General features: G+C 69.9%; 56 protein-coding genes and 1 pseudogene (1 of these 57 cut by a window edge). 37 read left to right on the top strand and 20 right to left on the bottom strand.

Annotated features, from left to right (window positions below; genetic code table 11):
* The 5 genes from MD221_RS15195 to MD221_RS15215 form a co-directional block, all read left to right on the top strand.
* A partial coding sequence (locus MD221_RS15195; RefSeq protein WP_277928920.1) for an RHS repeat domain-containing protein occupies window positions 1–835 on the top strand: 835 nt, incomplete at its 5' end.
* Window positions 836–846: 11 nt separating this feature from the next.
* A complete protein-coding gene (locus MD221_RS15200; protein ID WP_242112757.1) occupies window positions 847–1362 on the top strand; it encodes a hypothetical protein in 516 nt (171 codons plus the stop codon).
* Window positions 1363–1559: 197 nt separating this feature from the next.
* Entirely contained in the window at window positions 1560–2168 is a 609-nt protein-coding gene (folE, locus tag MD221_RS15205) for a GTP cyclohydrolase I FolE (RefSeq protein WP_242112758.1), read from the top strand.
* 105 nt (window positions 2169–2273) lie between these two features.
* Entirely contained in the window at window positions 2274–3545 is a 1272-nt protein-coding gene (locus MD221_RS15210; protein ID WP_242112760.1) for a TCR/Tet family MFS transporter, read from the top strand.
* A gap of 96 nt (window positions 3546–3641) precedes the next feature.
* Window positions 3642–3872 carry a hypothetical protein gene (locus MD221_RS15215; RefSeq protein WP_242112761.1) on the top strand — a complete coding sequence of 77 codons (231 nt, stop codon included), beginning with the start codon at window positions 3642–3644 and terminating at the stop codon, window positions 3870–3872.
* Between the two features lie 90 nt (window positions 3873–3962).
* Here MD221_RS15215 and MD221_RS15220 read toward each other — a convergent pair whose 3' ends face one another.
* From MD221_RS15220 to MD221_RS15245, 6 genes are all read right to left on the bottom strand, one after another.
* On the bottom strand, window positions 3963–4274 hold the full coding sequence (locus MD221_RS15220; RefSeq protein ID WP_242112762.1) for a hypothetical protein: 312 nt from the start codon (window positions 4272–4274) through the stop codon (window positions 3963–3965).
* A 167-nt stretch (window positions 4275–4441) separates the two neighbouring features.
* Window positions 4442–4876 carry a barstar family protein gene (locus MD221_RS15225; RefSeq protein WP_242112763.1) on the bottom strand — a complete coding sequence of 145 codons (435 nt, stop codon included), beginning with the start codon at window positions 4874–4876 and terminating at the stop codon, window positions 4442–4444.
* Window positions 4873–5304 (bottom strand): guanyl-specific ribonuclease, encoded by a 432-nt coding sequence (locus MD221_RS15230; RefSeq protein WP_242112764.1) that lies wholly within the window; start codon window positions 5302–5304, stop codon window positions 4873–4875. Before MD221_RS15230 ends, MD221_RS15225 begins: the two co-directional genes overlap by 4 nt.
* A 43-nt stretch (window positions 5305–5347) precedes the next feature.
* Window positions 5348–5695: an I78 family peptidase inhibitor gene (locus MD221_RS15235; protein ID WP_242112765.1), complete on the bottom strand. Its 348-nt coding sequence runs from the start codon at window positions 5693–5695 to the stop codon at window positions 5348–5350.
* Window positions 5696–5777: 82 nt separating this feature from the next.
* Window positions 5778–6653: a hypothetical protein gene (locus tag MD221_RS15240; RefSeq protein WP_242112766.1), complete on the bottom strand. Its 876-nt coding sequence runs from the start codon at window positions 6651–6653 to the stop codon at window positions 5778–5780.
* A gap of 113 nt (window positions 6654–6766) precedes the next feature.
* Window positions 6767–8236: an MFS transporter gene (locus MD221_RS15245; protein WP_242112768.1), complete on the bottom strand. Its 1470-nt coding sequence runs from the start codon at window positions 8234–8236 to the stop codon at window positions 6767–6769.
* Between the two features lie 178 nt (window positions 8237–8414).
* Here MD221_RS15245 and MD221_RS15250 point away from each other — a divergent pair, with 178 nt between their 5' ends.
* Both MD221_RS15250 and MD221_RS15260 read left to right on the top strand, forming a co-directional pair.
* A complete protein-coding gene (locus MD221_RS15250; protein ID WP_242112770.1) occupies window positions 8415–10352 on the top strand; it encodes a M61 family metallopeptidase in 1938 nt (645 codons plus the stop codon).
* A gap of 23 nt (window positions 10353–10375) precedes the next feature.
* A pseudogene (locus MD221_RS15260) lies at window positions 10376–11549 on the top strand (acyltransferase family protein).
* A 19-nt stretch (window positions 11550–11568) separates the two neighbouring features.
* On the opposite strand, the gene MD221_RS15265 reads toward MD221_RS15260, so the two are convergent.
* From MD221_RS15265 to MD221_RS15290, 6 genes are all read right to left on the bottom strand, one after another.
* Complete coding sequence (locus tag MD221_RS15265) at window positions 11569–15300, bottom strand: indolepyruvate ferredoxin oxidoreductase family protein (RefSeq protein WP_242112774.1); 3732 nt, start codon at window positions 15298–15300, stop codon at window positions 11569–11571.
* 223 nt (window positions 15301–15523) lie between these two features.
* Entirely contained in the window at window positions 15524–16177 is a 654-nt protein-coding gene (locus tag MD221_RS15270; RefSeq protein WP_242112775.1) for an ankyrin repeat domain-containing protein, read from the bottom strand.
* 235 nt (window positions 16178–16412) lie between these two features.
* Entirely contained in the window at window positions 16413–17885 is a 1473-nt protein-coding gene (locus MD221_RS15275) for a Tle-like phospholipase domain-containing protein (RefSeq protein WP_242112776.1), read from the bottom strand.
* Between the two features lie 264 nt (window positions 17886–18149).
* Window positions 18150–18296 (bottom strand): hypothetical protein, encoded by a 147-nt coding sequence (locus MD221_RS15280; RefSeq protein WP_242112777.1) that lies wholly within the window; start codon window positions 18294–18296, stop codon window positions 18150–18152.
* Window positions 18296–18955: an ankyrin repeat domain-containing protein gene (locus MD221_RS15285; RefSeq protein WP_242112778.1), complete on the bottom strand. Its 660-nt coding sequence runs from the start codon at window positions 18953–18955 to the stop codon at window positions 18296–18298. The genes MD221_RS15280 and MD221_RS15285 overlap by 1 nt, the downstream gene beginning before the upstream one ends.
* Window positions 18956–19096: 141 nt before the next feature.
* Complete coding sequence (locus MD221_RS15290) at window positions 19097–20092, bottom strand: Tle-like phospholipase domain-containing protein (protein ID WP_242112779.1); 996 nt, start codon at window positions 20090–20092, stop codon at window positions 19097–19099.
* A gap of 158 nt (window positions 20093–20250) precedes the next feature.
* Between MD221_RS15290 and MD221_RS15295 the strand changes: the two genes are divergently transcribed.
* On the top strand, window positions 20251–21789 hold the full coding sequence (locus tag MD221_RS15295) for a right-handed parallel beta-helix repeat-containing protein (RefSeq protein ID WP_242112780.1): 1539 nt from the start codon (window positions 20251–20253) through the stop codon (window positions 21787–21789).
* A gap of 21 nt (window positions 21790–21810) precedes the next feature.
* Here MD221_RS15295 and MD221_RS15300 read toward each other — a convergent pair whose 3' ends face one another.
* Window positions 21811–22842 (bottom strand): hypothetical protein, encoded by a 1032-nt coding sequence (locus MD221_RS15300; RefSeq protein ID WP_242112781.1) that lies wholly within the window; start codon window positions 22840–22842, stop codon window positions 21811–21813.
* Window positions 22843–22967: 125 nt separating this feature from the next.
* Between MD221_RS15300 and ggt the strand changes: the two genes are divergently transcribed.
* Both ggt and MD221_RS15310 read left to right on the top strand, forming a co-directional pair.
* On the top strand, window positions 22968–24674 hold the full coding sequence (gene ggt, locus MD221_RS15305; RefSeq protein WP_242112783.1) for a gamma-glutamyltransferase: 1707 nt from the start codon (window positions 22968–22970) through the stop codon (window positions 24672–24674).
* A gap of 46 nt (window positions 24675–24720) precedes the next feature.
* On the top strand, window positions 24721–25770 hold the full coding sequence (locus MD221_RS15310; protein ID WP_242112784.1) for a hypothetical protein: 1050 nt from the start codon (window positions 24721–24723) through the stop codon (window positions 25768–25770).
* Between the two features lie 110 nt (window positions 25771–25880).
* On the opposite strand, the gene MD221_RS15315 is transcribed toward MD221_RS15310, so the two are convergent.
* Window positions 25881–27368: an AAA family ATPase gene (locus tag MD221_RS15315; RefSeq protein ID WP_242112785.1), complete on the bottom strand. Its 1488-nt coding sequence runs from the start codon at window positions 27366–27368 to the stop codon at window positions 25881–25883.
* 204 nt (window positions 27369–27572) lie between these two features.
* Window positions 27573–28067 carry a hypothetical protein gene (locus MD221_RS15320; RefSeq protein ID WP_242112786.1) on the bottom strand — a complete coding sequence of 165 codons (495 nt, stop codon included), beginning with the start codon at window positions 28065–28067 and terminating at the stop codon, window positions 27573–27575.
* A 148-nt stretch (window positions 28068–28215) separates the two neighbouring features.
* Between MD221_RS15320 and MD221_RS15325 the strand changes: the two genes are divergently transcribed.
* From MD221_RS15325 to MD221_RS15400, 16 genes are all read left to right on the top strand, one after another.
* Window positions 28216–29061 (top strand): energy transducer TonB, encoded by an 846-nt coding sequence (locus MD221_RS15325; RefSeq protein WP_242112787.1) that lies wholly within the window; start codon window positions 28216–28218, stop codon window positions 29059–29061.
* Between the two features lie 176 nt (window positions 29062–29237).
* Window positions 29238–29864: a ParA family protein gene (locus MD221_RS15330; RefSeq protein ID WP_242112788.1), complete on the top strand. Its 627-nt coding sequence runs from the start codon at window positions 29238–29240 to the stop codon at window positions 29862–29864.
* Window positions 29865–29992: 128 nt separating this feature from the next.
* Complete coding sequence (locus MD221_RS15335) at window positions 29993–30469, top strand: SixA phosphatase family protein (protein ID WP_242112789.1); 477 nt, start codon at window positions 29993–29995, stop codon at window positions 30467–30469.
* Window positions 30466–31077, top strand: a complete 612-nt coding sequence (locus tag MD221_RS15340; protein ID WP_242112790.1) for a YceI family protein — start codon at window positions 30466–30468, stop codon at window positions 31075–31077. Before MD221_RS15335 ends, MD221_RS15340 begins: the two co-directional genes overlap by 4 nt.
* Before the next feature lie 81 nt (window positions 31078–31158).
* Window positions 31159–33114 carry a phospholipase D family protein gene (locus tag MD221_RS15345; RefSeq protein WP_242112792.1) on the top strand — a complete coding sequence of 652 codons (1956 nt, stop codon included), beginning with the start codon at window positions 31159–31161 and terminating at the stop codon, window positions 33112–33114.
* 141 nt (window positions 33115–33255) lie between these two features.
* Complete coding sequence (locus MD221_RS15350; RefSeq protein ID WP_242112793.1) at window positions 33256–33447, top strand: hypothetical protein; 192 nt, start codon at window positions 33256–33258, stop codon at window positions 33445–33447.
* 28 nt (window positions 33448–33475) lie between these two features.
* Window positions 33476–33676, top strand: coding sequence for a hypothetical protein (locus MD221_RS15355; protein ID WP_242112794.1), 201 nt, complete (start codon window positions 33476–33478; stop codon window positions 33674–33676).
* 67 nt (window positions 33677–33743) lie between these two features.
* A complete protein-coding gene (locus tag MD221_RS15360; protein WP_242112795.1) occupies window positions 33744–34172 on the top strand; it encodes a hotdog fold thioesterase in 429 nt (142 codons plus the stop codon).
* A 95-nt stretch (window positions 34173–34267) separates the two neighbouring features.
* Window positions 34268–35032 (top strand): lysophospholipid acyltransferase family protein, encoded by a 765-nt coding sequence (locus MD221_RS15365; RefSeq protein WP_242112796.1) that lies wholly within the window; start codon window positions 34268–34270, stop codon window positions 35030–35032.
* 98 nt (window positions 35033–35130) lie between these two features.
* Window positions 35131–36162, top strand: a complete 1032-nt coding sequence (locus MD221_RS15370) for a YheT family hydrolase (RefSeq protein WP_242112797.1) — start codon at window positions 35131–35133, stop codon at window positions 36160–36162.
* A gap of 41 nt (window positions 36163–36203) precedes the next feature.
* Complete coding sequence (locus tag MD221_RS15375; protein ID WP_242112798.1) at window positions 36204–38273, top strand: tetratricopeptide repeat protein; 2070 nt, start codon at window positions 36204–36206, stop codon at window positions 38271–38273.
* Window positions 38274–38327: 54 nt separating this feature from the next.
* Window positions 38328–38939 (top strand): YbhB/YbcL family Raf kinase inhibitor-like protein, encoded by a 612-nt coding sequence (locus MD221_RS15380; protein WP_242112799.1) that lies wholly within the window; start codon window positions 38328–38330, stop codon window positions 38937–38939.
* Window positions 38939–39709, top strand: coding sequence for an SDR family oxidoreductase (locus MD221_RS15385; protein ID WP_242112801.1), 771 nt, complete (start codon window positions 38939–38941; stop codon window positions 39707–39709). Before MD221_RS15380 ends, MD221_RS15385 begins: the two co-directional genes overlap by 1 nt.
* 32 nt (window positions 39710–39741) lie before the next feature.
* Window positions 39742–40413: a fused MFS/spermidine synthase gene (locus tag MD221_RS15390; protein WP_242112803.1), complete on the top strand. Its 672-nt coding sequence runs from the start codon at window positions 39742–39744 to the stop codon at window positions 40411–40413.
* Window positions 40403–41293: a spermidine synthase gene (locus MD221_RS15395; protein WP_242112805.1), complete on the top strand. Its 891-nt coding sequence runs from the start codon at window positions 40403–40405 to the stop codon at window positions 41291–41293. Before MD221_RS15390 ends, MD221_RS15395 begins: the two co-directional genes overlap by 11 nt.
* 94 nt (window positions 41294–41387) lie before the next feature.
* Window positions 41388–42422, top strand: coding sequence for a sensor domain-containing diguanylate cyclase (locus MD221_RS15400; RefSeq protein ID WP_242112807.1), 1035 nt, complete (start codon window positions 41388–41390; stop codon window positions 42420–42422).
* Window positions 42423–42443: 21 nt separating this feature from the next.
* Here the strand turns inward: MD221_RS15400 and MD221_RS15405 are convergent, their stop codons facing one another.
* Both MD221_RS15405 and MD221_RS15410 read right to left on the bottom strand, forming a co-directional pair.
* Window positions 42444–43274 carry an META and DUF4377 domain-containing protein gene (locus MD221_RS15405; protein ID WP_242112810.1) on the bottom strand — a complete coding sequence of 277 codons (831 nt, stop codon included), beginning with the start codon at window positions 43272–43274 and terminating at the stop codon, window positions 42444–42446.
* Window positions 43275–43448: 174 nt separating this feature from the next.
* Window positions 43449–44255, bottom strand: coding sequence for an undecaprenyl-diphosphate phosphatase (locus MD221_RS15410; protein WP_242112812.1), 807 nt, complete (start codon window positions 44253–44255; stop codon window positions 43449–43451).
* Between the two features lie 233 nt (window positions 44256–44488).
* Here MD221_RS15410 and glnA point away from each other — a divergent pair, with 233 nt between their 5' ends.
* The 8 genes from glnA to MD221_RS15450 all read left to right on the top strand — a co-directional run bounded on the left by glnA (window position 44489) and on the right by MD221_RS15450 (window position 51913).
* Window positions 44489–45898 carry a type I glutamate--ammonia ligase gene (gene glnA, locus MD221_RS15415; RefSeq protein ID WP_242112813.1) on the top strand — a complete coding sequence of 470 codons (1410 nt, stop codon included), beginning with the start codon at window positions 44489–44491 and terminating at the stop codon, window positions 45896–45898.
* A 248-nt stretch (window positions 45899–46146) separates the two neighbouring features.
* Window positions 46147–46620, top strand: a complete 474-nt coding sequence (locus MD221_RS15420) for a GNAT family N-acetyltransferase (protein ID WP_242112814.1) — start codon at window positions 46147–46149, stop codon at window positions 46618–46620.
* Between the two features lie 139 nt (window positions 46621–46759).
* Window positions 46760–47506: a TorF family putative porin gene (locus tag MD221_RS15425; protein WP_242112815.1), complete on the top strand. Its 747-nt coding sequence runs from the start codon at window positions 46760–46762 to the stop codon at window positions 47504–47506.
* Between the two features lie 37 nt (window positions 47507–47543).
* On the top strand, window positions 47544–47882 hold the full coding sequence (locus tag MD221_RS15430; RefSeq protein WP_242112816.1) for a P-II family nitrogen regulator: 339 nt from the start codon (window positions 47544–47546) through the stop codon (window positions 47880–47882).
* A gap of 34 nt (window positions 47883–47916) precedes the next feature.
* Complete coding sequence (locus MD221_RS15435) at window positions 47917–49314, top strand: ammonium transporter (RefSeq protein ID WP_277928921.1); 1398 nt, start codon at window positions 47917–47919, stop codon at window positions 49312–49314.
* A 208-nt stretch (window positions 49315–49522) separates the two neighbouring features.
* Window positions 49523–50398 carry a C2 family cysteine protease gene (locus tag MD221_RS15440; protein ID WP_242112817.1) on the top strand — a complete coding sequence of 292 codons (876 nt, stop codon included), beginning with the start codon at window positions 49523–49525 and terminating at the stop codon, window positions 50396–50398.
* 172 nt (window positions 50399–50570) lie between these two features.
* Window positions 50571–51119: a hypothetical protein gene (locus MD221_RS15445; protein WP_242112818.1), complete on the top strand. Its 549-nt coding sequence runs from the start codon at window positions 50571–50573 to the stop codon at window positions 51117–51119.
* Between the two features lie 56 nt (window positions 51120–51175).
* The gene (locus MD221_RS15450) at window positions 51176–51913 is read left to right on the top strand and encodes an N-acetylmuramoyl-L-alanine amidase (RefSeq protein ID WP_242112819.1); all 738 of its coding nucleotides are present in this window, start codon (window positions 51176–51178) and stop codon (window positions 51911–51913) included.
* 3 nt (window positions 51914–51916) lie between these two features.
* Here the strand turns inward: MD221_RS15450 and MD221_RS15455 are convergent, their stop codons facing one another.
* Window positions 51917–52285 carry a VOC family protein gene (locus tag MD221_RS15455; protein ID WP_242112821.1) on the bottom strand — a complete coding sequence of 123 codons (369 nt, stop codon included), beginning with the start codon at window positions 52283–52285 and terminating at the stop codon, window positions 51917–51919.
* A 25-nt stretch (window positions 52286–52310) separates the two neighbouring features.
* Entirely contained in the window at window positions 52311–53180 is an 870-nt protein-coding gene (locus tag MD221_RS15460) for an alpha/beta fold hydrolase (protein ID WP_242112823.1), read from the bottom strand.
* A gap of 238 nt (window positions 53181–53418) precedes the next feature.
* Here MD221_RS15460 and MD221_RS15465 point away from each other — a divergent pair, with 238 nt between their 5' ends.
* Both MD221_RS15465 and MD221_RS15470 read left to right on the top strand, forming a co-directional pair.
* Complete coding sequence (locus tag MD221_RS15465) at window positions 53419–53775, top strand: BON domain-containing protein (RefSeq protein WP_242112824.1); 357 nt, start codon at window positions 53419–53421, stop codon at window positions 53773–53775.
* Window positions 53776–53790: 15 nt separating this feature from the next.
* Window positions 53791–54024 carry a hypothetical protein gene (locus MD221_RS15470; protein WP_242112825.1) on the top strand — a complete coding sequence of 78 codons (234 nt, stop codon included), beginning with the start codon at window positions 53791–53793 and terminating at the stop codon, window positions 54022–54024.
* A gap of 108 nt (window positions 54025–54132) precedes the next feature.
* Here the strand turns inward: MD221_RS15470 and pdxR are convergent, their stop codons facing one another.
* On the bottom strand, window positions 54133–55602 hold the full coding sequence (gene pdxR, locus MD221_RS15475; protein WP_242112826.1) for a MocR-like pyridoxine biosynthesis transcription factor PdxR: 1470 nt from the start codon (window positions 55600–55602) through the stop codon (window positions 54133–54135).
* Window positions 55603–55694: 92 nt separating this feature from the next.
* On the opposite strand from pdxR, the gene MD221_RS15480 reads away from it, so the two are divergent.
* A protein-coding gene (locus MD221_RS15480) for an MBL fold metallo-hydrolase (protein ID WP_242112827.1) crosses the window boundary here: on the top strand, window positions 55695–55882 show its 5' end (the start). It continues 619 nt past the right edge of the window; the window shows 188 of its 807 coding nt (coding positions 1–188); the start codon lies at window positions 55695–55697; the stop codon falls past the right edge of the window.

Consider the following 55882-nt stretch of genomic DNA (forward strand, 5'->3'; position numbering starts at 1 on the left):
GGGCATGGTGCGCAACAACATCGTGCGCTACATCCACGCCGACCACCTGGGCCGGCCGGAGATCGTGACCGATGGCACAAAAGCGATCGTCTGGAAGGCGACCAACGGGGCGTTCGACCGGACGGTGGCGGTTGATGCGATTGGCGGGTTGAACGTCGGGTTCCCGGGGCAGTACTACGACCAGGAGAGTGGGCTCTGGTACAACATCAATCGGTATTACGACTCGAATGCGGGCAAATACTTGCAGGTGGATCCGATTGGATTAAACGGGGGGCTGAATCCTTACATGTATGCCGGAGGAAATCCGGTCAGTTTGGTCGACCCATGGGGGATGTTTGAGGTTATTAGTAGATTTCAAGAAATAGCGGGGGAATCATTTTCTGACAGACTAAAAAGAAGAAGAGAATTTATGGCGTCGGATGCCCATAAGTATGAAGAACGGCTTCGTGGAATGGGCAGGTATATGCAAGAATTAATCGACAAGAAATGTAAAAAAGACAAAGACTATATACAGCCGATTTTCGATAAATGGAAAGTAAAGCTAGACGCGACGGTAGGAAGTGCCCGTCCAGATAGAAGTGATTTGGCCATAAATGTATATGAAACGCATACAACCACCTTTAAACAAGGCGCACTTGAAAGCGATTTATTTTTTGTGGGCGGCCACGAATTGAGGCACAATTTTGTGGAAAATCAAAATTTATATTTGTCTGAAAAGGGCGCTTATTTGCGAGCCCTTATCTCAGGACAAGACACAACAAAGTTTCCGGGTGAAATCGATGCGGATGCATGGTCAAATAGATTTTTTAAAACTCGCTGCGGATGCGCAAACTGATGAAAATACTAATGAAATCCACAACCCTGCTGGTGTGTGTTGCTCTATTGCTATTGGTCGCGTTCACTGCAACTGCGAGTGATTCGTTGTATCGATATGGCGACCCAGTATTTCCTCAAAAGAATATCTCAATAGATGTGGGGAATAAATTATTTCTTATTGCCGATGTTGCAGAAAAAATCGAATTGTGCAAAGAGCACGAAGAATATTTTTGTGCGAAATCAAAAGTGTTTTATTTTTCCGTGCCAAATAATGATGAGGTGGAGGTGGTTGGAAAATCTTGGGTGTTCGATGGACATCGGTATACAGTAGATTCTGTCGACGAATATAGTATTTGGGGAAACAAGAAAAAATTATCTATGATTCGCGAAGACAATAAAAAGATTGGAATGATGTATTTATATTCGAGACATTATGGATTAATTGGAGTTGGTCTTGTGGATCCTGAAAAGCGCACATACAAAACCTTTCTCTTGGAGGGCGCTTGTGGGTTTGCGGCTTCAAAAGATTGCGCAGAGGTGCCTTAAGGCGTAACACGGTAAGAAGCAGAATTTTTGATTGCGTCAAGGGGCTGTTGATGGAAATATTGAAGCAACGAGCTTGTAGCTTGGTAGGCAGTGCTGCTTGTTTGAGACAATATTCCCGATACCTGTCCCCTATACTCCGCCGCGCCGAGGTCCATGAGTATGATGGCAGGCCCTGTCATCATCGTAAGGCGCTATTCATGGCAAATCCCCCCGACGAACGCAACGGCATCGGCCGCCAGCAGGCCGAGGAGGCGGTCCGCACGCTGCTGCGCTGGGCCGGGGACGATCCGGCGCGGGAAGGCCTGTTGGATACGCCCAAGCGGGTGGCCGACGCCTACGGCGACTGGTTCAGCGGCTACGGGGACGATCCGCGCGAATACCTGGCGCGCACCTTCGAGGAGGTGGCCGGCTACGACGAGATGATCGTGCTGCGCGACATCTCCTTCGAGAGCCACTGCGAGCACCACATGGCGCCGATCATCGGGCGGGCGCACGTGGGCTACCTGCCCGACGGCAAGGTGGTGGGGATCAGCAAGCTGGCGCGGGTGGTGGAGACCTACGCGCGGCGCTTCCAGGTGCAGGAGAAGATGACGGCGCAGATCGCGCAGTGCATCCAGGACGTGCTGCATCCGCTCGGGGTCGGGGTGGTGGTGGAGGCCTCGCACGAGTGCATGACCACGCGCGGCATCCACAAGCGCGGGGTGAGCATGGTGACCTCGAAGATGCTCGGCTCCTTCCGCGAGGACGCGCGCACGCGCGCGGAGTTCCTGCGCTTCCTGCGCGGCCGCGAGGCGATGGAGGGCTGAGCGGGGGCCGCGCCTGGGTTCGGTTTTGGCCGACTCGGTCTCGCTCGCTGAGACGGCGCCCGCGCTAGACTACGCGCCGCCTCCCGGGAACCGCCGAGCCCCGCCGTGACCGCCACACCGCCAGCGTCGGGCGCGCGCCGCGCCGCCCTCGTCTTCATCTTCGTCACCGTCCTGATCGACATCCTGGCCTTCGGGCTGATCATTCCGGTGCTGCCGCGCCTGGTGAAGCAGTTCGCCCACGGCGACATCATCAGCGCGCTGCACTGGACCGGGGTGTTCGGGCTGATGTTCTCGCTGATCCAGTTCCTGAGCGCGCCGATCCAGGGCGCGCTGTCGGACCGCTTCGGGCGCCGCCCGGTGATCCTGCTGTCCTGCCTGGGGCTGGGCATCGATTTCATCTTCATGGCGCTGGCCAATTCGATGCCGTGGCTGTTCGTGGGCCGGGTGATCTCGGCCGTGACCTCGGCCAGCTTCACCACCGCCAACGCCTACATCGCCGACGTCACGCCGCCGGACAAGCGCGCGCAGGCGTTCGGGATGATCGGCGCGGCCTTCGGCCTGGGCTTCATCGTCGGCCCGGTGATGGGCGGCTGGCTGGGGCATTTCGACCTGCGCTGGCCGTTCTGGGGCGCGGCGTTGCTGGCGCTGTGCAATTTCGTCTACGGCTGGTTCGTGCTGCCGGAGTCGCTGAAGCCCGAACACCGCTCGCCGAGCTTCGACTGGAAGCACGCCAACCCGTTCGGCTCGCTGCAGCTGCTGCGCGGCTACCCGCAGATCTGGGGGCTGGTGGCGGTGGTGTTCCTGATCAACATGGCGCACTACGTGTATCCGAGCGTGTTCGTGCTGTTCGCCGACTACCGCTTCAACTGGGGGCCGGAGAAGGTTGGCAGCGTGATGGCGTTCGTGGGCATCTGCGGGGTGGTCGTGCAGGCGGTGCTGGTGAAGCACGCGGTCGCCAGCTGGGGCGAGCGGCGCGCCTTGCTGGTGGGGCTGTCGGCGGGGGTGATCGGATTCACGATCTACGGCTGGGCGCCAACCGGCCTGCTGTTCCTGATCGGCGTGCCGATCATGGCGTTCTGGGGCTTCGCGATGCCGGCCACGCAGGCGCTGGTGACGCGGCAGGTGGCGGCGAACGTGCAGGGCCGCGTCCAGGGTGCGCTGGCCAGCCTGGCGAGCCTGGCCGGCATTTTGGCGCCGGTGTTCTACACCAACGTCTTCGCCTGGTTCATCGAACCGACGACGCCGGTGCATCTGCCGGGGGCACCGTTCTGGGCGGCGGCGCTGATGATGGTGGCCGCGATCGGGGTCGCATGGCGCTTCGCGCGCGCGCGCGGGACGGCGGCGCCGTCCGTCGATCCGGACCCGGATCCCGCCTGAGCGCCCCGGAACGGATCCATCCGGGCAAGGCGTCGCGCGCAAAGCCGGCCGATCGGGTGCAGAATCCCGGCATCGCCGCTTCGAAGAGGAATCGTGATGCGCCATGCCTTCGCTCTGTTGATCGCGCTCGCCGCCGCCGGATGCGGCACGGTGCAGTACGAGGACACCAACGCGGCGGTCGACGCCAATCCCCTGTGCACCAGCCAGCCGGACCGGCCCGGCGAACCGGTCTCGCGCAATTGCGAGCGCCGGGCCACGGGCACCTGGAAGAGCGGGAGCGAGGAGAGCAAGCCGCTGGACTTGAGCGGCACGAAGAAAGACGACTGACGCCGCCCGCGCGGCAGGCCGCAAAAGAAAAACCCATCTCCCCGGAGAGGGAGATGGGCCAAGAGCCGAAACCCTGGAGAGAGGTTTGGATCAGGTCTTCGGCGGTGCCGTCGAATCGGCCGGTGCGTTCGGATCGCTCGCCGGCGGGGTGGTGCCGTCGGCCGGCGGCGGCGTGGTGGAGTCCGCGGGCGGCATGGTGGAATCGGCAGGCGGTGTCGTGGAGTCCGCCGGCGGCGTGCCGGTGTCGGCAGGCGGCGCGGTATCGGTGGCGGGCGCGGACGAGTCGGCCGGCGGCGGAGAATCCGGCGACGGCGTCTCGCTGGGCTTGGGCGAACAGGCCGACAGGGTCAGTGCCGAGATCAGCGTGCCCGCGGCGGCCAGCGGCAACAGGATGCCTTTCATGTGCGTTGTCTCCTCGTCGTGCGTAATTGCGACGCCACGATTCTCGCGGGATGCATGTAGCAGAAGCGTTAGTTTTCACGTACGAAAACGTGTGCTGCGCCGATCCGCGTCGCAATCGCGACGTTCGTGCGTCTCGTCGTACGCGAACGTTCAGGCTTGCGGCATTCTCACTGCGTGTCCGGCAGCGATTCGGCGGACATCGGAATCACGGCCCAGAACGGCACGTTGGCCTCGGCCCAGCCGGCGGCGACGTTGTTGAGGATATCGAGCAGGATGGCGAAGGCCTCGGGATCGGCGCCGCGCCAGGCGGCGATGTGGTCGAGCAGCAGCACGTAGCCGCTGGCGGGCCACCACGACAGGTCGCCCAGGCAATCCTCGAGCGCATCCCAGTTGGCGCCGAACCAGTCGGGAAAGCGCAGCGCCTGCGCGAAGCGGTCGAGGATCTCGTCCTTGTCCGAGCAGCCGGCGCAGTCGATGGCGGCCACGGCGAAGTCCAGCGCCAGCGCGGCTTCCTCCAGCGTCTCGCGGTCGCGCACGTCGACGAAGTAGGCGCCGCTCTGCGCCGGATCCGAGAGCAGGGCGCCGAGCTCGAGCGCGCTCACGGCGTCGTCTCCGCATCGAAGCGGCGGAAGCTGCGGTAATGATCGTCGCTGTAGAAGAATTCGCGGGGCGGGTCGCCGCCGGCGACGATGCGCCGCGCGCCGCGGTCGCGCGATCCGGGCGTGCGCACGGTGTACTCGCGGTAATAGCCGCGCGGCTGCGCGGGCAGGCGGCCTTCCCGGTTCTGGAAGGTGCTGCCGTCCTGGCGATGCGGGAACGGGCCGCCGCGCTCGATCAGCCGCAGCGTGTCGCGTGCTTCCTCCGGCAGCCAGGCCGGGGCCTGCACCTCTGCGTCGGCGGGCAGGGTCCGTTGCTGCGCGGAATCGTCGGCGCCCGTGCCGGATGCCGGCAACGCCGATTCGGGCGCGCGCTGCGACCAGGCCCAGAGCGCGATCAGCGCGACCACCGCGATCAGCCAGTATCGACGCATCGTTATTCCCCGCTGGCCGTGTCGCGTGCGCGCAGGCGCCGGATCAGCCGCAGCCGATCCTGGCGATCCTGCCTTGCGCGTCGAGCTCGATGTTCAGGCGGTCGCTGCGGAAATCCATGGTCACCGCGTCGCCGGGCTTGATCACGCGCACGTTCTTGGCGCCGGTGGCGCCGCGCACGGCATCGAGGTTGGCGTCGCTGGCGGCCTGGCCGACATAGGACTGCGCGGCGGCGGCGTTGCAGTCGGCGGGCATGGGGTCGACGGGGGTTTCGGGGGTCGATCCCGCTGCGGGCGGAGTCGAGGCCGCGGCGTCCTGCGCGCCGGCGGGATCGTGCGCGCAGGCGGACAGCGACAAGACCACGGAGAGGACGAGCAACGCGCGCATGGGCATGGGGATGTCCTCGAAACAGGGAAGCGACAGCGTGCCGCGCCCCGCGTGTCAAAAGCGTTAAAGCGCGACCCCGGAACGCGCCTCAACCCACCGCCGCGCGCTTGGCCGCCGGCAGCGCGGCGCGGATCATGGCGTTGTAGCCGGTGGCGAGCGTGCCGAAGCCGCTTTCGGTGGGATGGATCTCGTCGTACCAGAAGCCGGGGTCGTCGGCGTCGGCCACGCCGCTGAAGTCGGCGTAGGAGAACAGCCCCGGGAACTCGCGCTTGGCCGGCGCCAGCACGCGGTCGCGGAAACCGCGCACCAGCAGCAGCCCGGCGAAGCGCCGGGCTTCGGCCTTGCTGCCGAGCACCGCCTTCATCGGCGGCCACAGCCAGGGACCGACGTTGCCGATCAGCGGCGCGGCCAGGCCCAGGTTCTTGATGCTGGTGCGGCCCGGCTCGCCGATGCGCTGCAGGCGCGCGTAGCCGTGGCCGACCACGCGGAAGGCGCCGCCGACCGTGCGCATCGCCGAGAGCAGGATGCGGTAGCGCTCGAGGATGTCCTCGAACGTGCCGGCCGCGAGCAGGCGCGCGAAGGCGTCCTCGGCGGACATGCGCCCTGCCTCGGCGAACAGCCTGGCCAGCGGCGCGATGCCGTCGTTGCCGCCGATGCTCAGGCACAGCAGGTCGAACTCGCGCGATTTCAGGCGCTCGGCGTAGTTGCGGCATTGCGCCGGCGTGCACATCCTGGCGGCCGTCAGGCCCGGTCCGCCCAGGCGCAGCGAGAGGCCGTCGATGCGCGCGAAGCTGTTCCAGTACAGGTTCTTGTACAGCGGCGTGCTGAACCAGGAATCGCCCCAGTAGGCGATCGCCGGACGGGTGCGCAGGTAGTCGCGCCAGACGCGGCGGTTGCGGCTGCTCGGCGTGCCGGAGGCGGCGCGGACCTGGTCCCAGTTGTCGTAGATGCGCTTGAGCTGCATGGCGGCCTCCCGCTGCGGGAACGACGGTGCGTCCGGGCCGTGACTATGTCACGCCGGCGGCGCAGGGAACGAGACCGGATGGCGGGTTCGGCCGCGTCCCAGCCGGCCGCGCCTCAGTCGCGGCGCTCCTCGTCCAGCACCAGGGACAGCGGCGCGGCCACCGTTTCCAGCGAGCGGCGCTCGGCCGCCACGCCCCAGAACGCCTGCACCAGTCCCGCGCCGACCATCAGCGCGGCGCCGATCAGGTAGCCGATGAAGACGTTGTCGCGGCTGGCGGTCTCGATGAGCTCGCCGAACAGCAGCGGGCCGCTGATGCCGCCGAGCGCGGTGCCGAAGGCGAAGAACACCGCGATCGCCAGGGCGCGGATTTCCAGCGGGAAGGTTTCGGCGACGGTGAGATAGGCGGAGCTGGCGGCGGCGGAGGCGAAGAAGAAGATCACCATCCAGGCGATGGTCTGCTGGGTGGCGTCGAGCACGTTCTGCTGGAACAGGTAGCCCGAGACGGTGAGCAGCACGCCGGCCATGATGTAGGTGAAGGAGATCATGATGCGGCGGCCGAGGCGGTCGAACAGGGGACCGAGCAGCAGGGGGCCGCAGAAGTTGCCGAGCGCGAAGGGCAGGATGTACCAGGGCACCTTGTCAGAAGGCACGCGATAGAAGTCGGTCAGCACCAAGGCGTAGCTGAAGAAGATCGCGTTGTAGAAAAACGCCTGCGAGGTCAGCAGCGCCATGCCCACCAGCGAGCGGCGGCGGTGGCGCTGCAGCAGCACCTGGATGACCTCGAGCAGGGAGGTGTGGCGGCGACTGCGCAGGCGAAGGTGCATCTCGGGCGGTACCGGTGCCAGCCGATGGCCCGCGCGTTCGAAGCGCCGCTCGATGTTCTCCACAATGTCGCGCGCCTGATCGCGGTGGCCATGGATGATCAGCCATCGCGGGCTCTCGGGAATCCACCAGCGCATCAACAGAATCACCAGGCCGAGCACGGCTCCGATGCCGAAGCACAAGCGCCAGCCCAGCTCGCCGCCCACGATGTCCGGATTGAGCATGTAGATGGCGCCCACCGCGCCAATGGCGGCGCCGACCCAGAACGTGCCGTTGATGGCCAGATCGACCCAGCCGCGGTAGCGCGGCGGGGTGAATTCCTGGACGGTGGAATTGATCGCCGAATATTCGCCGCCGATGCCCGCGCCGGTGAAGAAGCGAAACAGCAGGAAACTCCACAGGTTCCACGAGAACGCGGTGGCGGCGGTGGCAACGATGTAGACGGCAAGCGTGATGAAGAACAGCTTGCGTCGCCCGATGCGATCGGCCAGCCAGCCGAAGAACAGCGCGCCCAGCACCGCGCCGGCGATGTAGACGGCGCCTGCCAGAGTGATGTCCGAGCTGCTCAGGCGCAGCACCGGGCTTTCCTTCAGCGCGCCGGCCACGGCACCGGCGAGCGTCACTTCCAGCCCGTCGAGCAGCCAGGTGATGCCGAGCGCGAGGACCAGCAGGGTATGGAAGCGCCCCCAGGGCAGACGGTCGAGGCGGGCCGTGAGATCGGTGTCGAAGACCTGCGGCTCGACGTTGGCGGTGGCGGTCATGAAGCGCGGCGTACCCGGAGCGTGCGGAAGGGGCAGGGTAGCGTGCCGGCCCCGGCGGGGCATGCTGCCCGGCAACATCGGGCGCCGCGCGGGGCGCCGGGCATGCCCAATGGCAGGGGGGCAGGCGATGGCGCTTGGCTACGATACGGGGTTCGTCGTCTTACGCAGGAGATCCGCGATGCCGCGCCAGCCGTCCGATCGTCGCTCGCCGATGCGCGTCCCCTCGCTGCGCGCCGCCGCGTGCCTGGTGCTCGCCTTCGCCGCCGTTCCGGCCGCGCACGCGCAGCGCAACGCCATGCCGGCCGACACGCCGTATCCGGGCACCATCGCGCTGGAGGTGGACGCCACCGACCTCTCGCACCGCATCTTCCGCGCCAAGCAGCGCATCCCGGTCAAGCCCGGCCCGCTGACGCTGCTGTATCCGCAGTGGCTGCCCGGCCGCCATGCCGGTTACGGTTCGGTGGACAAGTTCGCCGGCCTGACCATCACCGGCAACGGGCAGCGCCTGGCGTGGAAGCGCGATCCGCTCGACGTGTACGCCTTCAATCTGGACGTTCCGCAGGGCGTGAGCGAGATCGAGGTCTCCGCGCAGTACCTCTCGCCCACCGACCGCGAGCAGGGACGCGTGGTGATGACGCCGACCATGCTCAACCTGCAGTGGAACATGGTGGCGCTGTATCCGGCCGGGCACGCCGCGGACAAGGTCACCTTCGTCGCGACGCTGAAGGTGCCCCAGGGCTGGCAGCCGTTCACCGCGCTCGACGTCGATTCGCGCGCCGGCGACACCGTGCGCTACAAGCCCGTGGATTTCGACACCCTGGTCGATTCGCCGGTGTATGCCGGCCGCTACGCCAAGACCATCGACCTGGACCCCGGCGCCAAGGCGCCGGTGCGGCTGAACGTGATCGCCGACGACCCGCGCTATCTCGAAGCCAAGCCCGAGCACGTGGCTCAGCACCGTAACCTGATCAAGCAGGCCTACAAGCTGTTCGACTCGCACCACTACGACCATTACGACTTCCTGTTCTCGCTGTCCGGGCAGATGTCCGGCAACGGCCTGGAGCACCACCGCTCCAGCGAGAACGGCATGGGCGTGGACTACTTCAAGGACTGGGATCCGAAGGTCGGCACCGACGACCTGCTCGCGCACGAATTCACCCATTCCTGGAACGGCAAGTTCCGCCGTCCGGCGGGCCTGCTCACGCCCAATTTCAACGTGCCCATGCAGGACGACCTGCTGTGGGTGTACGAAGGCCAGACCCAGTACTGGGGCAACGTGCTCACCGCGCGCGCCGGGCTGCGCACCCAGGAGCAGTCGCGCGACGAGCTGGCGATGGTGGCGGCGCTGTACAGCGAGAACCGTCCGGGCCTGGCCTGGCGCAACGTGCAGGACACCACCAACGATCCGATCATCGCCCAGCGCCGCACCAAGCCCTACCGCGGCTGGCAGATGAGCGAGGACTACTACCAGGCCGGCCAGCTGATCTGGCTCGACGTCGATGCGCGCCTGCGCGCCAGGAGCGGCGGCAAGAAGTCGCTGGACGATTTCGCGCGCGCCTTCTTCGGCGTCGAGGACGGCAGCTGGGTCGCCAAGCCCTACGTCTTCGACGACGTGGTCGCCGCCTTGAACGCGCTGGTCGCCGACGACTGGGCCGGCTTCCTGCGCCAGCGGCTGGACGGCAGCGGCCCGCTGACCGGCGGCCTGGAAGCCAGCGGCTGGCGGCTGGTCTATACCGAGACGCCGAGCGCGATCGCCAAGGCGAACGAGAAGAATCCGCTGACCGGCGGCAGCGACTTCCTGTATTCGATCGGTTTTCGCGTCAACAAGGACGGCAGGCTCGGCGAGGTGCGCTGGGACAGCCCCGCGTTCAACGCCGGGCTGGGCGTGGGCATGAGCCTGCTGGCGGTGGACGAGCGCGGCTACAGCAAGGAGAACCTCGAGGACGCGATCAAGGCGGCCAAGAGCGGCGGCGCGCCGATCCGGCTGCTGGTCAAGGACTTCGACCGCTATCGCACGGTGTCGGTCGACTACCGCGGCGGCCTGCGCTACCCGCACCTGGAGCGCGTCGAGGGCACGCCCGATCACCTGAGCGCGATCTTCGCGCCGAGGAAGTAGGCGCCGCCCGCACGAAACCGCGCATGCGGCCCGCCCTCGCCAGGGAAGGTGAACCGGCCTCGCGCAATGCCGGCATCGACGCCCTGCGCGGCGTCTCGATCCTGCTGGTGGTGCTCCACCACCTCGCCCTGCGCATCCCGCTGCGCGAGACCGCGCTGATTGAGGTGCTGCCCAGGCGCCTGCTCGACGCGCTCGGCTACAACGGCTACGAGGCGGTGTTCGTGTTCTTCGTGATCTCCGGCTTCCTGATCGCGCTGCATTCGCTGCAGCGCTGGGGCCGGCTGTCGGCCGTCGACGCGCGCGCCTTCTACCTGCGCCGCGCGCATCCTGCCCTGCCTGCTGCTGTTGCTGGCCGTGCTCTCGGCGATGCACCTGGCCAGCGTGCCCGACTACGTGATCGACAAGCCGACGCAGTCGCTGGGCGGCGCGCTGCTGTCCGCGCTCGGCCTGACGCTGAACTGGTACGAAGGTCGCACCGGCTGGCTGCCCGGCGGCTGGGACGTGCTCTGGTCGCTGTCGATCGAGGAAGTGTTCTATCTCGGCTTCCCGCTCGCCTGCCTGCTGCTGCGCGACGCGCGCTGGCTGGCGCTCGCGTTGGCGGCGCTGGCCTTGTCGCTGCCGGCCACGCGCGCGGCGCTGGCGGACAACGAGATCTGGCGGGAGAAGGCCTACCTGCCCGGCATGGCAGCCATCGCCACCGGCGTGCTGGCGGCGATGGCGGTGCGGCGCTGGCGCGCCAGCGCGCGCGAGGCGACCGGGCTGTGCGTGCTGGGCGCGGTCGGCCTGCTCGCGGTGCTCGGCTGGGGCGGGGTGCTGTGGCCGCTGCTGGGCAACGGCACGATGCTGCTGCTCACCGCGTCGGCCGCCTGCCTGGTGACGGGACTGCACTGGCGGCAGTCGCATGGCCTGGCGTCGGCCCCGCGCGGGACGGCCTGGCTGCGCTCGTGCGGACGGCTGAGCTACGAGATCTACCTCACCCACATGTTCGTGGTGTTCGCCATCGTCGGCGCGTTCAAGCTCACCGGCGGCGGGATGCGCGGCGGCTTCTGGTGGTACCTGGCGCTGTTGCCGCTGTGCTGGGGGTTGGGTTGGGCGCTGGCGCGCGGCTTTTCCGAACCCTGCGAGCGCGCGCTGCGCCGGCGTTGGCTGCGGCCTCGGGCGCCGCAGCCTGCCCGGGCCGATCCGGCCTCGCCCTAGCGAGGCCCGCGAACTGCGCTCAGGCCGCCTGCACGATCCGCAGCGGATTGCGCCATTGCGTGAGCAGCTCGGCCTCGCGCGCCTTGGCCTTGTGCAGGTGCGCTTCCTTGACGTGGCCGTAGCCGCGGATGTGCTCGGGAATGCTGGCGATCTCCACGGCCAGGTCGACGTTGCCGCCATCGAGCGCGTCGAGCAGGTCGCCGACGGTGCGTTCGTAGTCGGCGATCAGCTGGCGCTCGCCCTTGCGCTCGGCGGTGTAGCCGAAGATGTCGAGCGCGCCGCCGCGCAGGCCGCGCAGCTTGGCCAGCAGCTTGAAGGCCGTGAACACCCAGGCGCCGTACTCGCGCTTCTGCAGCCGGCCGTCGGCGTCCTTCTTGGCCAGCAGCGGCGGGGCGAGGTGGAAGTGCAGGGTGTAGTCGCCGTCGAACTGCTGCTCGATGCGGCGGCGGAACTCGCCGCTGGTGTACAGGCGCGCCACCTCGTACTCGTCCTTGTAGGCCATCAGCTTGAAGAAGTAGCGGGCCACGGCCTCGGACAGGTCGCTGGAGCCGGGCACCTTGGCGGTCTCGGCGGCGCGGACCCTGGCCACGAAGTCGGTGTAGCGCCTGGCGTAGGCGGCGTTCTGGTAGTCGGTGAGAAAGGCGCGGCGGCGGTCGATGGCCTCCTCCAGCGAACGCGACAGGCGCAGGTCGTCCAGCGGCAGGAAGGCGACGTTGTCGCCGCGGCCCTCGGCCGGCGGCTGCCCCTCCGCCTTGCCGGAGAAATGGCGCAGCTCGTCCTGCGCGCGCGAGGCCTTCGGCGCGGAGGTGGCGCCCCATTCGGTGCTTTCCCACTCGCCTGGCGGCAGCGACTGCAGCGCGCCCGGCGTGCGTTCGGCGGCGGTCGGCGCGTTGCGCACGATGCCGGCGGCCTCGTTGACCGCCTGCGGATCGATGGCGGCCAGGCGGCCCCAGGCGAAGGCGGTCTTGTTCATCTCCACCGCGGCGCCGTTGAGCTCGATCGCGCGCATCAGCGCCTCGAACGAGATCGGCACCAGGCCGCGCTGCCAGGTGAAGCCGAGGATGAAGAGGTTGGCGGCGATGGCATCGCCCATCAGCGCGGTGGCGAGCTGGGTGGCGTCCACCAACAGCGGCTCGTCCCCGCCCAGCGCCTGCTTGACCGCCTGCACGATGTCGGCGGCGGGGAACTGCATGTCCGGACGCGTGGTGAAGGTGCCGGGCATCGCCTCGTAGGTGTTGAGCACCACCTGGCTGCGGCCGGCGCGGATCTTCGACAGCGCCCAGTAGTCGTTGACCACGACCATGTCGCAGCCGAGCACGAGGTCGGCCTCGCCGGCGGCGATGCGCACCGCGTGCAGGTCGGCGGGCGTACGCGCGAAGCGGATGTGGGTGGTGACCGCGCCGCCCTTCTGCGCCAGGCCGGTCTGGTCGAGCACGGTGGAGCCGCGGCCTTCCAGGTGCCCGGCCATGCCGAGCAGGGCGCCGATGGTGACCACGCCCGTGCCGCCGACGCCGGTGATGAGGATGTTCCAGGGCTGCGAGAGATCGGTGGCGAAGCTGGGCGCCGGCAGGTTGGCCAGGCGCTCGGCGGCGCTGATTTTCTTGCCCTTGCGCGGCGCGCCGCCGTGCACGGTGACGAAGCTCGGGCAGAAGCCCTCGACGCAGGAGTAGTCCTTGTTGCAGTTGCTCTGGTCGATCTCGCGCTTGCGGCCGAACTCGGTGTCCTTGGGCAGCACGGAGACGCAGAAGCTCTTCACGCCGCAGTCGCCGCAGCCCTCGCACACCAGCGTGTTGACGAACACGCGCTTGGCCGGGTCGACCATCTTGCCGCGCTTGCGGCGGCGGCGCTTCTCGGTGGCGCAGGTCTGGTCGTAGATCATCACGCTCACGCCCTTCACCTCGCGCAGGCGCTTTTGCGCGGCGTCGAGTTCGCGGCGGTCGAGGAACTCCACGCCCGGCGGGAAGATACCTGCAGAAGCGGGCGCCTTGTCCGACCACTTCTCGATGTCGTCGGAGAGCACGACGATGGTCTGCACGCCCTCGGCGCGCATCTGCTGGGCGATCTGCGGCACCGACAGCGTGCCGTCGACCGGCTGGCCGCCGGTCATCGCGACCGCGTCGTTGTAGAGGATCTTGTAGGTGATGTTGACGCCGGCCGCGATCGACTGGCGGATCGCCAGCGAACCGGAATGGAAGTAGGTGCCGTCGCCGAGGTTCTGGAACACGTGCGGCGTGTCCGTGAAGGCGGCCTGGCCGCACCAGGTGACGCCTTCGCCGCCCATCTGGGTGAAGGTGTCGGTGCTGCGGTCCATCCAGGTGACCATGTAGTGGCAGCCGATGCCGCCGAGCGCGCGGCTGCCCTCGGGCACCTTGGTCGAGGTGTTGTGCGGACAGCCGGAGCAGTAGTGCGGCACGCGCGGGAACTGCGCGCGCGGCAGCGCCAGCTCGCTCTCCTTGGCGTCCATCCAGCGCAGCACATCGCGCATCTGTTCCGAGTCATGGAAGCGCTGGATGCGGCGCGCGATCACGCCGGCGATGCGCGCGGGAGTGAGCTCGTTGGTGGAGGGCAGGATCCATTCGCCGCTCTCGTCGTACTTGCCGACGATGGAGGGGCGGTTGCCGTCGAAGTTGTAGAACAGCTCCTTCATCTGGCTCTCGATGAAGCTGTGCTTCTCCTCCACGACCACGATGTCCTGCAGCCCGCGCGCGAAGTTGCGGATGCCGATCGGCTCCAGCGGCCAGGTCATGCCGACCTTGTAGACGCGGATGCCGAGGTCGGCGCAGGCGCGCGCGTCCAGGCCCAGGTATTCCAGCGCCTGCAGCACGTCGAGGTAGCTCTTGCCGGTGGTGACGATGCCCAGCCGCGCGTTCGGCGAATCGATCACGGTGCGGTCGATGCGGTTGGCGCGGGCGAAGGCCTGCGCGGCCTTCACCGCGTAGCGGTGCAGGCGCATCTCCTGGTCGAGCGGCGGATCGGGCCAGCGGATGTTGAGGCCGCCCGGCGGCATCTCGAAGTCGTCGGGGGTGACGATCTGCAGCGCGAACGGGTTCACGTCCACCGAGGCGGAGGACTCCACCGTCTCGGCGATGGTCTTGAAGCCGACCCAGCGGCCGGTGTAGCGCGACATAGCCCAGCCGATCAGGCCGAGCTCGAGGATGTCCTGCACGCCGGCCGGGTTGAGGATCGGCATCATCGCGCTGGTGAACTCGCCTTCCGAGCCGTGCGGCAGGGTCGAGGAGCGGCAGGCGTGGTCGTCGGCGGCCAGCGCCAGCACGCCGCCGTGGCGCGAGGTGCCGGCGGCGTTGCCGTGCTTGAACACGTCGCCGCAGCGGTCCACGCCCGGCCCCTTGCCGTACCACATGGCGTAGACGCCATCGACCTTGGCGCCCGGAAACAGGTTGGTCTGCTGGGTGCCCCAGACCATGGTGGCGCCGAGGTCCTCGTTGAGGCCGGGCTGGAACTTCACCTGCGCCTGTTCAAGATATTTGCGCGCACGCCACAGCTCCAGGTCGAAGCCGCCCAGCGGCGAGCCGCGATAGCCGGAGATGAAGCCGCCGGTGTTCAGGCCCGCCGCCTGGTCGCGCAGGCGCTGCATCAGCGGCAGACGCACCAGCGCCTGCACGCCGCTGAGGTAGATACGGCCTTCCGTGCGTACGAACTTGTCGTCCAGCGTGTAGTCGGGGTCGACGACGCCATGCGTCAGCAAGGTGTTGGCGGAGGCGGGCGAGGACAGTTCGGCGGTGCTGGTCATGGCGTGGCGACGGCGCCGGAGGGCGCCGCTGGCTGCGGAAAGGCGGCGATTTTACCAGCCGGGCCGCGGCCCACGTTTGGACGATCGAGCAGGCCGGGCGACGGACATGCGAAGGCGGCGGGCGACGCGCGGGGGTGAGGCGTCGGCGGATGCCGGGGCCGCGCCTGGAATCGCTTTCAGCTACGTTGCGCGCAGTCGCCGCCGCCAGCGGCGACAGGCTGGGTCAGCCGGCGTCTTCGACGGGGATGTTGTGCGCGCGCAGCCAGTCCTTGATCGCCTCGCGCTGGCGGCGCGTCTCGCCGTTGAGCACGTTTTCCGGCGTCATGAACAGGTAGCGCTGGAAGTTCGAGCCGCGCGCGTTCTTCAGGTTGGGATTGGCGCCGGCCTCGAGCAGCTTGAGGATGCGCCCGGTCTCGTTGATCTTGGCGGCGACATGGATCGCGGCGTTGCCCTGGCGGTCGACGGCGTCGAGCTGGGCGCCGGACTTCATCAGCAGGTCGGCGTTGCCCGAGCGCTCGGACATCAGCGCCGACATCATCGGCGTCGCCTGGGTCTTGGTATTGGGCGTGTCGGGGCTGATGCCGCGCTTGAGCAGGGTCTCCAGCCAGTAGGGCGTATCGGCCTGCGCGGCCAGGTGCACGGCAGTGTCGCCGTCGCTGTCGCCGCGCGTGGGGTCGGCGCCGGCGGCCAGCAGGGCCTCGAAGCCGGTGCGGCTCTGGTTGAGCATGGCCCATTGCAGCAGCGGCAATCCGTTCTCGCTTTCGGCGTTGGGGTTGGCGCCGGCCGCCACCAGTTCGCGGACCTTGACGGCGTCGCCGTCTTTGGCGGCCTCGGCCAGGCTGGCGGTGGAGGGATCGGTAAAGGGCTTGCTCGACATCGGGCTGGTTCCTGGTCTGGCGCAGGCGCTGCAGGCCAACAGCATAAGCGAGGCCATCAGCGCCACGCGAATGCCGCCGCGCAGCGTCAGCGCCGCGCGGGGGAGGGCGTCGGAGGCGCGGGCGTTCGCGGTGCGGCCCGCCGGCTGTGCATGCGTCATAGGCTTGGAAAGTCGAAGGCCCGGCCGCGGAATGCGGCCGGGCCTGCAGGATAGCGGAACGGGAGTAACGGACCCGTTACCAGTTCCAGGGCATCGCCTTGCTGACCTTGTCGCCGACCCAGCTGGCGCCTTCGGAGATCTTGTTGCCGGTCCAGCTCACGCCCTCGACGATCTTGCCGCCGGTCCACTTGGCGCCGTCGTAGAGGCCCTGCGCGCCGTCGGCGATGCGGTCCACGCCCCATTCGACCACGTCGCCGCCCTTGTCGGTCAGCCACTCGATGCCCTTGCCCAGGCCGTCGGTACCCTTGGCGAACAGGTTGCCGGTGCCCTCGACCAGGCCGGCGACGAAGTTGGCCGGGGTTTCCAGGAGGCTGCCCTTGCCCAGGTCGCGGATGAGCTGGCCGCCGCCGTCGGTGATGTTCTGCACCGTGTCGCCGGTCAGCGACAGCCCGTTGGAGACGGTCTTGCCGGCCAGGTTCAGGGTGCCGTCGGCCACATCGCCGACCACGCTGACCGTGCCGTCGACGTACCGGCCTTCGCTGTAGTTGCTCTGGACGGTGTCCTTGATCTCGCCCGCGGTGTCCTTCACCGTGGTGACGGTGTCGGTGATGTTGCTGCGCACGTTCTGGGCGACGTTGCCCCACTGGTTGAAGATCATCTCGCCGGCGTTCTGCACGGTGTTGAACACCAGGCCGTGCTCCTTGGGCTCGTACGGCGTCTGCGTGCGCACGGCCTCGACGTAGACGTCGCCGTCGTCGCCGCTGCCGCCGTGGGTGCCGACCACCGGGGTGGTGCCCGGCGGCGGCGTGAGGCGCAGCTCGTGGCCGACGGCGTTGGGCGGCGAGCCGATCGGCAGGATCGGGATGAGCGGCAGGTCCTGCTGCGCCAGGGTCAGCGGATCGGTGTTGACCACGTAGCGGCGGACTTGGCCACTGTCGGCGAGCTGGTCGCGCACCGCGTTCGGATTCATGCCCAGGCTGCGCAGGCTGTCGTTGCTCACGCCGGCGGCATTGAAGGTGACCGCGCTGGCATTCACCGAGAGGGCCGCGAACGAGGCCAGTCCGCCGCCGAGCGAGTGCCCGGCGAAGGCGACGTTGCCCTTGCCGAACTCGTCGGTGGCTTCCTTGGCCAGCGCCATCGCCTGGTTGTACTGCTTGGTCTCCAGGCCGAAGGCCTGGCCGGCGTCGGCGCGCAGGTCGCCCATTTCCTTCGGATCGGTGCCGGCGTAGGCGACGACGTACTGGCCTTCGGCGTTCTGGTAGATGGCCGCGCGGAAGCCGCTCTTGCTGTCCTCCAGCATCTTCGGATCGATGTTGATCCGGTTGCCTTGCGCGTCGACCAGATGGTCCGGGTTGTCGCCCGGCGGCACCTGCAGGCGGTTCCAGCCCGCTTCCTTGAGTTCGGCTTCGGACTTGGTCTCGGTCTTGCCGGTCTTGGGATCGGGGATGTCGTAGACATCGTTGGCCATCTGCGCGAACTGCAGATCGGTTTTCTGCTGCGGATCGGTGCCGGCGACCTTGCCGCTGAACGTGCCGTCGCCCTTGGGCACCGGTTCCGGCGGCGGAGGGGGTGGCGGGGGCGGAGGCGGGGGCGGCGGAGGCGGCGGTGGCGGCAGATAGGGATCGATCGGGAAGCCCATGACGCGTCTCACGCTGGTTTGAGTTGATGGCGGCAGCATAGGCAGGCCGCCCGCAGTCTGAACAGCTAGGAGTAACCCTAGTGGTGCCTCCGCCATCGCGGGACCGTGGCGGGGCGCGCGGGCGGATTGTGACGCCCGGCCGGAATCGGGGCACGCCCCGGCGGGGCCCGAGGCTCAGGTCGGGCCGCGGTCGACGATGGCGGCGACGCGGCCGTCGCGGAAGGCGACGCTGCTGCGCCCCTCCAGCTCGATCACCGTGCCGGCGGGGAGGAGGACCGCCGGGCCGGAGTGGTGTTCGAAACGCACCCTGGGCGCGTTCATCAGCCCGCGCCCGCTTCCAGCGGAACATCGTGCGCGCGCAGCCAGGCGACCACCGTTTCGCGCGCCTGCCGGGCCTGCGCGGTGAGCGAGGCGGCCGGGGTCTTGAAGAAATACGGCTGGAAGGTGGCGCCCTGCGCGTTGCGCAGGTTCGGGCTGGCGCCCTGTTCGAGCAGCAGCAGCACGTGCTCGCCAGCGTTGATCATGGCGGCGGCGTGCAGCGGCGTATTGCCGCCGTGGTCGGCCAGGTCCGGGTCGGCGCCGCGCTGGAGCAGCAGGCGGAACTGGGCGTCGGTGCGCGGGCCGGTGGCGCCGGCCAGCGGCGTGGCGCCGGTGCGTTCGTGGCGGACGTTGGGATCGGCGCCGGCGGCGAGCAGCCGCTGCAGGTAGTCCGGGTCGTCGGCGATGGCGGCGCTGTGCACGACGGTGCTGCCGCCCAGGCCCGGCCGGTTGGGGTCGGCGCCGTTGTCGAGCAGGGCCTGCATGCCGTCGGCGTTTCGCGCGATCAGCGCGAACTGCAGCGGATTCACGCCGTCCTCGCCGCGCGCGTTGGGATCGGCGCCCTGGCGCACCTGTTCGCGCACCTGCGCCGCATCGCCGCGCGCGGCGGCGGCGGCAAGCGCGGCGGTCTGGGGGTCGTGGAAGGCCTTCTCGGCGTCCATGGCGTCTCCGCGGCAGGCAGTGCAGAGCAGTATGAGCGAAAGCGCGAGGGCGCGGAGCGGAACGAGGCGCATCGTCGGCGGAAGGCGCAAGGGGCAGGCGAGCGTAGCGCACGCGCGGCATCCGCGTGCGCTAGCGCCGCATCAACGCAGCCAGGGCTGCTGTTCCTGCAGCGCCTCGATCATGGTCGATTGCCGGTGCAGGTCGGCCACGCGCTCGGCCTTGTCCTTCAGGTACTCGGCGGTGCGCTTGCCCATCTCGATCGGATTCCAGGTCCACTCGGGCGCCTTGATCGGCGGCAGCGGATCCTTCAGCGTGATCTCGTGGCCCGGCGCGTCGGGCATGATGCTGCTCAGGCCCGGCGTGTCCTCCTGCGCGGCGGTGAGCGGGTCGCCGGCGACGTTGTAGCGGCGGATCAGTCCGTTCTCGGCCTGCTGCTTGGCCGTGCCGGGGTCCAGGCCCAGGCGCTGCATGGTCTTGTCGTGCACGCCGGAGGCGTCGAAGGTCACCGCCGGCACGCCGGTGGCCAGCGAGGCGATGGCGGCCAGGCCGCCGCCCAGCGAATGCCCGGTGATCACCAGGTTGCCGTCGCGGCCGAACGCGCTGTTGGAGACCAGCTGCGCCAGCTGCACCGCCTGGTCGTACTGCTCGGCGTCGAAGCCCAGGCCCTGCGGGAAGTTGGCGCCGGTCCAGTCCTTGGTTTCGTTCGAGCCGGAGTAGGCGAGCACGTAGCGGCCGTTGCCGTCGCTGTAGACGCCGGCGCGGAAGCCGGTTTCCGGCGTTTCCAGCAGCGCCGGATCGATGCCGGCGCTCTGCAGATCGGCATCGCTCACGCGGGTCCAGCCGTCGACCCGGGTGGTGCTCGGGTCGTAGGCGGCATTGGCCAGCTTCATCAGGTCCAGGTCGATCGGCTTGCTGTCCTGGCCGCGGACCTCGCTGGCGAAGCCAGGGCCGTCGGGACCGCCGGTCTTGGGCGCGAAATTGGCCTGCAGGCGCGCCAGATCGGGGTGATAGGACGGTTCGGGCAAGGTGCGCTGTGTCGACAGCGGTTCCCGAGGCGGCGGCGGTGGCGGCGGCGGGGGTGGCGGCGGAGGCGGCGACAGCAAGGTCAGCACGCGATCGATCGGTCCCAGCACCATGTCGAGTCCCCCGCAGAGTCAGGGTTCCGTTCTAAATCCGCCCCGCGGCCCGGGCAAGCTGGGGCTTGCCCTAGTCGGCCGAGATCATGACGTGGCCTCCGTGCGGCGCGCGGCATGATGCCCGGCGACCCCACCGCATCGGAGACAGGAGACCAGCCATGGATGCAGACCGCAGGAAAATGCTGATCGGCGTTTCGGGCGCGACCGGCGCGCTGCTCGCCGCCCATCCGCCGGCCGCGCAAAGCCAGACGACGATCTCCGCCGAGGAGGTCAGCTTCCTGCAGGCCGGCATGGGCGCCGTGCCGCGCACCGTGCAGGCCAAGTTGCGCGAGACGGTGAGCATCCGCGACTTCGGCGCAGTCATGGACGGGGTGACCGACGACTACGCGGCGATCGCGGCGGCGCTGGCCTCCGGCGCCAGGCGCGTTACGGTGCCGGGGCTGGGGACGGCCTACTACACGCGCACCGTCAATGTGCCCCCGGGGGTGGAGCTGATCGGCGAGGGCGGCACCTTGCGGGTGCCGCAGCGCATCAATGCCCTGAACCTGCTGGACGAGGCCACGGTGTCGGACCTGACCATCGACGGCACGCAGGTCGACGATGCGATCGGCGGCTCCGGCGTGATCCTGCTCGGCGACGGCTGCACCGTGCGCAACGTCACCTCGAAGAATTTCGGGTACCACGGTTTTGCTTCCGGCCCCGGCGGCGCCGACCGGGCGGTCATCCTGGGCTGTCGCGCCTTCAATTGCGGCCATCGCGGCATCAATCTCTCGGAAGGCAGCTGCTACAACCGGATCACCAACTTCGAGGCGCGCAACTGCAGGCGCGCGGGCCTCATCCTCGGCTACCTGTCCAATTTCAACGTCATCCAGGGGCTTTACATCGATGGTCACTCGGCCTCGGTCGGCGGCGCCGGGCTCTGGGCGCACATGAACAGCGACTACAACATCTTCGACGACATCGTCATCGGTCCGCAGGACACCACCGGCAACAAATGCCCGGCGCTGCTGCTGGGCGCGGGATGCGTGGGCAACAGCTTCTCGCGCATCAAGATCTTCGCGGCCGGCCTGCGCGGCATCCTGCTCTGGAACCAGGACGTGGACCATCCGGAACTCGGTACCTTCAACACGCCGCTCGCGGGGAACCGTTTCTCGGACATCTCGATCATCGGCACCGACGTCATCGAGGATTTGTCGAGCGGCATCGTGATGAATTCCGACGAAGGGCAGGTGGTGCAGAACAATATCTTCGATCGTGTCTATATCGACCGCTTCAAGGATGGTGTCCTCGATCAGGATGGGCTGACCAACGGCATCGAGTTCAGCAACTTCCGCTTCGGCGCCGGCATCGCCAACCGCCGGATGCGGGTGGGCAATCTCGCCAACCGCTACCGTACCGGCCGCCGCTTCAATTGCGCCGGGCTGACGGGCATGGGATCGCTGGCACTGGCCACGGCCGAATACGAAGCGCATCCGGCGGTGCCCGCCAGCAACGTGGAACTCGTCCAGCCATATCCCTTCCCGGTCATGATCTTCCTCTCCGGCCTGGCGGGAAGCACGGGCGTGAAGATCGACGGCGTCAACGTCAACAGCGTGCTGCACGACCTGGGCAACGGCACCTACACCCTGTTGCCGCAACAAACGATCACGCTGACGTATTCCTCGGGAACGCCGGCGTGGCGCTGGTTCGGCCTGTGACGCACCGAACGCGGCCGGCGATCAGTCGGGCTGGGTGCCGACCGGGAAGTCCGCCAGTTCGCTCAAGGGAATCCGTTCGATCCGCTGCGGGCCGTCGTGGCCGTCGTATTGGCTCGACCCGTTCTCGTAGGTCACCCACAGTTCGTCGCCGACGATGTTGATGCCCTGCGCCCAGCTGCCGAGCTTGCCGTTGTCGATGTTCTCACTCGCGCCGTCGGCGGTGAAGGTCTGCGGACTGCTTTCGATGGGCTGGTAGACCAGATGCCTGTCGCCGGTGCTGAACAGCAGGCCCTGGCCGTCGTTGACCACGGTCATGCCCTGCGCGCGGTCGGGCGCGGCGATCGGGCCGGAGGGATCGGTCAGGCGCCCGTCGGCGCCGATCTCGAAGCGCCAGACCGCGCCGGTCGTATCGGCGCCGTCCGCGTCCTTGTTGTAGGTACCGACATAGGCGTAATCCCCGTGCACGGTCATGAAGCTGGCGTTGGAGACGAAGTCGCTCCCTTCGGGCGCCTGCGGTTGCGGGATCACGTCCAGGGCCCGCACTTCCGCGCGGCCGGTTGCGGGATTCACCGGCGCGTTGTCGATCTGCGCGCGCGAGTAGAGATAGATGCCGTCGGTGTCGGCGACATAGACGGTATCGCCATGGGTCGCCACGCCGCCGCCGTGCGTGGGCGCCAGGAATTCGCTGTCGCCGCGCGGGCCGAGCAGGGCGACCGAGCGTTCGGTGTCGTTCCTGGTGTCCTGGATCGACAGCAGCACGCCGCGCTCGGTGAGATCCTCCTGCCGGTAGGGGATGTCGGTGGGCGGGAGATACTGGCTGTCGTCCACGTTGCCGAACAGCAGATCGCGGAGATTGAAGCGGTCGTGGTAGTAGTAGGTGGTCAGCAGTTCGCCGTTGCCCGTGTACGCCTGGCCCTGCGGCGTCCAGCCTTCCTCCAGGTGCACCAGCCCAGGCGTGATGTAGGCGTCCGACGGCGTGCTGCCGACGTTCGGCGTGTCGTACTGCGCCGGAAGGTAGGGAGAAGGCGCGCCGACGGGGCCGGGAACAGTCATGGGCGCTTGCTCGGAAGCCTGGACATGTCGGGATGGTAGGCAGCCGCGATCCCGGCGACACCTGGGGAAAACCCCGAGTCGGCAATACTGACGCCTCTTCAGGGCGCCGGACGAGGAGACCGTTCATGATTCGCATGTTGTTCATCAGCGGCCTGGCGCTGGCGCTCGCCCTCCCGTCGGCGGCCGCCGCAGACCGCGTCACCGGCCGGCCCTTCGCCACCCGCAGCGAGGTGTACGCCCCGCACGCGATGGCCGCGACCTCGCAGCCGCTGGCCACCCAGGTGGCGCTCGACACGATGAAAGCCGGCGGCAGCGCGCTGGATGCGGCCATCGCCGCCAATGCCGCGCTCGGGCTGATGGAGCCGACCGGCAACGGCATCGGCGGCGACCTGTTCGCCATCGTCTGGGACCCGAAGACGCGCAAGCTCTACGGCTACAACGGCTCCGGCCGCTCGCCGCGCGCGCTCACCCTGGCCGAGCTGCGCAGGCGCGGCCTGACCGAATTACCGCCGCACGGGCCGCTGCCGGTCAGCGTGCCGGGCGCGGTGGATGCCTGGTTCGCGCTGCACGAGCGCTTCGGCCGCCGCCCGATGCGCGAGAACCTGGCGCCGGCCATCCGCTACGCGCGCGAAGGCTTCCCGGTGAGCGAAGTGATCGCCTACTACTGGGGCCTGTCGGTGCCCAAGCTGTCGGCCTGGCCCGGGTTCAAGGAGCAGTTCACGCTCGATGGCCGCGCGCCGCGCACGGGCGAGACCTGGAGGAACCCCAACCTCGCCGACACCCTGCAGAAGATCGCCGACGGCGGGCGCGACGCGTTCTACAAGGGCGAGATCGCGCACGCGATCGACGCCTACTTCAAGGCCAACGAAGGTTACCTGCGCTACGAGGACCTGGCGTCGCACCGCGGCGAATGGGTCGAGCCGGTGGCGACGGACTACCGCGGCTACCAGGTCTGGGAACTGCCGCCCAACGGCCAGGGCATCGCCGCGCTGCAGATGCTCAACCTGCTGGAACCCTACGACCTCAAGCGCTACGGCTTCGGCAGTGCCGAGCACGTGCACCTGTTCGTGGAGGCCAAGAAGCTCGCCTTCGCCGATCGCGCCGCGCTCTACGCCGATCCGGATTTCTACAGGACGCCAGTGGCCAAGCTCGTTTCCAAGGCCTATGCGGCCGAGCGCGGCAAGGCGATCTCGCTGGAGAAGGCCGCACGCGTGGTGGCGCCCGGCGTACCCGCGCAGCTCGATCAGGGCGACACCATCTATCTCACCACCGCCGACGCCGACGGCATGATGGTCTCGCTGATCCAGTCCAACTATCGCGGCATGGGCAGCGGCATGGCGCCGCCGGGATTGGGCTTCGTCTTCCAGGATCGTGGCGAGATGTTCGTGCTGAAGGAAGGACACCCCAACAGCTATGCGCCGGGCAAGCGGCCCTTCCACACCATCATTCCCGCCTTCGTCACCAAGGACGGGAAACCGTGGCTGTCCTTCGGCGTGATGGGCGGAGCGATGCAGCCGCAGGGCCACGTGCAGATCCTGATGAACCTGATCGACTTCGGCATGAACCTGCAGGAGGCGGGCGATGCGCCGCGCATCCAGCACGACGGCGACGTCGAACCGACCGGACAGAATACGGCCATGCGCGACGGCGGCGAGGTCGACCTGGAAACCGGCTACCCCTACGAGACGGTGCGCGCGCTGATGCGCATGGGCCATAGCGTGCGCTTCGCCGACGGCCCCTACGGCGGCTACCAGGCGATCATGGTCAATCCGCAGGGCGGCTACATCGGCGCCAGCGAATCGCGCAAGGACGGGCAGGCCGCCGGGTATTGAGGCGCTGGCGTAGGATGGCGCCATTCCGGAACAGGGTGGAGTTCGCATGTCGCTGAAAGCTCTTCTATGGAGGTCCGGCACCGCCGCGTGCCTGCTGATCGCCGCGGGCACATCGTTGGCGCAGATGCCCGATTTCGAGGCGCAGGACCAGGACGAGGCCGGCCTCGCCGCCGCGGCGCGCTATCACCAGCGCCTGTCGGCGCAGCTGGCCGCCGGCGGCAGCGCGCGCGAGCTGGCGCTGGCGGCGGCGCTGCGCGGCAGGTTCGCGCAGGGCGAGGCGCAGGGCGACGCGCCGCAGACGGACGAGCCGTCGCAGGCCATCGCCGAGGACGACGACGCGCAGGCCTGGCGCCGCCGCGCCGCCGCGGCGCCGGGCCGCGACCTGCTCACCGACCTGCTGCTGCTCGGCGCCGGCGGCCAGCTGCGCCGCGAGGCCGCGACGCATTGGGCGACGGCCGAGCCGGACAACGCCGCGCCCTTGTTCCAAGAGGACCTGTCGGGCGATGCCTTGCTGGCGGCGCTGCGCGAGCGCAAGCGCTTCGACCTGCACTACCTGGAGACCGTGCGCTGGTTCGCCCGCGTCTATGCCCAGACGCCACCCGACGAGGAGGAGGCCGCGGCGATGTTCGATTCCCCGGCCGAGCGCGGCAGCTTCGCGATGAACGCCGCGATGGGCCTGTGGGGCGACATCGCGCGACCGCGCTTCCAGGCCCTGGTCGACGCCTGCCGCGGCGCGGCGCTGAATGCCACGCCCACGCGCGCGGCCGACTGCCGGCACGCCGCCGACGTGCTCGCCGGCGCCTCCGATACGGCCGTCGGGCGCGCGGTCGGCAGCGCGCTGCGCGTGGACACGGCACAGGACGACACCGCGCGCGCCGCGGCCGCCGAGGCGCGGCGCGGCGTCGACTGGCAGATGGTGCAGTGGGGACAGGCGGTGCGCGCGCAGCCGGACGAGGGCGCGGCGCAGCTGGCGCGGCTGCTGGCGGACGCCTCGGTGCACACCGAGATCGACCTGATCGCGCGCGTGCTGAAGGAGGCGAACATCCCCCTGCAGCCGCCGGCCGACTGGCAGCCGCCTCGCCGCCCGAGGCGCTAGCCAGGCTGGTCGTTTCCCGCGCAAGCGGGAAACCGGTGCCTTGCGTTGCCGATCGGATTCCGTCGGCGCTCCGCCCGCGCAGGCATGGGGCGGCGGCCGCGGGGATCGCCCTAGTCCGCCGGCACCGTACGCTCGCGCGCCCATTCGCGCAGCGCCCGCACCTGCTCGGCCATCAGCACCGACAGCGGCCGTGCCTGCTTGAGTTCGGCGCGCAGCTGGAATTCGCTCAGCGGCGCCGAGGCCGCGTGCGCGGCGTACAGCGCGGCCACGATGGCCTGCTCGATCTCCGCGCCGGAGAAGCCCTCGGCCGCCTGCGCCAGCGCCGGCAGGTCGAAGTCTTCCGGCGCCAGCGCGCGTCGGCGCAGGTGCAGGGCGAAGATTTCCTCGCGCGCGGCCGCGTCCGGCAGGTCGACGAAGAAGATCTCGTCGAAGCGGCCCTTGCGCAGCAGCTCCGGCTGCAGTTCCTGCACCTGGTTGGCGGTGGCCACCAGGAACACCTGCGACCTGCGCTCGGCCATCCAGGTGAGCAGATAGCCGAGCACGCGGCGCGACACGCCGCCGTCGCTGTCGCCCCCGTCGCCGGCCAGCCCCTTCTCGATCTCGTCGATCCACAGCACGCATGGCGCCAGCTGCTCGGTGGAGGCCAGCGCCTGGCGCAGGTTGCGCTCGGTCTCGCCGTGGTACTTGTCGTACAGCGTGCCGAAATCCAGCCGCACCAGCGGCACGCCGAAGCCGCCGGCCACCGCCTTGGCCAGCAGCGATTTGCCGCAGCCCTGCACGCCGAGCAGCAGCACGCCCTTGGGAGGATCGAGCCCGGGCGGCGCGTTGCCTTCCACGAACACCTTGCGGCGCTGCTCGATCCAGCGCTTCAGGCGCCGCGCGCCGGCCACGTCGGCGAAACGCGCGGTGTCGAACTCGTAGTGCAGGTGGCCGCTGCGGTTGAGCAGCTCGAACTTCAGCTTGGACAGCTCCGGCAGGTCGCCGGCGTTGAGCACTCCGTCGCGGAAGATCAGCTGGCGGGCGATGCGGCGCGCGTCGGTCAGGCTCAAGCCCTGCAGGTTGCGCACGATCTGCTTCACCGCCTCGGCGTCCACCTCCACCCGCTTGCCGCCGTTCTCGGCGGCGTAGCCGCGCGCCTCGTCCTGCACCATCTTCAGCAGCGCGTTGGCGTCGGGCAGGCGCGGCGCGAAGCGCGTGGCCAGCGTTTCCAGCTCGGCCGGCAGCTCGATCTTCTGCCCGACCAGCACCACGCAGTGCGGCATGCAGTCGCGTCGCTGCAGGATCTCGCGCAGCTGGCGCTGGGTGCCGGCATAGCCGAGGTAGGGGTGGAAATCCAGCAGCAGGTAGACCCCGCGCTGGGTGGCGTTGCGGATCGCCGACAGCGTGGCGCCGGCATCGGGCGCCGTGTCCGGCGGGTCCTCGCCGTCCAGGTCGATGCGGCGCAGCCCCTCGGTGATCGACCAGCGGTACAGCGCCCGCCACACGTGCAGCAGCGACTGCCGGAACAGGTCGACCACCCGCGCCTCGTCGGGCGTCTCGATCACGATCAACGGCGTGCCGGCGCGGATCAGCGCGGCGAGGTCCTGCAGTTCGCTCATGGGGCGGGCGGGGCGATCGTGGTCCTGGAAGCGCGGGGACGATAGCAGAAGGCGGGGCTGGCGGACGGTTCTCGCTCGGGCGCCGGAAGCGGCCGGGCGTCCTGGAGACGACCCCGCGCATGGCGGTGCCGCGGTGGGGCGTCGCCAATCGCGCGCGGGGCCGGGTCTCTGCCGCCGCCGGCAACGACGACGGCGGCCGTCTTTTCATCTACGCGTGGGATCAGGCGCCATACCGGATGCGCGCCCCGGATACCGCGTCTCATGGACGGAAATATTTGCGCTCGCGCGCTGATCGTTCCACCAGGCGTCGATCTCGGGCAGCATTTCCAGGCAGTGATCGACGGCGCTGACAGGCGTGTCGTAAATCTCCCCGAAGAGTCTTTGCCGCAAGGACAGACTCTCCTTGAACCTGATGCGGGATATGGGATGGACACGGCCCTGGACGATGGTGCCGCCGCTTTCGATGATCTCGGAAAACCCGCCGGCCGGCTCTATTGCGAGGTTGAGCATGAAACGCGGCAGTCCCAGCTTCTCCAGCTGCAGGATAATGACGTGCGTGGCCGTGCCGTGGGGACGCCTGAAGTCGTGAAAGATGCGGTTCCCGCCGATTTGGTCCGCGCCGGCGAAGCCGCGCGCCCGCAAAGCCGGCAACAGCTTGGCGGTCAGTTCGTTTCGCAGCTCCGCCCGTGGAGAGTTCATGGTGCCCGCTTATGTCCGAAGGCGCCTGGCGGCGCGGTTTGCGTGCGCTGCATTGCTGTCGACGCCCGCAAGGCCGGCCATGCTCCGGGTGCCCCCGAAGCGGGAGTATAGTCGCGCCGTTTTCGGGGAAAAACTTAGGGAGGAGATTATGCGCAAGCACCTGTGGATCCTGCTCGCCCTGTTGCCGCTGGCCTTCGCCGCGGGCGCGGCCAGCCGGGCGACGATTCTCAAGAACGCCGAACTGAGCACGGTGGTCACCGGGACGGTGGACATCGCGCCCGACGGCGGCGTGGCCGAGTACCGGCTCGACAAGCCGGAGGCGCTGACCCAGGCGGCCACGGACCTGGTCGGGCAGCACGTGCCCAAGTGGCGCTTCGAGCCGGTGCTGGTGGACGGCAAGCCGGCACGGGTGCGGGCCAAGATGTACCTGCGCCTGGCGATGCGGGCGATCGACGAGCAGAACCTGCGCCTGGAGATCCGCAGTGCGCATTTCGCCAGCCTGGACCCGGCTTCCGGCCAGGATGTGATCGGCAAGTCGATCACGCCGCCCAAATACCCGCCCAACGCCATCCGCAGCGGCTACGTGGGCGTGGTGTACCTGGTGATGCGGGTCGGCCGGGACGGCAAGGTCGAGGATGCGGTGGCCGAGCAGGTGAACCTGAAGTTCTACCGCGACCAGGCCTCGATGGACGCCGCGCGCAGGATGCTGTCCGAGGCGACGCTGGCGGCGGCGAAGAAGTGGAAGTTCACGGTGCCCGCGCAGGGCCCGGTCGCGGACCAGTCCTCATGGACGGTGCGCTTCCCGGTGGATTTCTCGCTGGGCGAGAGCAAGCCGACGCCCTACGGCAAGTGGGATCTGTACATTCCCGGGCCGCGGCAGGCGATCCCGTGGGAATCCCACCAGGCCGCGAGCGGCCCCGACGCCTCGCCGACCGGGGCGGTCACGCTGGCCGGTACCGGTCCGCGGCTGCTGACGCAGCTGGGCGAGAGCTGAGCCGAACAGCCGATCCGGTCCCGCCGCGCAGGCGCGCCCTGGCGGAGCACCCTCCCGCCAGGGCCGCAGAACTCGCATCGCGGCGGCCCGGGGCGGCCGCTGCGCCCCCGCCGCACGCCTGCCGCGACACCTCTGGTACGCTCCGGGTTCGTTTCCTTTGAGGTCGGGGGGTACGCATGAAGACGGTGCTGGTGGCCAGCTCCAAGGGCGGGGTCGGCAAGACCACCATCGCCACCCATCTGGCGGCGCAGTCGGCCCTGTCGGGGCTGAGCACGGTGCTGGTGGACGCCGATCCGCAGGCCTCCTCCACGCGCTGGGCCGAGCGGCGCGCCGGACTGCAGAGCGCCGTGCTGCCGATCGACGGCACCCGCCGCAGCTGGCACAAGGCGGTCCCCGAAGACGCGCAGCGCCTGGTCATCGACGCCGCGGCCGGGGCCATGCGCGACGACCTGGACTCGCACCTGGAGGCCGCCGACGCCGTGGTGGTGCCGGTGCAGCCCTCGGTGCTCGACATGGACGCCACGGTCCATTTCCTCAATTCGCTGGCCAAGCACCCGCGCGTGCGCAAGGGCCAGCTGCGTGTCGGCCTGGTCGGCAACCGCCTCAAGCCCTGGACCAACGCCTCGCAGCAGGCGCTCGACCTGCTCAAGCAATGGCCCTATCCGGTGGTGGCGCAGCTGCGCGACAGCCAGGCCTACGTGATGCTGACCGGGCTGGGCAAGAGCCTGTTCGATTACCAGTCCGCGCAGGTGCGCGACCACCAGGAAGACTGGCAGCCGCTGCTGCGCTGGCTGAAGAAATGACGACGCACGCGATGCGCGCGCCGTTCTAGAATGCCGCCGCGGGCACGCACGGAGCGCGCGCCCAGGCAGCTCACACGGCGGACGACCGCGCGCGGTCCCGACCCCCCAGCCACCGACCTGAATCCTTCATGCGCGAACTCATCCTGCTCCGCCACGCCCACGCCGAACCGGTCGCCCCGGGACAGACCGACCTCGACCGGCCGCTGTCGGTGGAAGGGATGGCGGAGGCGGAGGCGGCCGGGCGCTGGCTGCACGAACGCAAGCTGGTTCCCGACCGCGCGCTGTGCTCGCCCTCGCGGCGCACGCGCGAGACGCTGGAAGCGGTGCTGGCGGTGATCGGCTACGTCGACCAGCGCCTGGAACAGGACATCTACGAGGCCTCCTCCGGCGCCCTGGCGGCGCTGGCCGATGCCCATCGCGACGTCGACCGGCTGATGCTGGTCGGCCACAACCCGGGGCTGGAACGCCTCGCCGCGCTGATGCACAGCGGCCAGTCGGGCGACTACCGCGGCATGCCGCCGGCGGGCATCGTGGTGCTGACGCTGCCCGCGGAAGCCGAAATCGAGCCAGGGATCGCCACGCTCTCCGCTTTCTGGTGGCCATGAACGCGCCGCTGACGGCTTCCCGGCCGCATGGCGCCGGGAAGCGCGCGCATGCGCTGCGGGCGCTGGCGGTCCTGCCCTGCCTGCTGGGCGCGCTGGCGGCGCCGCCGGCGACGGCGGCGGCCATCGACACCGCCAAGTCGGACATCGGCTTCACCCTGCGCACGCGCTGGGGACAGGTGCTGGAGGGACGCTTCCCGCACTACAAGGGCGAGATCGCGGTGCTGCCCGACGGCCGCCAGCAGGTGCGGCTGGAGCTGTCCACGCGCGATGTGGAGATCGTCGGCAACAAGACCTACACCAAGCTCACCCGCGGCCGCGGCTTCTTCGACGCCGAGCATTTCCCGACGATCGAGTTCGTCTCCGAGCCGTTCCCGGCGCGGCTGATGCGCGAGGGCGGGGCGCTGCCGGGCGCGCTGCGCATCCGCGGCATGCGCCGCACCGAGACCTTCGAGGTCGAGCAGGCCGCCTGCCCGAAGCCGGCGCGGGAGTGCGACGTGATCGCGCGCGGCAGCATCGACCGCAACGATTACGGCGTCGACCGCTGGCGCTTCGCGCTGTCCGGCCGGGTGGTGTTCCGACTGCGCGTGCGCACGCTGCCCGAGTCATGAGCGGCGGCGCGCATGGAGAGGGCGGGGGCCGGCACGGCGCCCGCCGGGCGTTCGATCCCGGGAGGTGCCATGGAGGGCAGCATGTTGGGTGAGCGGATCGCAGCGGCCGGCCGCTGGCTGACGCTGCTGCTGGCGCTGGGCTGCGCCTCGTGCGCGAGCCTGTCGCCGGTGCAACGCGACCAGGCGCTGCGCATCGCCGAGGCCGCGCGCTCCACCCAGATCAGCTGCCAGGAACCGGCGGGCACCTGTGCCCAGCCCTCGCCGCTGCGCGAACTGGGCACGCGCGCCTACGGCGAGAGCGTGCCGGACGCGCCCCGGCACTACGCGCTGCTGCTCGACTACGGCCAGGACGCGCTGGTGGCGCGGCTGAACCTGATCCGCAGCGCCACCCGCAGCATCGACCTGCAGACCTACATCTTCGACGAGGACGATGCCGGCCATCTGGTGCTCGACGAACTGCTCGCCGCGGCCCGGCGCGGGGTGCGGGTGCGCGTGCTGATCGACCAGCTCTCCGCGCTCAGGCGCGTGGACACGCTGGCGGCGCTGGCCGGCGTGCACGCCGACTTCGAGCTGCGCGTCTACAACCCGGTGCTCGGGCGCGGGCGCATCAACTACCCGATGTACGGCCTGGCCGCGGCCTGCTGCTGGCGCAAGCTCAACCAGCGCATGCACAACAAGCTGCTGCTGATCGACGGCATGGTCGGCATCACCGGCGGGCGCAACTACCAGAACGACTACTACGACTGGAGTGGCGTCTACAACTTCCGCGACCGCGACGTGCTGGTGGCCGGCCCGGTCACCACCGAGATGAGCGCCAGCTTCGAGGCGTTCTGGAACGCGCGCCGCACCCGCCGCATCGCCGAGCTGGTGGACGTGGGCAAGCGCATCCTGCGCCACGGCGTGCCGGCGCTGCCGGCCAACGACTACGAACTGCCCGCGCGCGCGCAGCGCATGGCGCGCGATGCCGGCGACCAGGCGCTGGTGCGCCAGCGCCTGGCCGATGCGGCCATCGCGGTGGGCGAGGTGGAGTTCATCGCCGACCTGCCGCGCAAGCACCGCCGCCGCAACGAGGACGAGGTGGCGCCGGCGGCCGGGCGGCTGCGCGAGCTGGTGGCCTCGGCGCAATCGGAAGTGCTGCTGCAGACGCCCTACCTGGTGCTCTCGCCGCCGGCGCAGGACCTGTTCCGCCAGCTGCGCGCGCGCAAGCCGCGTCCGCGCATCGTCATCTCCACCAACAGCCTGGCCGCCACCGACGCCTTCATCGCCTACGCCCTGTCCTACAAGTACAAGCGCCGCTACCTGCGCGATTTCGGCTTCGAGATCCACGAATACAAGCCGTTCCCGCAGGACGCGCCCTTCGACATGGAGGCCACCGGCGCGGTCGACATCCGCTGGCAGGCCGACGGGACGCCGGTGATCAGCGAAAGCGCGCCCGCGGAGACGGCCGCCGCGCCGGCGGGCAAGGACGCCAGGCCCGAGCATGCGCGTCCGCTCGGGCGCGAGTACTCGGCGCTGCGCTGGGCCGGGTTCTCGGCCAACAAGCCGGTCCGGCTCAAGCGCGGCGGCATGCGCTTCGGGCTGCACGCCAAGTCGATGGTGATCGACGAGCGGGTGGGCGTGGTGGGCACCCACAACTTCGATCCGCGCGGGGACCGTTACAACACCGAGAGCGCGGTGGTGATCGCCGATCCGGCCTTCGCCCAGGCGCTGGCGGCCAGCATCCGCCGCGACATCGCGCCGGCCAACGCCTGGACCATCGCCCGGCGCGACAAGCCGGTGCTGTTCTCCGGGCTGGAGTATTCGCTGGCCAAGGTCTCCGAGCACCTGCCGCTGTTCGATTTCTGGCCGGTGCGCTACGCCACCAGCTACGAATTCAAGCCCGGGCCGGACTGCCCGATGCCGCTGCCGCCCAACGATCCCAATTTCCGGCGCTGCTACGAGCCGGTGGGCGATTTTCCCGAGGTCCACATGGGCCTGAAGAGCCTGCTCACGCGCATCTTCACCGCCTTCGGCGCCGGCCTGGCCCCGATCCTGTAAGCCCCTTTCGCGGGCAATCCCAATAAAAACAAAGGCTTGTGGCCATGCCATTGGAGGGGTGACTTTTGGCCCATGTCGGGCGTCTCCTGGTGTTATACTTTACCAGCACACCACCTCACACCAACACTTCAGGAGCCTGCCATGAACCTTCGCATCCGCCAAGCCGCCCCCGCCGCCAAGGTCGCCCGCCAGGCCGCGCTCGTCCCGGCCCCCGAATTCCGCCGCGACAGCCGTCCCCGCGATTTCGGCATCGGCTACGGCCGCAGCAGCGGCTACGCCCAGGGCCGCCGCTACGCCAGCAACTGGGGCAACACCCGCTTCGAATTCTGCTGATCCCACCGTCCGCCTTCCGGAGTCCGCCATGAACACCGCCGCCCGCACCGCCACGCCCCCGTCCGCTCCCGCCCGCAGCGAACCGCAGGCCGCCGGCATCCGCCGCGACAGCCGCCCGCGCGATTTCGGCATCGGCTACTTCGGTATCCGTTATGGCGGCAGCAGCGGCTATGCCAGCGCTCGCCGCTATGCCAGCCAGTGGGGCAGCGCGCGCTTCGAGTTCTGCTGAGCGCGCCGCGCCTCTCGCCGCGGAGCGACCTGCTAGGCTGCCATGCTCCCCCCGCGGCACACCGTCCATGACCGGCAGCATCTTCCGTACCGATATTTCGCCGGAGGCGTTGAACGCCTCCGGCCGCAATACCGCCCTGCAGTCGCTGGGCATCGTCATCACCGAGATCGGCCCCGACTACGTGCGCGGCACCATGCCGGTGGACGCGCGCACCCACCAGCCCTACGGCTTGCTGCACGGCGGCGCCTCGGTGCTGCTGGCCGAGACCCTGGGCAGCACCGCCGGCAACCTGTGCGTGGGCGAGGATGCGCTGTGCGTGGGCATCGAGATCAACGCCAACCACGTGCAGGGCGTGCGCGAAGGCACGGTGACCGGCACCGCCCGGCCGCTGCACGTGGGCCGCAGCACGCAGGTCTGGGAGATCCGCATCGAGGACGAGCGCGGACGCCTGGTCTGCATCTCGCGCCTGACGCTGGCCGTGGTGCCCAGGCGCTGACCGCCGACGGGGCGTCCTGCGCGGTCCTGTAGCGGGACTCTAACCCCGTTCGGTATCGTGGCGGCCTGTACCGCCCCCCATTCCCCCGAGCTTCCGTGCGCGCTCTGCGTTACCTCCTCCGCGTCCCGTTCCTGCTGTGGCACATCCTCGTCGATCTGCCGGTGGCGCTGATCCTGATGGCGCCGCCGTGGTGCGCGTGGAGGATCGGCGGCACGCGGCTGGACCATCGCGTCATCCGCGCCTGGTCGGCGGGGCTGCTGCGCGTGTTCGGCTTCCGCCTGCGCCGCGTCGGCGCGCCGGTGCCGGGTGCGACGCTGTTCGTGGCCAACCACGTCAGCTGGGTCGACATCGTCACCCTGCACAGCCAGCGCATGATGGGCTTCGTCGCCAAGCGCGAGATCGCCGGCTGGCCGCTGGTGGGCTGGCTGGCCACGCGCGGGGAAACCATCTACCACGAGCGCGGCAATCCCGAATCGCTGGGCGGGGTGATGGACGAGATGCAGGCGCGGCTGCGCGCCGGCCGCTCGGTGGGCGTGTTCCCGGAAGGGCGCACCCGCGACGGCGGCGCGGTCGGGCCGTTCCACGCGCGCATCTTCCTGGCGGCGGTGGAGGCCGGGGTGCCGGTGCAGCCGGTGGCGCTGTGCTACGGCAAGCACGCCTGCGCGCAGCGCATCGTCGCCTTCGGCCCGAAGGAAAGCTTCTTCGCCAATTTCGTGCGCCTGATCGGCGAGCCTTCGCGCGAGGTCGAGGTGATCTTCCTCGAGCCGGTCGCGCCCGACGGTCCCGGCGGACGCCGCCGCATCGCCGAGCTCGCGCGCGAGCGCATCGTCGCGGCGATGGACGAGGGGACGCGTGGCTAGCCGGCGCGCGCAAGGCGTCCGCCGCGCGCACGAACGCCGCATGGCGACGAACGCCTCCAACGCGCGAACAGCGCCGCGCGCGGCATGCGGGAGCAGGCATGCTCGCCGCTTCTGACTATCGCCCGCCGCTGTGGCTGCGCAACAGCCACGTGCAGTCGCTGCTGGGCGGCAGCCCGTTCCGGCGCGCGCGCGGCGCGCGCCTGCTGGCGCGCCTGGGCGCGCTCACGCAGGAATACCTGGTCGACGGCGGCGAGGGCGTGCGCCTGCACGGCCTGTACAGCACGCTGCCCGACCTGCTGCCGCGCGGCCTGGCGCTGCTGCTGCACGGCTGGGAGGGCAGCACCGAATCGAGCTACATGCGCCTGACCGCCGCGCACCTGCTGCGCCGCGGCTACGACGTGTTCCGCCTGAATTTCCGCGACCACGGCGACAGCCATCACCTCAACGAGGCGATTTTCCATTCCAATCGCATCGACGAGGTGGTGCACGCGGCCTGCGACATCGCGCGCCGCTTCTGGCCCGAGGCCGGCGCGCAGCGTCCGCTGGTGGCGGCCGGCTATTCGCTGGGCGGCAACTTCGCGCTGCGTCTGGCCGCGCGCGCCAGCGCCGCCGGCCTGCCGCTGGCGCGGGTGGCCTCGGTGTGTCCGGTGCTCGATCCGGCCAAGACCATGACCTGGATGGAAGAGCGCGCGCCGCCGATCTACCTGCGCCACTTCGAGAAGAAGTGGCGCGAGTCGCTGCAGCGCAAGCGCGCGCTGTTCCCGCAGCAGCACGACTTCGACGACGCCACGCTGCGCCTGCGCATGCGCGAGCTGACGCAGTGGCTGGTGCAGCGTCATACCGACTTCGGCACCCTCGACAACTATTTCGACGGCTACAGCGTCGCCGGCGAGCGGCTGGCGGCGCTCGACGTGCCGGCCGACATCCTCACCGCCGCCGACGATCCGGTGATTCCGGTGGAGGACTTCCACGCGCTGAGCGCGGCGCCGGGAACGCGGGTGGAGATCGCCCGCTGGGGCGGCCACTGCGGCTTCCTGGAGAACCTGCGCATGGACGGTTTCGCCGAGCGCTGGGTGGCCGAGCGCCTGACTGCGACGCCGGACCCGGGCGAGGCCGGCGCGCGCGGCTAGACTATGCGGTTCCGGGCCCTGGCCCCGCATTCGCCGATACCATGCAAGAGCAGATCTTCGACGCCCTGCGCCGCGGCGCCCACGACCAGGCGCTGGCGATGGCCCGGGAGGCCGTCGCCGCCACGCCGGGACAGGCGCAGCCGCACCGCTGGCTGGCGATGGCGCAGGAGGCCGCCGGCGACCACGACGCCGCGCTGGCCAGCATCGACCGCGCCATCGCGCTGGCGCCCGAGGACGCCGACCTGCATTTCCACCGTGCCGGCTACCTGCTCGGCAAGCGCGAGGTCGAGGCCGCGCAGGCGGCGCTGTCGCAGAGCGTGCAGCTCGATCCCAACCAGTTCGGCGCCTACGTCCTGCAGGCGCAGCTGGCCGTGGCGCGCGGCGATCTCGAGGAATGCCAGCGGCTGAGCAAGCTCGCCGCGCGCATCGCGCCCGGCCATCCCTGGCTGCGCATGCTCGAGGGCACGCTGGCGCTGCAGCGCGGCGAGGCCGACAGCGCCATCTCGCTGCTCTCCAGCGCGTCGCGGCAGGCGCCGGAGGATGCCCAGATCCGCTACGTGCTCGGTTTCGCCTATCTGCAGAAGGGCCACCTGGCCTTCGCCGAGCACGCCTTCAACAGCGTGCTCGGGCAGTCGAGCGACGGCGACAACCTGCGTGCGCTGATCGCCGACCTGCAGCGCCGCCAGGGCCGCTTCGACGACGCGGCCGACACGCTCGCCCCGCTGCTGGCGGCCGCCGATGCCGCGCCGGCGCTGCAGCGCCTGGGCGGCCAGCTGGAACTGGCCGCCGGCCGTCCCGAGCGCGCGCTGCCGCTGCTGCGCGCGGCGCTGGCGGCGCAGCCGGAGGATCCGCTGGCGCTGGCGGGCATGCTCGAGCTGTGGCAGCGCAGCGGCGACCGCGACGACGCGCGGCGCACGCTCGATGCCGCGCTGGCGACCTCGCCGCAGGCCGAAGGATTGTGGCGCGCGCGCGTGGCGATCGAGGCGGTCGACGGCGAGGAGGTGATGGCGGTGCTGGATCGCTGGCTCGCCGCGGCGCCCGACGCGCTGGCGGCGCTGGACGTGCAGATGCACGTCTACCTCGCGCGCGGCGACAGGGCGCTGGCTGAAGCCGCCGCGCGGCGGATCCTGGAACAGGCGCCGGACTACCCGCCCGCGCATCGCTGCCTGGTCGACGGCCTGTTGCGCAGCGACGCGAGGATGGCGGTCGCCCATCTCAACGACGCGATCGCCAGGAGCGAGGACGCCGACATCCAGCGCCTGTACCGCGGCTGGCTCGGCATCGCCCAGGACAGCGCCGGCTATCGCGACAAGGCGGTGCAGACCTGGCTGGCGCTGCAGGCCGAAACCGGACAGCAGCGCATGCCGCCGCCGGCGCCGGCCGCGACCGCCGACGCGCCGCTGCCGGCGCCTGCCGCCGTCGCCGCGGACACGCCGCCGGTGGCGTTCCTGATCGGCGCGCCCGGCGCATCGGTGGAGCGCGTGGCCACCTTGCTCGCCGGTTGCCTGCCGGCCTTCCGCGGCGACCGCTTCCAGGGCGAACCGCCGCGCGACGAACTGCAGCGGCTCAACACCGCCGTGCGCCTGGTCGAAGGCCAGGTGACGCCCGAGGCCGTGGCGCGCAGCTGGTACGCGCAGCTGCCCGCGCGCGGCCTGCCCAACGCCCAGGTCATCGACTGGCTGCCGTGGTGGGACAACGCCCTGCTCGCGGTGCTGCGCGGCCACATCCCGCAGGCGCAGCTGATCGTGGCGCTGCGCGATCCGCGCGACATGCTGCTCGACTGGCTGGTGTTCGGCGCGCCCTTCCGCTTCGAGTCCGCCGAGGCGGCGGCGACGTGGATGGCGCGCTACCTGGAGCAGATCGCCGCGATCGAGGAGAACGACCTGCTGCCGCGCACGCTGCTGCGCATGGACGCCATCGTCAACGACGAGGCGGCCGTGGCGCAGGCGCTGGGCGAGGTGCTGCAGTCGCCGCTGCCGGAACCGCCGGCGGGCCTGTTCGGCGCGCCGCGCTTCGCATCCGGCCGCTGGCGCGAATACGCGCAGGCGCTGGCGCAGCCGTTCGCCACGCTGGCGCCGGTGGCGCGGCGCCTGGGATATTCCGACACCTGATCCAGACCTCTGATCCAACCTGACCCACGCATCGCGAAAACGCGGGAGCCCGGCATGCGCATCCACAGCCAGAGTTTCGAACACGGCGGCCCGATCGCCGCGACCTACGCGCTCGGCGCGCCCGAGGGGTTCGGCGGCAACCGCAACCCGCAGCTGTCCTGGGACGGCGCGCCGGCGGGCACGCGCTCCTTCGCGCTGCTGTGCCTGGACCCGGACGCGCCCACCGATCCGGCGCTGGCGGGCAAGGCGGGCGTGGAGATTGCGCTCGAGCATCCGCGCGGGCAGTTCGCGCACTGGGCGATGGTCGACATTCCGGCCGACGTCGGCGGGATCGACGAGGGCGCCTGCAGCGACGGCGTGACCAGGCGCGGCAAGACGCAGCCGCCGGGCCCGGCCGGCGCGCGCCAGGGACGCAACGACTACACCGGCTGGTTCGCCGGCGATGCCGACCTGGGCGGCGACTATCGCGGCTACGACGGTCCGTATCCGCCGCCCAACGACCTGCGCGTGCATCGCTATTTCTTCCGCCTGTTCGCGCTCGACGTCGAGCGCCTCGAACTGCCGGACGGCTTCACCGCCGCCGACGTGCAGCGCGCGCTGCACGGCCACGTGCTGGCCGAGGCCGCCACCTACGGCACCTATTCGCTCAACGCCAAGGCGGGCTGATGGACGCCGCCGGCGCGCCCGTGGCGATCGTCACCGGCGCCAGCCGCGGCATCGGCGCGGCGATCGCGCGGCGCCTGGCCGCTGACGGCTACGCGGTGCTGGCCGCGGCGCGCGATGCGTCGGCCCTGCAGGCGCTGGTGGCGGCGCTGCCCACGCCCTCGGCGTACCTGGCCTGCGATCTGCGCGATCGCGGCGCGGCCGGGGCGCTGGTCGATGCCGCGCTGGCGCGCTTCGGCCGCATCGATGCCCTGGTCAACAACGCCGGCGCCACCCCGCGCGGGGATTTCCTCGGCTTCAGCGACGCCGACTGGGACGAGGGCTTCGCGCTGAAATTCTTCGGCGCGATGCGGCTGTGCCGCGCCGCCTGGCCGCACCTGGTCGCCACGCGCGGCGGCATCGTCAACATCGCCGGCATCGGCGGACGCACCGGCAGCGCCGAGTTCGCCATCGGCGGCACGGTCAACGCCGCGCTGCTCAACCTGACCAAGGCGCTGGCCGACCGCGGCGTGGGCGAGGGCGTGCGCGTGAACGCGGTCAATCCCGGCAGCACCGCCACCGAGCGCAACCGCAAGCGCATCGACGCGCTCGCCGCCGAGCGCGGCCTGAGCGCCGAACAGGCCGCGCAGGCCCTGGCCGCGCAGCTGCGCGTGGCCCGCTTCGGCACGCCCGAGGAGATCGCCGCCGTGGTCGCGTTCCTGCTGTCCCCGGCGGCCAGCTACGTGCAGGGCGCCATCCTCGACGTCGACGGTGGCCAGACCCGCACGCTATGATCCGGCGGGAAGGGGAAGGGATACCGGAGTTCATGGACGACCATCGCCGTTCGACCGTTTCGGAATCGGAGGCGGCCGCGCCCGCAGGCGGCAAGGCGCCGCGCTGGCGCAATCCGTGCATCTACGTCGCCGCCGGCTGGAGCGGCTTCTTCGTCATGGGCGTGGAACTGCTCGGCGGCCGCCTGCTCGCGCCCTACTTCGGCAGTTCGGTGTTCGTCTGGGGCGCGCTGATCGCCGTGTTCATGGCCTGCCTGGCGGTGGGCTATCTGATCGGCGGGCAGATGTCGCTGCGTTCGCCCTCGATGGCGCGGCTGGGCATCCTGCTGATGGGCGAAGCCCTGCTGGCATGGCCGATCGTCGGCGGCGGCGACCGCCTGCTGGAAGCCATCGCCTTCGCCATCGACGATCCGCGCTACGGCTCGCTGCTGGGCTCGCTGCTGCTGTTCGGCGCGCCGACCCTGCTCTCGGGCATGGTCTCGCCCTACGCGGTGCGCCTGCTGATCGACGACCTGCGCGGCTCCGGCCGTTCCGCGGGACGGCTGTACTTCGCCTCCACCCTGGGATCGGCCGGCGGCACCATCCTCACCTCGTTCTACCTGGTGCTGCTGTTCGAGGTGAACACGATCATCATCGGCCTGATCGCGATCTCCTTCCTGATCGGGCTGGCGCTGTGCGTGTTCGGACGCGGACGCCATGCGCGCTAGGGCGTGGGCGGCGACAGTGGTCCTGCTGCTGTGCGCCGGACAGGCCGCGGCCTTCAACATGCATCGAGAGATCTACCGCGAGAAATCGGTCTATCGCAACATCCTGGTGGAGGAGGGCGAAGGCTATCGCTGCATGACCTTCGGGGTGCGCGACGGGCGCCAGGGCTGCATCTACCTGGCCGATCCCAAGCGGCTCACCCTGCTGTATTCGCGCAGCTATTTCGCCAGCTTCTTCGCGGTGCCGGCGCCGCGCCGGGTGCTTGTGCTCGGCCTCGGGGTCGGCACGATGCCGATGGCGCTGCGCGCCTTCGACCCGGCGATCCAGGTGGATTCGGTCGAGCTGGATCCGGCGGTGGTGAAGGTGGCCAAGGAGCATTTCGGCTTCCGCGAGGACCGGCTGTCCAGGGTCTACGTCAACGACGCCCGCGTCTTCGTGCGCAAGCAGCGCCGCCTGGGCGTCCACTACGACTTGGTGATGGTCGACGCCTTCGACGTGCGCTACATCCCCGAGCACCTGCTCACGCGCGAGTTCATGGCCGAGATCCGCGACGTGCTCAATCCCGGCGGCATCGTCGCCGCCAACACCTTCTCCAACGGCCCGCTGCGGCGCTACGAGCTGGCCACCTACCAGTCGGTGTTCGGCGCGGTGATGACGGTGCAGCCGCCGCAAAGCCCCAACCGCATCATCCTCGCCGGCCGCGACGGCCTGCCTGCGGCGGCGCGCATGCGCGACAACGCGCGCCTGGTGGCGCCGCAGCTGAGGCAGTTCGACCTGGACGCGGACTATCTGCTCTCGGCCCTGAAGCCGGCGGCCCGGGTCACCGACGTCCGCCCGCTGACCGACCAGTATTCGCCGGCCAACCTGCTGCTGGCCAAATGAACGGCGGCCGGGCGCGGCCTCGGACGGCCGCGGCGCGATGGCGTCGCACGATTGCGCTAGGATGCCGCCAAGCCTTCGGCGGATACCCGGATCCATGACCTACCAGCAGGGTCTCGAGCGACTGGTGGATGCGGTGCAGGAGCTGTCGCTGGCCCGCGATCTGGACGCGGTGACCGACGTCGTGCGCCGCACCGCGCGCGCGCTCACCGGCGCCGACGGCGCCACCTTCGTGCTGCGCGACGGCGACAAGTGCTACTACGCCGACGAGGACGCCATCGAGCCCTTGTGGAAGGGCCAGCGCTTCCCGCTGTCGATCTGCATCAGCGGCTGGGCCATGCTCAACCGCAGCGCGACGGTGATCGAGGACATCTACCTCGACCCGCGCGTCCCGCACGAAGCGTATCGGCCCACCTTCGTCAAAAGCCTGGTGATGGTGCCGATCCGCACCCGCGATCCGATCGGCGCGATCGGCAACTACTGGGCGCAGCCGCACCGCGCCACCGAGCAGGAAGTGCACCTGCTGCGCGCGCTGGCCGATTCGGCCTCGGTGGCGATGGAAAACGTGCAGGTCTATTCGGAACTCGAGCGCCGGGTCGAGGAGCGCACGCACCAGCTGCACGCCGAGATCTCCGAGCGCCGCCGCGCGCAGGAGGCGGTGCAGCGGCTTTCGCAGACCGACGAGCTCACCGGCCTGCTCAACCGGCGCGGATTCTTCGAGCACGGCGAGCGCGCCTTTGCGGCGCTGCGCGCGCGCGGCGAGCCCTGCTGCCTGATCTACATCGACCTGGACGGGCTCAAGCGCGCCAACGACGCCGCCGGCCACGCCGCCGGGGACGCGCTGATCCGCGCCGCCGCCGGCCTGCTGGGCCGCGCCTTCCGCGAGGACGACCTGCTGGCGCGCATCGGCGGCGACGAATTCGTGGTGCTGGCCGCGGGCGAGGCGCCGGACGTGGAGGCGTTGCGCGCGCGCATGTCCGCGCCCGCGCACGGCGCCGCGCCGCAGTTCAGCATCGGCACGGCCTGCGCGGCCGGCGGCGGCCAGACCACGCTCGACCAGATGATCGCCGAGGCCGATCGTTCGATGTATGCCGACAAGTGCCGCCGACGCGGCGATGCCGGCGCGCGCTGAGGCGCGCCGGCGGCGCGACGCCTACTTCTTCGCGTCGGCGACCTCACTCTCGACCACCATGTCCAGCACGTAGACCACCGAGGAAGCGTCCGCCGGCGGGTTCTTCCAGTCGAAGCGCTTCACGCGCACCACGTCGCGCTGGCCGTCGATGTGCTCGTAGCCCTGGATGCCCTCGAACAGCGGCTGCCATTCAGCCTTGGCCGGCTTCTGCACGCCGTTGGCGTCGTACTCGCGCTCGCGCACCTGCAGGCAGCGGTGGTCGGGGATCAGCGGGTGCGAGCAGGGCACCAGCTGCGAGGCGACCTCCAGGAACTGCGTCTCGCCCTTGCTGCCGTAGCGCGTTTCCGGCGTCGGTTCGCCGGCGAAGACGAGCTTGTCGCCGCCGGCGGTGACCAGCGTCAGCTGCGGCGTGTCGTCGCCGCCGATCTCGGCGCGCAGCGTGCCTTCCAGGCGCTTGCTGATCTCGCTGTCGAGCTGCATCAGGCGCTGGTCGCTGCAGGCCATCATGGTCGAGACCAGCCGGCCCACCTCGAGCGTGCCGGACTTCTCGGTGTAGCCGCCGCCGATCGAATTGCAGCCGCCGCTGACGCTGAGCCGGCCCTCGGCAAGCGTCAGCCGCAGCGGGCGCTTGGCGTCCGGCTGCAGCGCCGCGATCGCCTGGCCCTTGCCGTCGGTGGCGCTGCTCAGCAGCCAGTAGTGGCTGGACAGGGTCGGTGCGGCCTGCGCGGACTGTCCTTCCGGCGTGGCCGGCTGTGCCTGCGGCGCGGGCTCCTGCCCGGGCGGCGCGGGGGCCGGCTTGGGACAGGCGGTGAGGGCGAGGGCGAGCGCGGAAACGGCAAGCAGGTGCTTCATGGCGGGGATGTCCTGTGCATGTGGGACCGGATCAAACGCGGGACGGCCGGCAACGGGGTTGCCGGTCGGGTTCGCGTTCAGCCCGCGGCGGGCGGGGCCGACGGCGGGGCGAGGGTAGCGCGGCGTGCGTGCACGCGCCGCATCGGCGGCGGATCGGCGGCGGGTCGGCGTGGATCAGGCGGCGGCGGGCAGCAGCCAGAGCAGGGCGGCGCCGAACAGCACGCGGTACACGGCGAAGGCGGTGAAGCGGTGCGACTGGATGTAGCGCAGCAGCCACTTCACCGCGACGAAGGCCGTCACCGCCGAGGCGACGAAGGCGATCGACAGCGCGCTCCAGTCCTCGTGGGCCATGCCGCCGCTGCGGTAGACGTCCAGCAGTTCGTAGCCGGTGGCGGCGAACATGGTCGGGATGCCGACCAGGAAGGCGAACTCGGTGGCGGCGACGCGGCTGGTGGTGCCGAACAGCAGCGCCACGAAGATCGTCGCGGCCGAGCGCGAGGTGCCGGGAAACACGCCGGCCACCACTTGCGCCACGCCGACCAGGATCGCCACGGTCCAGGTGATCTCGGTGCGCTCGCCCAGCGCCTGCGCGCGCCGCGCCGCGAAGTGCTCGGCCAGCACCATCCACACGCCGCCGATGATCAGCGCCCAGGCAATCGGTGCGATCGCATCGGGCAGGGTCCAGCCCAGCTTCTTCACCAGCAGCCCGCCGGCCGCGGTCACCGCGAAGGCCGCGGCCAGCTTGATCGCGTAGTCGCGCTGCGCGGCTTCGCGCAGGCCCAGCGCCAGGCCCCACAGGCGCTGCCGGTAGATCAGCACCACCGCCAGGATCGCGCCGGCCTGGATGGCGATGTTGAACAGGTCCGAGCGCTGTCCCAGCCAGTGCTCGGCGATGAGCAGATGGCCGGTGCTGGAGATGGGCAGGAATTCGGTGATGCCTTCGATGATGCCGAGCAGCAGCGCGGCCAGGAGGTCGGACATGGGCGGGCAGGGGGCGGGCGGCGCAAAAGAATAGCAGCCGCGCCGCGACGCACCAGACTGGGGATTCGAGAGGACCCGGACAGCACCAAGTAAGTGCAAATCCTGGTGGAATGCTTCATTGGTCTTTAACAAACAATGGCTTGCGTGCGGCAATCCGATTGGCACGGCTTGTGCTTGACGAATCGTGTCCCGGCCGCGGCCGCGTCTTCCCTTCACCTTCCAGCGGAACCCACATGTCCATCGAACACGTCGAAAAGCTCGTCAAGGACCACAAGGTCGAATTCGTCGACCTGCGCTTCGCCGATATGCGCGGCGTCGAGCACCACGTCACCTTCCCCAAGTCGATCATCGAGCCCGGCCTGTTCGAGGAAGGCAAGATGTTCGACGGCTCCTCGATCAGCGGCTGGAAGGGCATCAACGAGTCGGACATGGTGCTGCTGCCCGATCCGGACACCGCCTACCTCGATCCGTTCGTGGCCGATCCGACCCTGGTGCTGACCTGCGACATCCTCGACCCGGCGACCATGCAGGCCTACGCGCGCGACCCGCGCGGCGTGGCCAAGCGCGCCGAGGCCTACCTGAAGTCCAGCGGCATCGCCGAGCAGGCCTTCTTCGGCCCGGAACCCGAGTTCTTCATCTTCGACTCGGTGCGCTACGGCAACGACATGGGCCATACCTTCTTCCACATCGACTCGGAAGAGGCGCACTGGAACTCGGCGCGCGAGTACGACGGCGGCAACACCGGCTACCGTCCGGGCGTGAAGGGCGGCTACTTCCCGGTGCCGCCGGTGGATTCGCTGCACGACCTGCGCGCGGAGATGTGCAAGACGCTCGAGCAGATCGGCATCGAGGTCGAGGTGCACCACCACGAGGTGGCCAACGCCGGCCAGTGCGAGATCGGCACCAAGTTCAACTCGCTGGTGAAAAAGGCCGACGAACTGGCGGCGATGAAGTACGTCATCAAGAACGTCGCCTACCGCAACGGCAAGACCGTCACCTTCATGCCCAAGCCGCTGGTGGGCGACAACGGCAGCGGCATGCACGTGCACCAGTCGCTGGCCAAGGGCGGCGTGAACCTGTTCAGCGGCGACGGCTACGGCGGCCTGAGCCAGACCGCGCTGTGGTACATCGGCGGCATCTTCAAGCACGCCCGCGCCATCAACGCCTTCACCAACTCCACCACCAATTCCTACAAGCGCCTGGTGCCGGGCTTCGAGGCGCCGGTGATGCTGGCCTACTCGGCGCGCAACCGCTCCGCGTCCTGCCGCATCCCCTACGTCGCCAACCCGAAGGCGCGGCGCATCGAGATCCGCTTCCCCGATCCGATGCAGTCCGGCTATCTGAGCTTCGCCGCGCTGATGATGGCCGGCCTGGACGGCATCAAGAACCAGATCGACCCGGGCAGCCCCAGCGACAAGGACCTCTACGACCTGCCGCCGGAAGAGGAGAAGGGCATTCCCACCGTCTGCCATTCGCTCGACCAGGCGCTGGAGGCGCTGGACAAGGACCGCGAGTTCCTCAAGGCCGGCGGCGTGTTCTCCGACGACTTCATCGACGGCTACATCGCGCTGAAGATGAAGGAAGTCACCGCGTTCCGCGCGGCCACGCATCCGCTGGAGTACCAGCTGTACTACGCGATCTGATGGCGAGCGATGACCGCATGTGTGCACCTTCGGAACGGCGGATGTCCGGCCCGCCGCAGCGCGACGGGCGTTCGGACGGGATGCGCGGCAATGCCGCGCAACCATCCCGTCCTCACCCGCTGGAGTACCAGCTGTACTACGCGATCTGAGCGGGGTTGGGGGAGTTCCCTCGCTTGCTCCGGTGCGGGGCAAGCGAGGGGACATTTGACGGCGAGCCGCGTGCGCGGCCGCCTTGGCGAGAAGGAGGCGTGCCGTTGGACATCCGTCGCGACGATCTCCAGGCAAGCGACGTGATCGCGCTGCTGCGCGAGCACGTCGAGGCCATGCGCGCGGTCTCGCCGCCGGAGAGCTGCCACACCCTGGCGCTGGACGGGCTGCGGCGCGCCGACGTCAGCTTCTGGGTCGTCCGCGACGGCCAGGCGCTGGCCGGCTGCGGGGGGCTGAAGGAACTCGACCCGCTGCACGCGGAGATCAAGTCGATGCGCACGGCGGGCGGATACCGACGCCGGGGGGTCGCGTCGCGGCTGCTCGAGCACATGCTCGGCGAGGCGCAGCGCCGCGGCTATCGCAGGCTGAGCCTGGAAACCGGCGCGATGGACTATTTCGCGCCGGCGCGGCGGCTGTACGCGCGCTTCGGTTTCGAGGCCTGCGCGCCGTTCGGCGGCTATCTCGAGGATCCGAACAGCGTTTTCATGACCAGGGAGATCGCAACCGAACACTGAGCGCGCCGCGTGCGGCGACATGGGACCGCGCGGGCTTGTCCGGCCGCGGGAAACGAAACGGAACCAGGACGCCGACAGAGCGCCCGGCCGTGCAACACCGCAATGACTGGGGAGGGCCATTCTGTGAAGAGGGCCTGTCATGTCGTTTCGAAACACCGCCATCGCATCGACGCTATCCTTGCTGCTGCTCGGCACCGGCCACGCCCGCGCGGCCGTCACCGGCTCGGCCGCCCTCACCAGCGACTACGTCTTCCGCGGCGTGTCGCAGACCGACGAAGACCCCGCGCTGCAGGCCGGGATCGAATATGCCCACGACAGCGGCTTCTACCTCGGCGCCTGGGGCAGCAACATCAGCTGGCTCTCCGACATTCCGGGCGATGTCTCCAGCAGCCTCGAGCTGGACGGCTACCTCGGCTATCGCGGCAAGGCCGGCGAGGCCGTCTCCTACGACGTCGGCGTGCTCAGCTATTACTACCCGGGCGATTTCCCCGACGGCTTCAGCCGCGCCGACACCACCGAGCTCTATCTCGGCGCCACCCTCGCGCCGACCGAGGCGCTGTCCTTCGGCCTGAAATACTCCTACGCCCTCACCGAGCTGTTCGGCTACAGCGACTCGGACGGCAGCGGCTATCTCGACGCCTCGCTCAACTGGACCTTCAGCCCCGGGTGGACGCTCAACCTGCACGGCGGCAAGCAGTGGATCGAGAAGAATGCCGACTTCGAGTACACCGACTGGAAGGTCGGCCTCACCAAGGCCTTCGACAACGGCTTCTCGATCGCGGCCGCCTACACCGACACCGACGCCGACGAGGCGCTGTACACCAACGCCCACGGCACCAGGATCGCCGACGGACGTTTCGCGGTCACCTTCACCAAGGCCTTCTGAGGACATCGCCGATGCGCATCAAGACTGGGAGAACGCCATGAAACTGATCACCGCCATCATTCGCCCGTTCAAGCTCGACGACGTCCGCGGCGCGCTCACCGAGGTGGGCGTGTCCGGCATCACCGTCACCGAGGTCAAGGGCTTCGGCCGGCAGAAGGGCCACACCGAGCTGTACCGCGGCGCCGAGTACGTCGTCGATTTCCTGCCCAAGCTCAAGATCGAGTGCGCGGTGCCCGAGCCGCTGCTCGAGCGCGCGCTGGAGGCGCTGCAGAACGCCGCGGGCACCGGCAAGGTCGGCGACGGCAAGATCTTCGTCACGCCGATCGAGCAGGCCATCCGCATCCGCACCGGCGAGCTCGGCGCCGATGCGCTCTGACCCACACACGGAGACGACCATGAAGATCGCATTGTTGAAGATCGGAAGTTTCCCCGCGTGGGCCGCTCGTGCCCGCGCGTTGGCCCCGGCCCTGCTGTGCCTGCTGATGCTCGCCGGATTCGCGGCGCCGGCTTTCGCGCAGGCGCCCGAAGCGCCGGCCGTCGCCGCTGCCGACACGGCGCCGGCCGCGGACGCCGCGCCGGTGGTCGAGAAGGGCGACGTGGCCTGGATGCTCACCTCCACGCTGCTGGTGTTGCTGATGGTGGTGCCGGGGCTGGCGCTGTTCTACGGCGGCATGGTGCGCTCGAAGAACGTGCTCTCGGTGCTGGCGCAGGTGATTTCGGTGTTCTCGCTGATCGTGCTGCTGTGGACGGCCTACGGCTACAGCCTGGCCTTCGCCGGCGGCGGCGCCTGGATCGGCACGCTCGACAAGCTGTTCCTCAAGGGCGTGGGCGTCGACTCGCTCGCCGACACCTTCTCGGCCGGCTTCAAGCTGCCCGAGTACGTGTTCGTCGCCTTCCAGGCCACCTTCGCCGGCATCACCGGCGCGCTGATCGTCGGCGCCTTCGCCGAGCGCGCGCGCTTTGCCGCGGTGCTGCTGTTCGCGGTGATCTGGTTCACCTTCGGCTACCTGCCGATCGCGCACATCGTCTGGGCCGGATCCGGCTACCTGTTCAACCTCGGCGCGCTCGACTTCGCCGGCGGCACGGTGGTGCACATCAACGCCGGCGTGGCGGGACTGGTGGGCTCGTACTTCGTCGGCAAGCGCCTGGGCTTCGGACGCGAGGCGCTCAAGCCGCACAACGTCACCTTCACCTTCATCGGCGCGGCGCTGCTGTGGGTGGGCTGGTTCGGCTTCAACGCCGGGTCGGCGCTGGAAGCCAACGCCACCGCGGCGCTGGCCTTCCTCAACACGCTGCTGGCCACCGCCGCCGCGATCCTGGCCTGGGCGCTGGTGGAGAAGCTGGCCAAGCGCAAGTCCTCGGTGCTGGGCGTGGCCTCGGGCGCGGTCGCCGGCCTGGTCGGCATCACGCCGGCCGCCGGCACGGTGGGGCCGCTGGGCGCGATCGTGATCGGCGCGGTCGCCGGCGTGGTCTGCGTGTGGGGCGTGAACGGGCTGAAGCGGATGCTGAAGGCCGACGACAGCCTCGACGTGTTCGGCGTGCACGGCCTGGGCGGGATCGTCGGCGCGCTGCTCACCGGCGTGTTCACCGCGCCGTCGCTGGGCGGGACCGGCGCCGAGGACTTCAGCATCGCCGCGCAGGTCGGCAAGCAGGCGCTGGGCGTGGGCATCACCATCGTTTGGATCGCGGTGGTGTCGGTGATCGGCTTCCTGGTCGCCAAGGCGGTGTTCGGCCTGCGCGTGGCCGAGGACGCCGAGCGCGAGGGCCTGGACATCACCTCGCACGGGGAAACCGCGTACGAAGCATGAGGGCCGCGCGGTGGGCATCGTCCCTCCCCTGTCCGCCGCGCCATGCCGCTCTTCCCGATGCGCCCGCCCGTGCGGGCGCATCGGGATTTTTTTTGCGCGCGCGGCGCGGGAGCGTCCTGGGGCGAGCCCTAGCTAGGGAACGCACCAGCTGACGCAGGCGCGCCGCGACCTTCTAGCATCGCCTGCACCCGAAGACAGGAAACCCGCCATGTCCAGCCTCGAAGCGCCGCGCCTGGCCCCGCCCGCCCGCCCCATCGACGATCGCGGTTGGGACAAGATCGACAAGCAGCCCGTGCAGACGCAGGACACGCCGTTCGTCACCGGCAACGGCGACGGCAACGCGGTCGATCCCAACGACGTCAGGCAGAACGGCTACGGCAGCTGCGGCGTGATGTCGACGCTGGAGGCGATCGCGCAGCAGGATCCCAGCGTGATCCAGGACATGATCCAGGACAACGGCGACGGCACCTACACCGTCACCTTCCAGGACCGGGTCAGCGTCTTCGGACAGGACATCTGGGTGCCGCGCGAGGTGACCGTGAGCGGCCCGTTCGGCGGCGGCGCGGCGCATCCCTCGGGCGACGTGAACTCGCAGGGCGAGCAGGAGATCTGGCCGAGCATCATCGAGGCCGCCTACGCCCAGGCCTACAAGCCCAACGATCCGACCTACACGCCCAATCCCAATGTTCCCGGCAGCGGCGGGGTGTTCCCGAGCGATGCGATGGAACACATCCTCGGCGCGCGCGCGACCACGGCCGCGCCAGGCGCGGTGTCCTTCTCGCAGATGGAGCAGATGCTCGACGGCGGGCAGGCCGTGGTGGCCTGGACCGGCGATTCGAAAGGCTTCACTCCGCAGCAGCAGGCACTGGCCAACCAGTACAACGTGCAGGGCGGGCATGCCTATGCGGTCAGCGACGTGATCCCCGCGGGCACGACCTACACAGATCCCAACACCGGGCAGCAGGCCGTCGCCGCCGTGGACACGGTGGTCCTGGACAATCCTTGGGGCAACCAGGACGTGGTCATGCCGTACTCGGACTACCAGGCGATGTACGCCCAGGTGAGCAACACGCCCACGCACTGACCGGCGCGACTCGGGGCGGCCCGGCACTGCGGGTCGCGATGCTAAGATCGCCGCAATCCAGGTTCACGGGCGGGCTCGTATGCGTCTAGCAAGCGGATGGTTGTTGCTCGCCCTCACCGGCGCCGCGCATGCGGCGCCGCCGGCGTCCCCGGCTCCAGAGGCGAAATCCGTCATGACCGAACAGATCGCGATCACCCAGGGGACCACGCAGACCCGCTCGGGCAGCGTGGTCGGCTTCATGGACGCCTACGACGAGGAGCGCGTCTCCCTGGGCGTGTGGGACGAGAACGAGAAGTTCTGGTCGGCGCGCTTCGATCTGCGCCGCGGCGAGGCGCTGCCGGCCGGCGGGCAGTTCCTGCGGCTGGCCGACTGGATCACCGGCGTGCTCGGCGAGCGCGATCGGATCGAACTGGCCGCGGTCAGCGACAGCGCCGGCATCAAGGCCGTGCCGCCGACGCACCCGGTGCTGCCGGCGCAGGGCCGGCTCGAGGTCGGCCTGTCGCGGCTGGAACTGGTCGGCGGACTGACCCGGCAGGAAGCGCAGGCGGAGATGTGGCCCAAGCTCTCGCCGCGCGACAGCGTCGAAGCCAAGGACCTGCAGTCGCTGACGCTCAAGGTCGGCCAGACGCTGGCCTTCGGCAACAAGACCCTGCGCGTGGTGCGCCTGCAGCCGAGCGCGGGCGAGATCGTCGGGTTCGTCGAGTTCGAAGTCGTACCCTGATCCGCGGTCGGCGTCGGATGCTTGCCTTCGCCGCCGTCAGCGGCTGCAATGCCGCCATGTTGCGCTTGCTGCTCCTGGCCTCGCTGCTGCCGCTGCTCGGCGCCTGCGCGCACGCGCCGGCGCCCGAACGCAATCCGCTGGCGCAGTGGGTGCCTTCGCAGAACTTCGGCCCGCGCAAGGCGGTATTGATCGTGATCCACGCCACCGAGCAGGACTCGGTGCAGCAGAGCCTGGACACGCTGCGCACCGCCAACAGCGGCGGCCCGGTCAGCGCGCATTACCTGATCGGCCGCGACGGCAAGCGCTACCAGCTGGTGGCCGACGGCGAACGCGCCTGGCACGCGGGGCCCGGGCGCTGGGGCACGATCGGCGATCTCAATTCCGCCTCCATCGGCATCGAGCTGGACAACGACGGCAGCGCCGATTTCCCCGCCGCGCAGATCGACAGCCTGCTGGTGCTGCTGGAAGACCTGTGCACACGCCTGAACATCGCCCGCGGCGACATCGTCGCGCATGCCGACTTCGCGCCCACGCGCAAGCGCGATCCCGGCGCGAGGTTTCCCTGGAAGCGCCTGGCCGAGGCGGGTTTCGGGCGCTGGCCGGCCGCCGACGCCGGCGATCCGCCGCCCGGCTTCGACCCGTGGACGGCGCTGCGCCTGATCGGCTATCCGCTGGACGATCGCGCGGCCACGGTGCGCGCCTTCCACCGCCATTACCGCGGCAGCGAGAGCGAGGTGCTGGACGCCGAGGACCTGCGCATCCTGCACGCGCTTACCCGCCAGGACGCGCGTTGAGGGTCAGCCGCCGTCGTGCAGCTGGATGTAGTTGCCGCAGGTGTCGTCGAAGACCGCCTGCGTGCCCCATTCGGTGGCGGTCGGCGCCTGCGTGAAGACGACGCCCAGCCGGCGCAGCCGCTCGTGCTCGGCCGCCACGTCCTCGACGAAGAACACGATGACCGGCAGGCCGGCCTCGCGCAGCGCCTGCTGGTAGGTGCGGGCGATCGGATTGTCGTTGGGTTCCAGCAGCAGCGTGGTGCCGTCCGGGTCCTCGGCCGAGACCACGATCGCCAGCCGCGCCTCGGGAATGCGCAGCTTCTCGCGGAAGCCGAGCGTGCGCGTGTAGAAGGCGAAGGCGGCCTCGACGTCGGCGACGTACACGCTGGTCATGCCGATTCTCATGGCGGCAACGGCCTCATCGCGCCGGGTCCGCGTCCCGCGCCGCCAGCCAGGTTTCCAGCGCCGCCAGCACCTCGCCGCGGCCGGGATCGGTTTCGTTGAACAGCTCGTGGTACAGGGCGTCGAAGGCCTGCGCGGTCAGCAGCGCCGGCGGCGCCGCGGCGGCGAAATCGCGGCTGCCGCGGGCATCGACCAGGAAATCGTCGCCGGCGTAGAGCAGCAGCGTCGGCACGCGCAGCGTCGCGGCGTCGGCCACGCAGGCGGGCGCGGCGCGGAACAGGAAGTCGGCCAGGCGCGGGGTGATCCAGCCGTGGCGCAGCGGATCGCGCCTGTAGCCCAGGCCCACCGCGGGATCGTGCGAGAGCCTGTCCGCGCGCAGACCGGCGCGCAAGGGCAGATTGGGCAGCCAGGGCGCGAGCCGCCCGGCCAGCCCCTGCAGCCATCGCGGTTCGTGCGCGCGCAGCAGCGGCGAGGACAACGCCAACAGCGGCGGCGCGATGCGGCCGTCCAGCACCGTGCGCAACGCCACTAGCCCGCCCATGCTGTGGCCGAGCAGCAGCGGCGCGAAGCCGAGCGCGGCGGCGTAGTCGCGGTAGACCTCGGCCAGGTCTTCCAGCAGCGCCTCCGGGCGCGCGATCGCGCCGCGCCGTCCCGGGCTGTGTCCGTGGCCGCGCTGGTCGTAGGCGCGCACCGCGTAGCCGCGCTGGTTGAACCAGCGCGCCAGCGCCGCGTAGCGTCCGCTGTGTTCGCCCAGGCCGTGTACCAGCAGTACCGCGCGCCGCGCCAGCGGCAGCGGCCACTCGCGCCGGAACAATGCGGCGCCATCGCGCATCGCCAGGGGCGCGATGGCTGCGGTGCCGTGTCCCAGTCCGTCGTCGGCGGCCATGCGCCTTGTCCTGAAAGCCGTGGAGTCGCGCAGACGATGCACCGCGGCCGCCTGGCGCGCAACTGCGGCGCCGCGGCCGCGCGGATTGTGGCGGCGTTCAGTCCGCACACCCGGCGCTAACGGCGCGGTGCCCCGGGATTAACTCCTGCCGCCGTAGGGTGGGCCTGCAGCGGCGCGCGGACGGAGGTCTTCCGCTCCGTCGGGCCGATGCGCTGGCTTGTCTCACGAGGATGCCGTTATGAAACCGACCACCATCGTCGCCTGCGCCCTGCTCGGCAGCAGCCTGTCCTTCGCCGTCGCCGCCGTTCCGCGCGAGGGCGGTCCCCAGCAGGCGCAACAAATGGAACAGGAAGAATCGGTACAGCCGGTGAGCGACAGCTGGATCACCACCAAAGTCAAGACCGAGCTGATGGCCGCGCGCGGCGTGTCCGGCGTCGAAGTGAAGGTCGAAACCGTCAATGGCCAGGTCAAGCTCAGCGGCGAGGTCGATTCGCAGGAGCAATCCGATCGCGCGGTCGCCGTGGCGCGCAGCGTGAAGGGCGTCAAGGACGTGGATGCGAGCGCCCTGACGGTCAAACCGGGCGCCGCCCGCTAGCCGAGGAGAGCCCTCATGCCCACCTGCGATGTCTGCGGCAACGACTACGACAAGGCCTTCACCGTCACCCAGGGCGCGCATAGCGGCACCTTCGATTCGTTCGAATGCGCGATCCACGCCATGGCGCCGCGCTGCGCGCATTGCCAGTGCCGCATCGTCGGCCATGGCGTCGAGCATGGCGATGCCATCTACTGCTGCGCGCACTGCGCCAAGGCGTCGGGCGTGCAAGGCGTCGCGGATCGCGCCTAGCCAGGCGCAGCGGAAGAGTCCGCGCATCGAGGCCGTGGCGAACATCCGGCATCCCGTAAGGCCGGCATCCTGCAAGGCAGGGATGCCGGCGCCGCCCGGGGCATGCACTCAATCGGCCGCGCCTTGCGTTTCCAGCGCGTGGCGGATGCGCGAGAGCGCCGGCCGGATGTCGTGCGCATCGATCACGCCGTAGCCGAACGACACCGCCTGCTCGCTGAGCGGCGTGATCGAGTATTCGGCGATCGATTGCGAGCCCGGCGCGTGCCTGCGCGCCGCCGCCAGCAGGCGCGGCGCCCATTCCGGCCGGCGCAGGCGCGCGGCCAGGTGCAGGCCGGCCTCGGAGGGGATCGGGTCCAGCCAGGCGCCGAGCTCCTCGCGCAGGCCCTCGAGCAGGGCTTCGCGCCGCGCCGCGTAGAGCGGATGCATGTGGCGCACGTGGCGGGCCAGGTGCCCGTCCTGGATGAAGGCGGCCAGCGTCGCCTGCGCCACCGCGTCGCAGTGCGAATCGGCGCAGTACTTCACCGCGACCAGGCCCTCGCGCGCCCAGGACGGCGTCACCACGAAGGCCTTACGGATCGAGGGGAACAGGCTCTTGGAAAAGGTGCCGACGTAGAACACGCGCGCGTCGCCGTCCAGGGTCTGCAGCGCGTCGAGCGGGCGGCCGCCGAAGCGGAACTCGCCGTCGTAGTCGTCCTCGACGATTACCGCGTCGTGGCGGCGCGCGAAGGCGAGCAGGGCGGCGCGCCTTCGCAGCGACAGCGCCACGCCGGTGGGCGACTGGTGCGAGGGCGTCACGCAGATCACCCGCGCGTCTTCCGGCAGCTGCTCCACGCACAGGCCCTCGTCGTCCACGGGCACCGACGCGATGCGCGCGCCGGCGACGGAGAACGCGGCGCGGAAGGTGGGATAGCCGGGATCCTCCACCGCCACGCAGGTGCGCCCGGGCGTCACCAGCAGGCGCGCGAGCAGGTCCAGGGCCTGCTGCGCGCCGGAGGTGACGACCACGTCGCGTGGCGTGCACGCCACCGCGCGCGCGAAGGCGACGTGCCCGGCGATGGCCTCGCGCAGCGCGGGGATGCCCTCGGTCGGCGGATAGGAGAAGGGAACGCGCGCCCACTGCCGCCAAGCGCGCGCCGACAGCCGCCGCCACAGTGCGTGCGGGAAGTGGCGGTGGTCGGGGACGCCGAGGCGGAAGCTGCGCTCGGGCAGGTCGGGCGGGGCGGTGGGGCCGGTGAACAGCGGCGTCCGCCAGGCCGGGTTGATTCGTGCCGCCTCGTCGAGGCCGCCCCCGGCATGCCGCGCCGCCGCGCCCCTGCGCGCGGCGAACCCGGCCACCACCGCCTTGGCGCCGCGCCGCGGCAGCACGTAGCCCTCGGCGATCAGCAGGTCGTAGGCGGCGATCACGGTATTGCGCGCCACGCCCAGAGCGGCGGCGGCGCGCCGCGTCGCCGGCAGGGCATGGCCGGGCGGCAGGCGGCCGTCGAGGATCGCCGCGCGCAGCTTCAGGTGCAGGGACTGGGTGCGCGTCCCGTGGTCGCGTTCGGGCAGGGTGATCGCGAAGGGGAGAACTGGTTCCATAGAATTTCCAAAAACTGGATCATTCAAGGAGCCAGATTACGCCTTTAATGGGTGCCACGGCGGAGTTCCGCCGCCCACCCGAGAGGCCCGCCATGCCCTGCTACATCTGCGAGACCTGCGGTACCCAGTTCGCCGAGACGGCCGCCGCCCCGGCCCGCTGCCCGATCTGCGAGGACGAGCGCCAGTACGTGGGCTGGCGGGGCCAGGCCTGGACCACCCACGAGGCCCTGGCCGCCGGCCACGCGCTGCGGCTGGAGGACGACGCCGGCCTGCTCGGCAT

The sequence above is a fragment of the Luteimonas aquatica genome (assembly GCF_022662575.1).
GTDB classification, from domain to species: Bacteria; Pseudomonadota; Gammaproteobacteria; order Xanthomonadales; family Xanthomonadaceae; genus Luteimonas; species Luteimonas aquatica.

Coding starts and splice junctions, on each gene's coding strand:
- MD221_RS15200 (WP_242112757.1), top strand. CDS start 847: ATGAAATCCACAACCCTGCTGGTGTGTGTTGCTCTATTGCTATTGGTC.
- folE (WP_242112758.1), top strand. CDS start 1,560: ATGGCAAATCCCCCCGACGAACGCAACGGCATCGGCCGCCAGCAGGCC.
- MD221_RS15215 (WP_242112761.1), top strand. CDS start 3,642: ATGCGCCATGCCTTCGCTCTGTTGATCGCGCTCGCCGCCGCCGGATGC.
- MD221_RS15220 (WP_242112762.1), bottom strand. CDS start 4,274: ATGAAAGGCATCCTGTTGCCGCTGGCCGCCGCGGGCACGCTGATCTCG.
- MD221_RS15230 (WP_242112764.1), bottom strand. CDS start 5,304: ATGCGTCGATACTGGCTGATCGCGGTGGTCGCGCTGATCGCGCTCTGG.
- MD221_RS15235 (WP_242112765.1), bottom strand. CDS start 5,695: ATGCCCATGCGCGCGTTGCTCGTCCTCTCCGTGGTCTTGTCGCTGTCC.
- MD221_RS15240 (WP_242112766.1), bottom strand. CDS start 6,653: ATGCAGCTCAAGCGCATCTACGACAACTGGGACCAGGTCCGCGCCGCC.
- MD221_RS15245 (WP_242112768.1), bottom strand. CDS start 8,236: ATGACCGCCACCGCCAACGTCGAGCCGCAGGTCTTCGACACCGATCTC.
- MD221_RS15250 (WP_242112770.1), top strand. CDS start 8,415: ATGCCGCGCCAGCCGTCCGATCGTCGCTCGCCGATGCGCGTCCCCTCG.
- MD221_RS15265 (WP_242112774.1), bottom strand. CDS start 15,300: ATGACCAGCACCGCCGAACTGTCCTCGCCCGCCTCCGCCAACACCTTG.
- MD221_RS15270 (WP_242112775.1), bottom strand. CDS start 16,177: ATGTCGAGCAAGCCCTTTACCGATCCCTCCACCGCCAGCCTGGCCGAG.
- MD221_RS15280 (WP_242112777.1), bottom strand. CDS start 18,296: ATGAACGCGCCCAGGGTGCGTTTCGAACACCACTCCGGCCCGGCGGTC.
- MD221_RS15285 (WP_242112778.1), bottom strand. CDS start 18,955: ATGGACGCCGAGAAGGCCTTCCACGACCCCCAGACCGCCGCGCTTGCC.
- MD221_RS15290 (WP_242112779.1), bottom strand. CDS start 20,092: ATGGTGCTGGGACCGATCGATCGCGTGCTGACCTTGCTGTCGCCGCCT.
- MD221_RS15295 (WP_242112780.1), top strand. CDS start 20,251: ATGGATGCAGACCGCAGGAAAATGCTGATCGGCGTTTCGGGCGCGACC.
- MD221_RS15300 (WP_242112781.1), bottom strand. CDS start 22,842: ATGACTGTTCCCGGCCCCGTCGGCGCGCCTTCTCCCTACCTTCCGGCG.
- ggt (WP_242112783.1), top strand. CDS start 22,968: ATGATTCGCATGTTGTTCATCAGCGGCCTGGCGCTGGCGCTCGCCCTC.
- MD221_RS15310 (WP_242112784.1), top strand. CDS start 24,721: ATGTCGCTGAAAGCTCTTCTATGGAGGTCCGGCACCGCCGCGTGCCTG.
- MD221_RS15315 (WP_242112785.1), bottom strand. CDS start 27,368: ATGAGCGAACTGCAGGACCTCGCCGCGCTGATCCGCGCCGGCACGCCG.
- MD221_RS15320 (WP_242112786.1), bottom strand. CDS start 28,067: ATGAACTCTCCACGGGCGGAGCTGCGAAACGAACTGACCGCCAAGCTG.
- MD221_RS15325 (WP_242112787.1), top strand. CDS start 28,216: ATGCGCAAGCACCTGTGGATCCTGCTCGCCCTGTTGCCGCTGGCCTTC.
- MD221_RS15330 (WP_242112788.1), top strand. CDS start 29,238: ATGAAGACGGTGCTGGTGGCCAGCTCCAAGGGCGGGGTCGGCAAGACC.
- MD221_RS15335 (WP_242112789.1), top strand. CDS start 29,993: ATGCGCGAACTCATCCTGCTCCGCCACGCCCACGCCGAACCGGTCGCC.
- MD221_RS15340 (WP_242112790.1), top strand. CDS start 30,466: ATGAACGCGCCGCTGACGGCTTCCCGGCCGCATGGCGCCGGGAAGCGC.
- MD221_RS15345 (WP_242112792.1), top strand. CDS start 31,159: ATGTTGGGTGAGCGGATCGCAGCGGCCGGCCGCTGGCTGACGCTGCTG.
- MD221_RS15350 (WP_242112793.1), top strand. CDS start 33,256: ATGAACCTTCGCATCCGCCAAGCCGCCCCCGCCGCCAAGGTCGCCCGC.
- MD221_RS15355 (WP_242112794.1), top strand. CDS start 33,476: ATGAACACCGCCGCCCGCACCGCCACGCCCCCGTCCGCTCCCGCCCGC.
- MD221_RS15360 (WP_242112795.1), top strand. CDS start 33,744: ATGACCGGCAGCATCTTCCGTACCGATATTTCGCCGGAGGCGTTGAAC.
- MD221_RS15370 (WP_242112797.1), top strand. CDS start 35,131: ATGCTCGCCGCTTCTGACTATCGCCCGCCGCTGTGGCTGCGCAACAGC.
- MD221_RS15375 (WP_242112798.1), top strand. CDS start 36,204: ATGCAAGAGCAGATCTTCGACGCCCTGCGCCGCGGCGCCCACGACCAG.
- MD221_RS15380 (WP_242112799.1), top strand. CDS start 38,328: ATGCGCATCCACAGCCAGAGTTTCGAACACGGCGGCCCGATCGCCGCG.
- MD221_RS15385 (WP_242112801.1), top strand. CDS start 38,939: ATGGACGCCGCCGGCGCGCCCGTGGCGATCGTCACCGGCGCCAGCCGC.
- MD221_RS15390 (WP_242112803.1), top strand. CDS start 39,742: ATGGACGACCATCGCCGTTCGACCGTTTCGGAATCGGAGGCGGCCGCG.
- MD221_RS15395 (WP_242112805.1), top strand. CDS start 40,403: ATGCGCGCTAGGGCGTGGGCGGCGACAGTGGTCCTGCTGCTGTGCGCC.
- MD221_RS15400 (WP_242112807.1), top strand. CDS start 41,388: ATGACCTACCAGCAGGGTCTCGAGCGACTGGTGGATGCGGTGCAGGAG.
- MD221_RS15405 (WP_242112810.1), bottom strand. CDS start 43,274: ATGAAGCACCTGCTTGCCGTTTCCGCGCTCGCCCTCGCCCTCACCGCC.
- MD221_RS15410 (WP_242112812.1), bottom strand. CDS start 44,255: ATGTCCGACCTCCTGGCCGCGCTGCTGCTCGGCATCATCGAAGGCATC.
- glnA (WP_242112813.1), top strand. CDS start 44,489: ATGTCCATCGAACACGTCGAAAAGCTCGTCAAGGACCACAAGGTCGAA.
- MD221_RS15425 (WP_242112815.1), top strand. CDS start 46,760: ATGTCGTTTCGAAACACCGCCATCGCATCGACGCTATCCTTGCTGCTG.
- MD221_RS15430 (WP_242112816.1), top strand. CDS start 47,544: ATGAAACTGATCACCGCCATCATTCGCCCGTTCAAGCTCGACGACGTC.
- MD221_RS15440 (WP_242112817.1), top strand. CDS start 49,523: ATGTCCAGCCTCGAAGCGCCGCGCCTGGCCCCGCCCGCCCGCCCCATC.
- MD221_RS15445 (WP_242112818.1), top strand. CDS start 50,571: ATGACCGAACAGATCGCGATCACCCAGGGGACCACGCAGACCCGCTCG.
- MD221_RS15450 (WP_242112819.1), top strand. CDS start 51,176: ATGTTGCGCTTGCTGCTCCTGGCCTCGCTGCTGCCGCTGCTCGGCGCC.
- MD221_RS15455 (WP_242112821.1), bottom strand. CDS start 52,285: ATGACCAGCGTGTACGTCGCCGACGTCGAGGCCGCCTTCGCCTTCTAC.
- MD221_RS15460 (WP_242112823.1), bottom strand. CDS start 53,180: ATGGCCGCCGACGACGGACTGGGACACGGCACCGCAGCCATCGCGCCC.
- MD221_RS15465 (WP_242112824.1), top strand. CDS start 53,419: ATGAAACCGACCACCATCGTCGCCTGCGCCCTGCTCGGCAGCAGCCTG.
- MD221_RS15470 (WP_242112825.1), top strand. CDS start 53,791: ATGCCCACCTGCGATGTCTGCGGCAACGACTACGACAAGGCCTTCACC.
- pdxR (WP_242112826.1), bottom strand. CDS start 55,602: ATGGAACCAGTTCTCCCCTTCGCGATCACCCTGCCCGAACGCGACCAC.